This is a genomic window from Halomonas sp. ALS9 (genome assembly GCF_001651035.1).
Taxonomy (GTDB): domain Bacteria; phylum Pseudomonadota; class Gammaproteobacteria; order Pseudomonadales; family Halomonadaceae; genus Vreelandella.
Genome location: NZ_LXRG01000233.1, coordinates 1 through 57,671, shown reverse-complemented (window position 1 = coordinate 57,671; position 57,671 = coordinate 1). Strand labels below are relative to the sequence as shown.

Sequence of the window (57,671 nt, the reverse complement as noted above, 5' to 3'; positions counted from 1 at the left end):
CTGGAGCAGCAAGCCCTCACCGCCTCCCTGTGGCTAGTGACCAACGGTCTTAGCACACTCTGGCAGGCAACGCCTGCCTCCGGCCTTAGCGATGGCGATGCTATAGGCGATACCCCTGGCGATGCTGCCCTATGGGGCTTTGGCCGTTCGCTGGCCAACGAAGCGGTAGGCCATAACGTCTACCTGCTGGATGTACCGGCAGAGATGAGCGAACCCGCGCTTAGCGCCTGGGCGCTGCTGCTTGCCCAACCGGATGGCGAAAACGAAGCGCTGATTGATAACCAGGGCCACCGCTTTGCCACCCGGCTACGCACCCTGCCAGCGCCCCGCCCAACACAGGCGGAAGCCGCTCAAACCAAGCGATCTCATCAAGCGATGACGCTAGGCTTTGCCATGCCCGGCCAGCTGCGCCAGTTAACCTGGCGCCCGCGCCCGCTTCCCGAAGCCGGTGCCGACGAAGTGGCCATTCGCGTGAAAGCCACTGGGCTTAACTTCCGCGATGTGATGTACACCCTCGGCCTGCTCTCCGATGAAGCCATTGAGAACGGTTTTGCCGGCCCAACCCTGGGTCTTGAGTTTTCGGGCGTAGTAGAAAGCGTGGGTAGCAACGTTACTCAGCTAACCCCAGGGCAAGCCGTGGTCGGCTTCGGGCCCGCCAGCTTCAGCGATAAAGTCATCGCCAGCCAGCACGCCGTGGCGCCACTGCCGGAAGGCATTAGCTTTGCCGCCGCGGCGACGATCCCAACCACCTTCTTTACGGTCTACTACGCGCTTAAACACCTGGCGCGGGTAGAGCCCGGTGAGAAAGTACTGATTCACGGCGCCGCAGGCGGCGTAGGCATTGCAGCGCTGCAGATTGCCCAGTGGCTGGGGGCCGACGTTTACGCCACGGTGGGCTCAGAAGAGAAGCGCGACTTCCTGCGTTTGATGGGGATCGAGCGACTCTACGACTCGCGCTCGCTCACCTTCGCCGAAGAGATCCTTGAAGACACTAATGGCGAAGGCGTCGATGTGGTGCTTAATTCCCTAGCAGGAGAGGCAATCAACCAAAATCTGCGCGCGCTGCGCCCGTTTGGCCGCTTCCTGGAGCTGGGTAAACGTGATTTCTACGAAAACACCCATATCGGCCTGCGCCCGTTCCGCAACAACTTAAGCTACTTCGGTATCGACTCCGACCAGCTAATGAAAGTGCAGCCCGCGCTCACCCAGCGCCTGTTTGGGGAAATGATGGCGCTGTTTAACGACGGCACCCTGAGCCCGCTGCCATTTACCTCGTTCAGCCACACCCAGGTGATCGACGCCTTCCGCTATATGCAGCAGGCGCGCCAGATCGGCAAAGTCGTGGTGACTTACGAACAGCCCATCGCGCCGCCCCAAAACGAAGTATTGGGCACGGCAATGATGCAGCTATCCGCGGAGGCCAGCTATCTGGTCACCGGCGGCTTGGGTGGCTTTGGGCTAAGGACCGCCCAGTGGCTGGTAGACAAAGGCGCACGGCAACTGATTCTGCTCAGCCGCAGTGGCCCGGCCAGTGAAGAGGCCCAAGCAGCCATTGCGGCATTTGAACAGCAAGGCGTTACGGTACTCGCCGCCGCCTGCGATATTACCGACCGCGCAGCGCTGGCCGATGTACTGGAGCGCGCCAAGGGTGAACTCGCACCGCTACGTGGCATCGTCCACGCCGCGACGGTGATCGATGACGGCCTTATCCGCAATCTAGATGCCGAGCGCATTCAGAAAGTGCTCGCGCCCAAAATCGACGGTGCCCGCCATCTCGATGCGCTCACCCGCGAAACCGAGCTGGACTTCTTCGTGCTCTATTCGTCGGCGACCACCTTGTTCGGCAACCCCGGTCAGGCTAACTATGTCGCCGCCAACCACTGGCTGGAGGCGTTTGCCGCCAATCGTCGTGCCGCGGGCTTACCCGCCACCTGCGTACGCTGGGGCGCGATTGAAGATGTCGGCTTCCTGGCCCGCAACACCCGCACCCGGGATGCGCTGCAGGAGCGCCTGGGCGGCTCCGCGCTGCGCTCGGAGGATGCGCTGAAAGTACTCGAACAGATGCTGCTGACGCCAGGGCCAAGCCTGGGCGTGCTGGAACTGGAGTGGGGTGCGCTTGCTCGCTTCTTACCAACTGCTGAAGCACCGCGCTTTAACGAAATTGCCCGCGCCAGCGACGACGACGGCAATGCCGATGCCGACGACGATATCAGCGCCCTGCTGGCCGACCTCTCCCCTGAAGAGCTGCACAGCACGGTCACCGACCTGCTGCGCGCTGAGCTGGCCAGCATTCTGCTGGTGGATGAGGAGAAGCTCGATATTCACCGTTCGGTCTACGATATGGGCTTTGACTCCCTGATGGGGGTTGAACTGATGACTGCTATCGAGAACCGCTTAGGCGTTCAGGTGTCAGTGATGGTGCTCAGTGAAGCATCGACCCTCGACAAACTGGCAGGCGTGCTGATTCAGAAAATGCATCAGCATGACGATGCTGAAGACGCTCCGCAGGATGCGATAGCCTCACTGGCCGCACAGCATGGCACTGAAGATTTAGGCACCGAAGGGGTAACCACTGAGCCTACGTCTGCCTCCTCATCACCCGCGACTGAGACACCATGACTGCCAAGCGCTCTGAACTGAAACAGCAACTATTGGAACAAGCACGCAGGCGCACCGCGCCGCGTGCTGCCAGCGCCGCCGTTCCCACCTCCAATGGGCAAGGCAGTGAGCAGCGCACGGTGCCGGAGCGCTTCACGCGTTTTGACGCCCAGCCCGGCTATCAGCAAATTGCCATGATGCGCCAAGCCGCCGAACAGTTAGGCTTGGTCGACCCGTTTTTCAAGGTGCACGAAGGCACCGCCGGGGCAACCAGCGTGATCAATGGGCAGACCTGCATTAACTTTGCCAGCTATAACTATCTTGGCTTCTCGGGCGACCCGCGTATCAATCAGGCCGCCTGCGATGCCGTGGCCCGCTACGGCACCTCGGTCTCCGCCAGTCGCGTGGTCTCCGGCGAACGGCCCATTCATCAGGAGCTTGAACAAGCTCTGGCCAACGCCTACGACGTCGAAGACGCGGTAGTGTTTGTCAGTGGCCATGCCACCAATGTCTCGACACTAGGGCATCTGCTGGGGCCCAAGGACTTAGTGCTCCACGACGAGTATATCCATAACAGTTCGCTGGTCGGCGCGCAGCTTTCCGGCGCCAAGCGTATGTCGTTTAGCCATAACGACCCCGCTGCGCTGGAAGCTCTACTGGCCCGTCATCGGCATCAGTTTGAACGCGTACTGGTAGTGATTGAAGGGCTCTACAGCATGGATGGCGACATCCCTGAGCTGCCGCGTTTTATCGAGCTGAAGCAGCGTTATCAGGCGTGGCTAATGGTCGATGAAGCCCACTCCTTCGGGGTGATGGGTGACACCGGCCTGGGGCTGCGCGAGTATTTCGATATCGACCCCCGCGACGTGGATATCTGGATGGGTACCATGAGCAAAGCCATGGCTGGCTGCGGTGGCTATATCGCAGGCAGCAAACCGCTGGTGGAAACACTACGCTACCTCGCCCCCGGATTTCTCTACAGCGTAGGCATGCCCGCCCAAGTCGCCGCCCCTTCGCTAGCCGCGCTGCAGCTAATGCAGCAAGAGCCCGAAAGGGTGCAGCGCCTGCACGCTATTTCGCGCTACTTTCTTGAACAGGCCACTGCCCGCGGGCTAGACACTGGCAACAGCATCGGCGCCGCGGTGGTGCCGGTGATTATCGGCAGCTCCGCAGCCGCCGCCCGGCTCTCCAACGCCCTGTTAGAACAACAGATTAACGTACAGCCAATCCTGCACCCGGCGGTACCCGAAAAAAGCGCACGGTTACGCTTTTTTCTCTCTTGTGACCATACCCAGGCACAGATTGACCAAACGCTTGATGCGCTCACCGCACTACTGCCATAATTTTATAACGCACTTTTAGACGCAAGGATGATGGCATGGACGGTTACAACGACCAGGAAAGTGCAGCAACGCCCGCCTGGTACGTTATCCAGTGCAAAGGGGGCGAGTCATTTCGCGCCGCTGAACACCTCGCCAACCAAGGTTACGAGGTGTTTCACCCAGTGCTGAATAGCCAACGCAAGCGCCAGGGCAAGCTCACCACGGTGATCGAACCGCTGTTCCCCTACTACCTGTTTATCTATTTGGATCAACTGGTCAGCAACTGGCGACCGATTCGCTCCACCCGCGGCGTCCTGCGCCTGCTTACCTTCGGCGATAGGCCCGTCGCCGTGCCCGCGCAGCTTGTGGAAACCCTGCGCGCCCAGCCGCACCGACAGGAAGGCATTCACAGCTATTTTAGTGCCGGCGAAAAAGTCACCATCACCGACGGCCCCTTCAAAGACCTGGAAGCCATCTTTACCCGTCTTAAAGGCGAAGAACGCGCCATCGTGCTGCTCAATGTACTCAACCGGCCACAGCATCTGGAAATACCGCTAGCCACCTTAAGCAAGTCGTAACGACGCTTTGCCGTCCATAACGATGCGCTACGATAGGTTTTTATAGCCCAATCATTCTGCATGGAGGCAAGGGTGGCAACCTATCGACGCGCGCTTGTACCTGGCGGCTGCTACTTTTTTACCGTCGTCACCTACGCACGACAACCCATGCTGGCGGATCGCCTCAATATTGAAGCCCTCGGGCGTGCGTTTCGCAGAGTTCGAGAAGAGCGTCCCTTCGTAATGGATGCGTTTGTACTCCTCCCCGACCACCTCCACTGCCTATGGACACTGCCCGAAGGCGACGCCGATTACTCCTCGCGCTGGCGGGACATCAAAAAATACGCCTCTCAAGAATTTTTATTTCCGCCCGGCACCCAGAACGCCTGGCAGCGCGGCTTCTGGGAACACGTGATTCGCGACGAAAACGATTGGCAGCGGCATATGGATTACATCCATTACAACCCCGTCAAACACGGCTGGGCTAACGCGCCCCGCGACTGGGAATGGTCAAGCTTTCGGCAATGCGTACAAAAAGGCTGGTACGCCCCCGACTGGGGCACCCAACAAGTACCCGATGTCGCCGACATGAATTGGGACTAAAGGCGGAAACGCATTCAAGTGGGTGCACATTTCGTAGCGCGTGGTAACGAATCTCGCGAGGCACGAGCGAATGAGGCACCCGCGAATGGCGGCGGAACGACGCCCTGGGGCACCCAACTAACGATGCTCAACGAATCAAACCCGGCACCGCTGCGCGCTGCTCCCGCGGGTGCGCTGACGCTTACACCGCGCTACGAAAATCCAAAGGTTCAACTTCGAGCACATACCGTAGCGCGTGGTAACGAATCTCGCGAGGCACGAGCGAATGAGGCACCCGCGAATGGCGGCGGAACGACGCCCTGGGGCACCCAACTAACAATGCCCAACGAATCAACCCCAGCACCGCTTCGCGCTGCTCCCGCGGGTGCGCCTGAGGCTTACCACGCGCTACAAAACCAACAAAATCAATCTCTTGCACGTACCGTAGCGCGTGGTAACGAATCTCGCGAGGCACGAGCGTATGAGGCACCCGCGAATGGCGGCGGAACGACGCCCTGGGGCAACCTACCAACACTGCCCACACAAGCCAACCCCGGCAACGCTCCGCGCTGCTCCCTCGGGTGCGCTGACGCTTACGCCGCGCTACGAAAATCCAAAGGTTCAGCTTCGAGCACGTACCGTAGCGCGTGGTAACGAATCTCGCGAGGCACGAGCGAATGAGGCACCCGCGAATGGCGGCGGAACGACGCCCTGGGGCACCCAACTAACAATGCCCAACGAATCAAACCCGGCACCGCTGCGCGCTGCTCCCGCGGGTGCGCTGACGCTTACGCCGCGCTACGAAAATCCAAGGGTTCAGCTTCGAGCACGTACCGTAGCGCGTGGTAACGAATCTCGCGAGGCACGAGCGTATGAGGCACCCGCGGGAGGCGGCGGAACGACGCCCAAGGGCACGGAACCAACCCCGGCACCGCTGCGCGCTGCTCCCGCGGGTGCGCTGACGCTTACACCGCGCTACGAAAATCCAAAGGTTCAACTTCGAGCACGTACCGTAGCGCGTGGTAACGAATCTCGCGAGGCACGAGCGAATGAGGCACCCGCGAATGGCGGCGGAACGACGCCCTGGGGCACCCAACTAACAATGCCCAACGAATCAAACCCGGCACCGCTGCGCGCTGCTCCCGCGGGTGCGCTGACGCTTACACCGCGCTACGAAAATCCAAAGGTTCAACTTCGAGCACATACCGTAGCTTTGTGCTCGAAAAAAATTAATGGCAATCAAGGAACGGCGGTAACGACCTTAAATTAAAACTAATCCCCAGCCTGGACGTCTCTAAGGATGGGTACTTCTACTCTACTAAGGCCACCCAACCTCCACGCCTCAACAGGATTACTGCCCGCAGGGGCCCCGAATGCACCCCAAACCACTCGAAACGTGGTTGCGTACAATGCCCCGTCTCCCATAAGAATGTTTGCATCAATATGAAAGCGACGCTTTTGCTCTTGCATTAATGCATCATCAAGCTCGGTTATTATTTCAATATCCGTGATGCCGTTCTCTTTACATGCCTCATGGAAGGCAGAAAACTTTTCGTCATAATATGGATCGGGTTCAATTTTCCGTTGATGCATTGCAAGGTGTCTGTCTTTATCACCATCGCAGATCGCTTGAACAGCGGCATTTACCATACCGGTTGCTGTCTCGCTAAACACTTCCTCCGCCAAAGCAGAGGAAGATAACAGCAGAGCAAGAGCCGTAGCGGTCAAAATAGTGGTTAGCTTTATTTTTTGTACCATTATTTTTTGTACCATTCCCATTTTCCCTTTGTTATTAAGCCCCGCCCGACTTCAAACATAGCATCAGTTTAGGTTTTATGATCGATACAAAAGCGATACTAGCGTCCCTTTACTGGCGGCGAACCCGCAATGGCAGCGTCGGCCGCACTGAACCTAGCACCCCCACACCACAAAATAGGGGTTAAGCTTTTCACTGGGGGTGGCGTAGCTAAGCGGGGTGCCTTCCAGGGTTTCTACCCGGCCGCCTGCTTCAAGCACTACCGCGTGGGCGGCACCGGTATCCCACAAGCAGGTGGGGCCTAAACGAGGGTAAGCATCGGCAAAACCTTCGGCAATGATGCAAAGCTTTAACGAACTGCCCATAGGTAGCATGGTGTGCTCACCCAGCTGTTCCAGCCACGCGGCCAAATCAGGGCTCGGGTGCGAACGGCTTCCCACTACTCGCCAAGTGACACCCTCTTTTGGCTTACCTGCCACGGCAATAGCTTTGCGGCTTCCATCGGCTTCCACCTTAAACGCGCCCAGCCCTTGTGCGGCCACGTAGCCAACGTCAAGCGCCGGGGCAGTTACCACGCCAAGCACCGGCTTACCGTTTTCAATCAGAGCAATATTGACAGTGAACTCACCGTTGCGCTTAATGAACTCTTTGGTGCCATCCAACGGGTCGACCAACCAGTAGCGGCCTTCAACATCAGCACCGGCAAAACCTTCAATATCCTCTTCAGAAAGGATGGGGATCTGCACTGGTAGCGCCTGCAGACCGCGCACAATAACGTTGTGTGCCGCTTTATCCGCTTCGGTCAGCGGGCTTTTATCCTCTTTCTCTTCCACGCTGAACTCGCGAGCGTAAACGCTCATAATGGCATCGCCCGCTTCACGAGCGATACCTTCAACGGCATCCAACAGGGCTTGATCAATAACAGTCATTGGGTTAGCAGACATAGCTTTATTCCTTGCATAAAAAAAGCTGCCAAGTAGCGGCCAACTTCGCCACCACCTGACAGCTAGAGCACTCAAATCAGCTAATCATTCCGCGTTCACGTAGTGCTGCGATCACGGCGTCAGCTGCTTCTTCTGCGTCCATTTCGGATGTTTTCAAATGAACATCCGGCGCTTCGGGGGCTTCATAGGTAGAGTCAATGCCAGTAAAGTTTTTCAGCTCCCCACGGCGGGCCTTTTTGTAGAGGCCCTTCGGGTCACGCGCCTCTACGACATCCAGCGGTGCATCGACAAAAATCTCGATGAACTCGCCCGCTTCCAACAGATCCCGCGCCAACTGGCGCTCACTGCGGAAAGGCGAGATAAACGCCGACATCACAATCAGCCCGGCATCCACCATCAGCTTGGCGGTTTCCGCCACCCGGCGAACGTTTTCCACCCGGTCAGCGTCGGTAAAGCCCAAATCACGATTCAAACCGTGGCGCACGTTATCGCCATCCAGCAAATAGGTATGCTGGCCGTGGGCGAAGAGCTTTTTCTCGACCAGGTTAGCGATGGTCGATTTACCCGCCCCGGAAAGTCCGGTAAACCAAAGTACCGCGGGCTTCTGGCTTTTTGCCAATGCACGCGCCTGCTTATCAATATCCACATGCTGCATATGGATATTCTGACTGCGCCGCAAGGCGAAGTGCAGCATGCCTGCACCAACCGTATTGTTGGTCATACGGTCGATGAGGATAAAGCCACCGGTATCGTGGTTGTCTTTATAGGCATCGAAGGCAACGGCACGGTTAAGGCTTAGGGTACAAATACCAATACCGTTCAGATCAAGCTGCTTGCTCGCAGTGTGTTCCAGGGTATTTACATTGACCTGGTATTTGATATCCGTGACGGTCGCCGAAACCGTTTGGGTGCCCAGCTTCATCAAGTAAGGGCGGCCCGGTAACAGCGGCGCTTCGTGCATCCACACCAGGGTGGTTTCGAACTGGTCGGCGGTGTGAGCTGGCTGGTCAACGCCGGAAATCACATCGCCACGGGAGATGTCGATTTCATCGTCTAGCAGCAGCGTAATCGACTGACCGGCAACGGCCTCTTCCAAGTCGCCATCTAGAGTATAAATCCGCGAGACAGTGCTAGTGTTACCGGAAGGCTGAACGCGGATCTGGTCGCCGGGGCGTACCACACCGCTGGACACCATACCGGTAAAACCACGGAAATCCAGGTTGGGGCGATTGACCCACTGCACCGGCATGCGGAAATGCGAGCGCTGAAGGTGTTCCGCATCCAGCTCGACGGTTTCCAGGTAGCCCAGCAGCGTTGTGCCGTGATACCAGGGCATTTTAGCGCTGTGCTCAATGACGTTGTCGCCCTTCAGCGCCGACATGGGAATGAAGGTGATGTTCTCCAGACCCAGCTGTTTGGCGAAAGCGCGGTACTCCTCAACAATCTGGTCAAAACGTGCTTTGGAGTAGTCGACCAAGTCCATCTTGTTAATCGCCACCACTAAGTGGCGCATACCCATCAACGACATCAAAAAGCTATGGCGACGGGTTTGGGTCAAAATACCGTGGCGCGCATCGACCATCAAAATAGCCGCATCAGCGGTGGAAGCCCCAGTCACCATGTTGCGGGTGTACTGCTCGTGCCCTGGGGTATCCGCTACGATAAACTTGCGCTTCTCGGTCGAGAAGAACCGATACGCCACATCAATGGTAATGCCCTGCTCCCGCTCGGCGGCCAAACCATCCACCAGCAGCGCAAAATCCATCTCGCCGCCCTGGGTGCCGTATTTTTTCGAGTCCGCTTCTATCGCGGCCAGTTGGTCTTCAAACAATAACTTGGACTCAAACAACAAGCGGCCAATCAGAGTACTTTTACCGTCGTCGACGCTGCCGCAGGTAATAAAGCGCAGCAAGCCCTTGTGCTCGTGGGCTTTCAGGTAGCCTTCGATATCCTCAGCAATCAGGTCAGATGAGTGAGACATTAAAAATACCCCTCTTGCTTCTTCTTCTCCATGGAGGCCGCGCTATCGCTATCAATCACTCGACCCTGGCGTTCCGATGTTTTGGTCAGCAGCATTTCTTGAATAATGGCAGGCAAGGTGTCCGCTTCTGATTCAACTGCGCCAGTTAGCGGGTAACAGCCGAGGGTACGAAAGCGTACTTTGCGCATCATGGGTACTTCACCCGGCTCTAGCGGCATGCGCTCGTCATCGACCATAATTAGCGCGCCATCGCGCTCAACCACTGGCCGTTCGGCGGCATAGTAAAGCGGAACAATGGGAATATTCTGCAGGTAAATGTACTGCCAGATATCCAACTCGGTCCAGTTGGAGATCGGAAACACACGAATCGACTCTTTGCCATTTTTACGCGTGTTATACAGCTTCCATAGCTCGGGGCGCTGGTTTTTCGGATCCCAGCGGTGCTGTGCGGTGCGGAACGAGAAAATACGCTCTTTAGCGCGTGATTTCTCTTCATCCCGCCGGGCGCCACCGAAAGCTGCATCAAAGCCGTACTTATCCAGCGCCTGCTTCAAGCCTTCGGTTTTCATGATGTCGGTATGGATAGCCGAGCCATGGGTAAACGGATTGATATCTTTCTCAACCCCTTCCGGGTTGATGTGCACCAGCAGATCCATACCAATCTCATCCGCCATATTGTCGCGGAATTCATACATGGCCCGGAACTTCCAGCGGGTATCAACGTGCAACAGCGGGAACGGCGGCGGCGAAGGCGCAAAGGCCTTGCGGGCCAGGTGCAGCATGACCGCGGAGTCTTTACCAACGGAGTAAAGCATTACCGGGTTTTCAGTCTCGGCAACCACTTCGCGCATGATCTGAATGCTTTCCGCTTCCAGTCGCTGTAAATGGGTGAGTGATGTCATCATCTATCCCAACAATTGTGTGAAAAAATATGCTCTCAAGTGCTAGGAAGCCAAGCCCATATCGGCAGGTACCGGCACTAACCAAAACATCGTTTGTTGCGTCAGCCAAGCCGTTACTTCCGGGCTGGCTGACAACCAAGCGCCATGAAATACCAAGGCGATTGGCCCTTTATTTTCTTCACTCTTGCCAATCAGTGTCTGCATAACGGCTAGATAATCATCTGCCAAAGGCGGGCGCTTAAAACAGCGCATCCACAACCGTCCACGCAGGCCATGCAAATAGAGCTGATAAACCGAACCCTGTGGATGCGCCACTCGGCGCACACCACCCTGCCAACGCTGGTCGGCCCCTCCTAACCTATCAAACTGTGGCGCCACCGCCTGCCGATACCACCGGCCCCGCTGGGAGCGCTGCTTAGCCAAGGTGCTTAACGGCCATGGCTCATGTTTCAGACCTTGGTTTTCCCACCAATGTTCAATGCCACGCTGGGTCAACTCGACGCCGTGTTCATCGCGTAAAAAAGCAGCCAAGTCAGCGCTGCTCCAGCCAGGTTTTCCCGCAGGGGGCTGGGTATACAGCGCCTCCCAAAGCCACTGTTGAATAGCGCTATCAAGCACGTTGGCCTGCCCTTTTAAACGGCCACGGGGCCGAACCGGCACTGCCGCCCAGCCCCCTTCACGAAACGCCTTCCAGGCAGCCGAGATGGTAGGGGCAGAAAGCCCGGTTTGCTGGCTGACCAATGGCACCGTCAACCCATCCAAACGAAGCTTCACAGCTTGCATACGGCGCTCATTGAGCCTTTCAGGCGATAAATGTTTAATGCTCAATATTAACGCTAACCACCTGTATTAAATACGCTTTTAAAGAATCAAAGCGTCAAAAATCGTCATTCATTAGACACCATCATAAAAGCCTGCGTAAAATCCAGCAAGTGAACCATGAAGTTAACGCATTTTAAGGACCCACCATGACCCCCTGGGCCGTTCTGTTTTCTATTACGATTTTATTAGCACTGTTAATCAGTGGGCGCGTAAAGCCCGCCATTGCGTTTGTTACGTTAGCCGCCATTTTTTTGCTACTAGGGTTTGTCGACACCGCCACCCTACTCACCCAATACACCAACCCAGCACTCGCCACGCTGCTGCTCTTGCTGCTGGTATCGCTAGCGCTAGAACGCTCGCCTCTGCTGGACTGGCTATCGCGCCACTTATTAAAAGGCCACCCCCGGCTGGCAACGGCACGACTAATGGGCAGCACGGCGGTGCTTTCCGCCTTTTTAAATAACACCGCCGTGGTGGCTGCATTTCTCGGGGCTATTTCGCGCCAGCAGCGTATCGCGCCCTCACGGCTACTAATCCCGCTCTCTTACGCCTCCATCCTGGGTGGCATTACCACCCTGGTGGGTACGTCCACCAACTTGGTGGTGAACTCGTTTAACTTAAGCGCCAGCGGCAGCGAGCTGGGCATGTTCCAGTTCAGCCTAGTGGGCATTCCCGTGGCGCTGGTGACCTTATGCGTTCTAATGTGGCGCGCTAATGCCCTTCCACACCACCAGCTCGAAGACACCAGCGAAAAGCTCTCCTACTTTCTAGCGGCCGACCTGGAACCCGACTCGCCGATGATCGGCAAAACCATCGAAGAGAACGGCCTGCGCAGCCTGGAGGGGCTCTACTTGTTGGAAATAGAGCGCAAAGGTCGACTGATTAGCCCCGTGGCGCCAGACGAACAGCTGCTTGCCAATGACACCCTGGTGTTCACGGGAGAAGTCGGCAAGGTGCAGGCGCTGCAGCGTTTTCCAGGGCTGCAGCTATTCGGCCATCAGGCCGATAATCTGCTGGCGACGAATCTGGTAGAGGTGGTGATTTCCCACGAATCAGAGCTTTCAGGTAAAACCCTGCAGGATGTGGATTTTCGCAGCATGTTCAGTGCGGGGGTGGTGGGTATACGGCGGGGAGAAAAACGTTTGGAGGGGCAACTGGGGAAAATCCCGCTTCGCGTGGGGGACTGTTTGCTGTTAGCAGTAAGCGCTGATTTCCGGCAACACCGCAACCTAGACCGCAACTTCCACTTACTCAGCGGCAGTTTCACCCGGCCTCAATTGAGTTATAAAGAGAGTCTATTCACCGTGGGCGGCTTTGCAGCGGTGATCGCCCTAGCCACCACCAATCTGCTGCCACTGTTCCACGGGCTGCTGATACTGCTGGGCGGGCTACTGCTGATGAAAGTGATCAGCTTGGCGGAGCTGCGCCGCCGTTTCCCGTTCGAGCTATGGCTGATTATTGGATCGGCGTTAGCGATTGCCCAAGCGCTGGAAAACTCAGGCGCGGCGGGCTTGCTAGCAAGCGGTATGCAGGGGCTGTTCAGCGGCTACGGTATCTATGCTGCTTTCATTGGCTGCTACTTACTGACGCTGCTACTCACGGAAACCGTAACCAACAACGCCGCTGCCGCACTCGCCTTTCCAGTCGCCTGGAGCACTGCCAACGCCTTTGGCGCCGACCCGCTGCCGTTTGTCATGGCCGTAGCCTACGGCGCCAGCGCCTGCTTTCTAATCCCGTTTGGCTACCAGACCCACCTGATGGTCTATTCACCAGGGCGCTACCGCATCACCGACTTTTTAAAGATCGGTTTGCCAGTCAGCCTAACCTATTCAGCGGCGGTACTGCTGATTACACCGCTGGTGTTTCCGTTTTAGGTGAGTGGTGAGGTGTGAGTGTTGAGGTGTGAGTGTTGAGGTGTGAGTGTTGAGGTGTGAGGGTTTTCGTAGCGCGGCGTAAGCGTCAGCGCACCCGCGAAAGGCGTCGGAACGACGCCCAAGGGCACAAAACCCAACCCCAGCACCGCTTCCGCGGGTGCGCCGTAGGCTTACCACGCGCTACTAAATCACGCTTGCACATGCAGGAGGGGATGCCAAGGGAGTGTGCACGTTATGCACATGGCCGTGGCACGTAATCACACCACCGAAATCGAGTGAGTGCACGTACCCGCGGTGGCGGCGGGACGATGCCCATCGACTCGTAGCAACGCTTCGCGCTGAAACTGAGCTGCAAAAACACAAACAATAATGCACTCAACGCACCAGAAGCGAGTTTAATTCCTGATACAACTTGAATTTCGAATCCGCTGACAAGATTTTTGCCTGGTGCGCCAAAGCCGTTGCAATAATAATACGGTCTTGAGGATCACTATGATGCTCGGGCAGCTTAGCGGCCCGCTCTGCAATCGCAGGGGTAATCGGTAATAGTGTTATGTTGGAAGCATCCAACGCCTGTTCGAACCACCACTCTAGAGCACACCCCAGATCAATACGCTGGTGCTCTACCAACCAAGCCACTTCAAACAGACTAATTGCGCTTACTCCCACGCAAGCATCATTTTCAATAGCTTCGCGCCATATAGGCTTCAACCGCTTATCGCCTGACATCCACCACAACCAAACATGAGTATCCAGAACCTGCATCAAGAAAAATCCCAACTGGAATCCGGTACGGTATCGAATGGATCATCATTAAAACGGATAGGCGGTACCTTCGCAGGTCGGCGACGGGGCGTGACTACCTGAGCTTCCGACATTGGTATTTCACGGGGAGAATCTTCTGTTAAAACAATCACTTTAACATGGCGATTTTTCAACTTTTCAAACTGAGGGAGACGAATAAACTCATTCTCAATATCTGTTTCGAACTCCACTGCGTACATCTCACACCTCCAACTCATAACAGCTTTTATCAATTCAGAATAGCACGTTTACCAAACACACTGGCACCGCTTCGCGCTGCTTCCGCGGGTGCGCCGTAGGTTTACCACGCGCTACTAAATCACGCTTGCACATGCAGGAGGGGATGCCAAGGGAGTGTGCACGTCATCACGCCACCGAAATCGAGTGAGTGCACGTACCCGTAGCGCGTGGTAACGAATCTCGCGAGGCACGAGCGTATGAGGCACCCGCGGGAGGCGGCGGAACGACGCCCGAGGACAACCAACCAACACTGCCCACACGAACTAAACCCCGGCACCGCTTCGCGATGCTTCCGCGGGTGCGCCGTAGGCTTACCACGCGCTACTCAATCTCGCATACACGGGAAGGTGGGGATTCCATGGCCGAGTGCGCGTTATGCACATGGCCATGGTAAAGAACCCGGACACCACCACCGGCTTCTACTCCTTCAACACACCTGCCAATAATGCTTTAGCGTTCTCAATCAGTTCATCCAGATGCTGTTCGCCTTTGAAACTCTCGGCATACACCTTATAAAGCGATTCAGTGCCGCTTGGCCGGGCAGCAAACCAACCACTATCGGTAGTGACCTTGATGCCTCCGATAGCGGCACCGTTTCCAGGAGCCGCAACCAGCACAGCAGTGATCGCATCACCTGCCAGGGTTTTCTCGATGACGCTCTCAGCACTCAGGTTTTTAAATGCCGCCTTCTCTTCAGGTGAACAGGCGGTATCAACACGCTTATAGAAAGGCTCGCCGAATCGCTCAGTGAGCGTGCGGTAATATTCACTAGGCGTTTTGCCGGTTACCGCCATAATTTCAGCCGCCAGCAAACACAGCACAATGCCATCTTTATCGGTAGACCACGCCTTACCGTCGCGGGTCAACAAACTGGCGCCAGCGCTCTCTTCACCACCAAAGGCCAACCAACCTTCATGTAGGCCATCCACAAACCACTTAAAGCCCACCGGCACTTCGTAGAGCTCACGCTGATGTGAGGCCACGACACGGTCAATCATGGAAGACGACACTAACGTTTTACCCACCTTCAGCTCAGCCGCCCACTCTGGGCGGTGGGTCATCAGGTAGTCGATGCACACCGCTAAAAAATGATTCGGATTCATCAGCCCGCTGGCATCAACAATACCGTGGCGGTCGGCATCCGGATCGTTACCAAAGGCGATATCGAAACGATCTTTAATAGTGAGCAGATTGGCCATCGCCGCAGAGCTTGAGCAATCCATGCGGATTTTGCCGTCGTGATCTGGCGGCATAAACGCAAACTCAGCATCAACAGCAGTATTCACCACATCAAGGTTAAGATGGTAGTGCGATGCAACTGCCTGCCATACCGGCAGCGCAGTGCCACCCATGGGGTCAGCACCTAGCCTCAGGTTCGCCTTCTGAATAGCGGCAATATCAACCACGCTGCCGAGCTGAGACACATAATGCGCCGTGTAATCGTACTCTTGCGCATGTGCGATCGCCTCTTCAACCGAAACAAGGGGCACGTCTTCTAACTGTCGCAGTAGGTAAGCATTGGCGCGCAACTCGATCCAACCGGTAGCATCAGTATCCGCAGGGCCGCCGTGGTAAGGGTTGTACTTAATTCCGCCATCTTCGGGTGGGTTATGCGAAGGGGTAATGATCAACCCATCAGCCAGCGCCGTACCAGGCGCGGCCTGACCTTGAGGAAGATTATGCTGCAAGATCGCGTGGCTGATCAGCGGCGTCGCGGTGAAACCATGATCTTTCTCGACAAAGACCGGCACCTTGTTGGCAGCCAACACCTGCAGTGCACACTCCCAGGCCGGGCGCGAAAGCGCATGGGTATCAAAGCCTAAAAACAGCGGGCCTTTGTAGCCCGCTTCAAGGCGGTAATCGACAACAGCCTGCGTGATAGCGAAGATATGAGATGCATTGAATGTACGCTCAGTCGCCCTGCCGCGATGGCCAGACGTGCCAAACGAAACCCGCTCGCCGACAACAGTGGCATTTGGCTTTTCTTGATAAAAAGCGTTAACAATAGACTCCATGATTCTCTCCCTGCTCATGTTACTGCGACACAGCATTGCTGCGTTGTAGCCAGAACTGCGCGGCGACTTCTACACCACCTAGTCTTTTTGCATCGGCAGCGGCTTGTTTAGCCATCCGCGCAGTGGCTTCGGGGTTTTCTAATAAGTGCTCTAACGCGCTTCGCCATTCAATGGGCGTATCATTGACAAGCAAACCGTTTTCTCCGTGATGTACCACCTCAGTATAAGGGTAGCGATTAGAATAAATGCCCACCCCACCCATGGCGGTAATATCCCAAAACTTTATAAATGATTTGCCACGATTGAATGGGGTATCTAACAGCGGGGCTAAGCCTATATGGCAGTGGTGCTCTCGCTGATAAACCTTAAACGACTCCCAAGGTAAAGGGGAAGGCACGTTTAAGCGTGGAAGTGTAATGAGGCTTTCTGGCGTGTGTGGCCCCAGCATAATCTCCACCTGGGTATCCATACGCTGAGACTGCATTTGCTGGATGGCAGGTGCAATATGCATGAGGTCTGTTAAATGCGCCCGCGTGCCATAAAAGCCGATTTTCCAATTGACGGCGGAAGATGGCGGCAGCGAGAAGTGCTGAAGTGAAGGCAGAGGAACAATAAGGGGCGGCGTGAGCACTTGAACATTAGCATGTTCGCTAAAAAAACAGCGCGCCAGTTGCTCGCTAGAAACCACCACCTCATCAGCCAGTGCCAGCAGCCTAGGCTGGTATTTTGCAATGCGCGCCATTCGTTTACGGTAGGCGGCGGGTAAAACGGGGTCATTGGCTGCCGCCGTAATATCATCATCAATTAAATAAGCGATATAGCCAAAGTCGTTTCGGTGGCGTTCCAACCAGCGCAGCCAACCCAGCGGCAGCGAACGGCAAAGCAACAGGTTGGCGCCTGCATACCGTTTAAGAAGAGCGCGGCCATGTAACCTGCTAGCCCCAAAGGAGCGAGAAACGGCTACCCGTTCAACCGTGATTCCCCGCAGGCGTAACTCGGGCGCCGCAGAGGCCAGGAAATAAATATCCTCGGTAGGCCGCGCGCCATCGCTAAGAACAACCCAACCAACCGAACCACTCACGATAAATCCCTTTTAACGATGACTCTGCTTCTTGCTCAAAAAATTATCAGCAACGCTTCGCGGGTGCGCCGTAGGCTTACCACGCGCTACGAAAACCATCTAAATCAAGTAAATGCACATGCCGTAGCGCGTGGTAACGAATCTCGCGAGGTACGAGCGTATGAGGCACCCGCGGGAGGCGGCGGAACGACGCCCAGTGGCACTGAACCAAACCCGGCACCGCTGCGTGCAGTGGCAGGATTATTGGCTTGTATCAGGGCGCAGTTTGAACTGCTCATATAACGTGTAAATACGGGCGCGCAGCAAGGTTGCTGCTTCCGAACGCATAAAGTGAGCAACGTCCAAACACTGGAACAGATAGGTGAACACCAAGGTACCCAACTGATGGTCAACTCTTTTTTCAGCCAACGTCTCTACTGCAACCCAGGGCAACCCACGCAACAAAAGCGCCGCATCGAATCCTAACGGCAAATACGCCCATCGATCCCAATCAACAAGCGCTACCTGCTCCCGCTGAGTATCAATGAGTACGTTATTACGATGTAGATCCCCATGCGACAGTACCCGTGGCAACCGCGCAGTAACACGCATCAAGAAGATAAAAAACGTTAATTCAAGCTTGCCACCCCCTTCTCGCAAAGCCTGAACGAACACCGATGGGAATAATCGATGCAATAAGCTTCTAAAACGACTTGAACGGCGCCTTAAAGCGCTACGCCTAGCTTCGCCCGCTTGCTGAAGGGTAAGAAGTTGCGCCATTACTAGCGGCACCCACGCCTCCCAACCGTTACCCACTTTATCCAGCGTAATACCTGGCTGAAAAGCAAATATCTGTATCACGTGCCTGTCTTGAGAAATCGCTTCCAATAAAGGCGGGGCAGCTATGCGACTAGGCATTATGACGTTGTCATAAAGTTGCTTTACGTTTTCATGCGCCTTCGGCTCCACATCAAAACGCGCCATGACGGGGGCCTGGTTAGCAACGTTAAGTACAGCGCCAGCCATTTGCCGCTCAGCAGACTGCCCGAATAATGGTTTAAATTTTTCTACTGACAACTGATCAGGGAGCCTAGCTATCGCGTCATACTCAGCATGGTGATGAGAGATGGCAATAGGTAACCAATCGCTTTGCCTAGGATTCCTGTAGAGCCAAGGGCTATTCCGCAATGGCACTCCTTGGGGCGTTACAATCCGGACGATATCTCCATGCTGCAGCGCCAACTGCCCACGAAACCCGACGTTGCCGCTCAAAGAGTGCCCTGCCCTTTTCACATCCGCTCGTTGGCGTTCACAAGACAATTGACAGCGGGCTCGGCCATTAACCAAAACAATCACGTACGGCGCCAGGCTCCAACCACTAATCGTATCCTCACTCACCTGATCTATAAAACCTAATGTAGCCGACCTTTTTTTTACTTTCAGCATAAACGTATTACTTGGATATCCGGTGAAGATTGTTCTTTGGCGTAGCACCGTTTCTGATCAGTACCTGTATCTATCTCTATACCTGCACGTGGGCGCCTGCAGATTTTTTATCAGGATATCAAGCATTTATCGCAATGAGAAATCTTCATGTACAAGGGTAAGGTTGGGATTATAAGCAGGATCGCAATCTAACCGCTTGCCCCACGTAGCACGCATATACGTCACCTCTTTGGAGGCACGTGAACGCTTCTTCGAGTTATCATCTGCACCACGAGAGATAGACTCATGGTGATAAAGCTCAGCATAGGGCGTCCACAGGTTACGGTACCCCGCTTCACGCACTTTCAAACAAAAGTCGACATCGTTAAAGGCAACGGTCAGCTCGTTTTCATTCAGCCCCTTCACCTGCTCAAAGACAGACTTACGCACCAACAAGCAGGCAGCGGTAACCGCCGACATATTCTGAACCAAATGCAAGCGGGTGAAATAGCCACTCGCGTTACGGGTAAAGTATTTGTGCGCATGACCCGCCACCCCGCCGATACCCAGAATAACCCCCGCGTGTTGAATGGTATCGTTAGGGTAATACAACTTAGCCCCCACGCAGCCAATGTCAGGGCGGCAAACTTGGCTAACCATCTCACCCAACCACTCAGAGTTGATCGGCTCAATATCGTTATTCACTAAGCCAATAATGTCGCCTTTAGCATGCTGGGCACCAAAATTGTTAATAGCGGAGTAATTGAACGGCTCTGACCAGGGCAATACACGCACTCTCTCGTCGCGTTTAGCCACGGCCTCCATATACGCCAGGGTTTCAGAGCACGTGCTGCCATTATCCAAAATCAGCAGTTCAAAATTTTGGTAATCCGTACGGTCTAAAATCGCATCGACGCAAGGCTTTAAAATTTCTACCCGATCCCGGGTAGGAATCAATAAGCTAACCAACGGTGCCGTGGCAGGAATGGGCCAGCATACGCGATACGTGTTGGGGTAATGGCCATGCTCAGCTACCGCACCGCGGTGATGCTTATCTACGTGGCTAGCCACTGCCTTAAGTCCCGCCTCAGCGGTATAGTCCTTTTGGGTGCTGTTCATGGCCGTGGAGCCTTCCGTAGCGCGCCAGTGATAAAGCACCTTGGGAATATGAACAATACGGTCGGCGGAGATTTCTGCCGTTACCCGGAGCACCAAGTCGTGATCCTGGCTACCCTCATACCCCTCACGAAAGCCCCCTACCTGGCGCACCAGCTCGGTACGATACACACCCAAGTGGGAAATATAATTTTGCCCCAGCAACAGGTCAGGGTTCCAGGCAGGCTTGAAGTGCGGGTCGAATCGCTCGCCGCGTTCGTTAAGCTTATCTTCATCGCTATATAACAGCGCCGCATTGGGTGTGTCCTGCAACGCGACGATCACTTGATACAAGGCATCTTCATTAAGGGTGTCGTCATGATCGAGCAGCGCGGTAAACTCACCCTCAGCTATTTCCAGCGCACTGTTACTGGCTGCACAAATATGCCCGTTGCGCTCGCGAATCACCACTTCAATGCGAGGGTCTGACGCGGCATAGCTGTTTAAAATTTTATGCACCCGAGGGTCGGTAGAGGCATCATCTGCCAGGCATAGCTGCCAATGGGGGTAGGACTGCGCCAGGACTGAGTCAATACAAGCACTTAATAGCTCGGGCGTTGGGTTATAAACAGGCACAACAACCGAAATAAGCGGTTTGTATTCCGCCTGTGCTAAAAATTGCTGAACCTCTTCCCTACTGGGCAGCACCTGGTTGCTCAACCACTCTGGGTAACTCTTTCCAGTGGTCATGCGTTCAAAGGTCGCGTTATATTCTGCCATGGCAAGGGTACGCCAATGCACACCCTGCTCTTGCGCAAGCTGCTTTAACGAGGGAACCACCTCTTTTTTCTCCCGCCCCCGCCAGCGGTGGTGCATGCGTGCCAAGCGTTGCGCCAAACGGTCATGAGCAAACCAAGGGGTCAACCATACAAACCGCAGGTGACGAATAGTGAAAAGCCCTTCGGACTCAAGTGGGTCAAAGCGTATTGCCTTAACGCCCCAGGGCATCCAAAACAAACGCTTTGTGATACGGCCAAGTTTTAAGGGCAAGTAAACACTCGACTCCTCCTCAAAACCGTTGCCTAAATCAAAGTATAACTTGATCGCTGCGCTGGGTTGGTTGTGGGTAATATCCGCCTCAAGCATTTGCCAGCCCGGCAAGACCCGACCACGGGGAACGACGAATTGCGGGTCCTCATTGAGGGATAACCACTCAAACTGTGCATTCTCGCCTTCCATCCGTTGAAGGCCACTGACCGGCTCATATTTAGGTTTTTGTACAAACAAATTCACAAGAGCCTATGCCTCGTATCTATATTAATAACGTTAAATGTAAAGAAGGAAAACAATTAAACCGTGCGCTGCCCAAGGGATTGGCCTGTTGCGGCCACCACACACTCTACCACGTCGCCAATCGTAAGCTGCTCAGAAAACTTATAATGAAAGCCAACGTAGCCCTTACGCGGTGGCGAAAGCCGCAGCAAACCTGGGCGCAGGTCTTTCGCCAGTACCTGGCCATCCACTTTTCCATTAACCAGTACATTAATATCGACGGGACTTTCATCAGTGGTATACCACGCCCAGCCACGTACAGTATTTTGATTTACACCTTGAATCTCACTATGAACATAAGAAAGCCCTTTTTTAAACAACTCGGTGCGAGCATTTAAGAGATCTTTAGCATTTTCATACAAAAGGAGGTCTGTCTCATTAAGATCTTCAATCTCCTTAACCACTTCATCGCTCAGCTTATAGGCATCCTGCTTTTTCGTTCGGCCCCGATTAAGCTCCACTGGCTGGATATCAACACCGTAGCAACCATTAATTTGCTCCAGGCTATTATGATAATCCTCAGTAAGACCGACAAAACCGAGCGCCTCTAAAGGTGCGCCCTGCAACAAACGCGACTGGCGATTGATATAGCGCGGCTGCGTATAAAAAGATCTCAGATCACCCTCATATTTATTATGACGTACAAAGTGCTGGTATTCTGAAACCGTGCGCTGCACAGGGTCACGCAGAAAAACGATGGTATTGGCCGAACCAAATAGATGCAGATACTTATCTGCATGCACATGACCACTCAAAAACTTCGCATCACGACTTTCGAAATGTTTTAAAAAATCGAGTCGGTCACCGTCACCATACATAATATCCAGGATGAACGGTGATGTTTCATCGGAATCATCCGCATAGTCATACACAACATGCCGTAAACCAAAAAAGGTTTCACAAGCTTTACGAAAGCTGGTGCCAGCCGTTTTGGGAATATGAACAAAATACAGTGGGGACATTCACTCACCTTGAATTATCAAATTGCCAGTCAAGCTTAAGCAGACAAAGGGATAGAAATTACTCTATATTGATACAAAGCAGTTAAATAGACAGCATACTTTTTAAAAAATTCATTCTGAGTCATAAATATTATAAGAACTCGCATCTGATTCTATGTCTTAATAATTATTTTATAAAACTCAGCGGTGAATAAACTCAAAAAAATCAGAAAAAGAAACTTTCAACAACATCTATAACTTTTTTTTGCTCCTTTTCAGTCATACCATAATAAATCGGAAGTCGGACTAAGCGTTCACTCTCAGTAGTCGTATAATTATCTGCTCCATGAAAATAACCATGTTGTTGACCAGCGGGTGAAGTGTGCAAAGGAATATAATGAAACACAGCTGTAATATCCTCTTTCTTCAAATGCTCAATAAATTGCGAGCGCTGGTCTATATCACGAAGTTTCAGATAATACATATGAGCATTATGTGTGCAATCCTCAGGTACAAAAGGAAGCTCAACGTAACTATTTTTTTGTAATTTACTGAAAGATGAGTGATAATTATCCCATAGAGAAATTCTTGCTTTATTAATCACCTCTACTTTTTCAAGCTGAGCATATAAAAAAGCAGCTTGAAGTTCTGAAGGCAAATAACTACTACCTACATCAACCCAACTATACTTATCGACCATTCCGCGGAAAAACAGGCTTCTATTAGTCCCTTTTTCACGTATGATCTCCGCCTTTTCAATGAAACGCTTATCGTTAATTATCAGCAATCCACCCTCACCACCGCTAGTATAATTTTTAGTTTCATGAAAGGAGTATGCTGCTAAATGTCCTAAAGTACCTAAAGGTTTGCCATCATAGGTACTCATCATGCCTTGTGCAGCATCTTCAATAACGAAAAGGCCATATTTCAAAGCAATCGCATTTATCGCAACCATGTTGCAAGCTATACCAGCATAGTGAACGGGAACTATAGCTTTAGTCCGTTCATTTATAGCAGCCTCAACTAGCTTCTCATCCATATTCATAGTATCTGGCCGAACATCTACAAATGCCACCTTCGCACCACGAAGAACAAATGCATTAGCAGTACTAACAAAAGTGTAGCTGGGCATAATTACTTCGTCACCCGGCTGAATGTCAATTAGCATAGCTGCCATCTCTAAAGCAGCAGTACAAGAAGGGGTTAACAGTGCTTTTTTACAAGTAAGGTCATTTTCAAACCACTCCTGACATTTTTTTCCAAAAAAAGCATCTCCAGATAGTTTATTGCCCTGCATAGCTTCAGAAAGATACTTTTGCTCATTACCTACCAATGGTGGTCGATTAAATCCGATATGCATTAGTTAATACTCTTCATAAAATCACGAGCATTTGGACCTTCGTTAAAGATAAGGTCTAATATAGAAACACCATGTTCGAAGGGTGGATATAACTGACTATATTCTGGGTAACCTGAGTAGTCCATCCACTCTATACTTATACCTTTTTCTTGGGCCAATTTTCCATCGAAATAGTTTTTAGCTGCCGGGCCACTTAAATAGGTGTCACATCCTATTTGCTGACATATATTGAGCAGCGTCTCGGTTTGATTCCCTTCAAGATGAAAATCTGAAGACAAGTGAAATTTAGTTTCAATGGAAAGAATACTAGAAACAATATTAATTAGTTCAAAATTAATACAACTTAAATTTGTTTTTTTGTTATTTAAATAAAAATCTTCAAATAAATCCTTGTACTCTTTAAAATAAGGTGCTTTCGAGTAGTTTTGTGAAATAGTTTTCCAGTGCTTTTTTTGCCACATTGAATCAGCCACTAAAGTATCAAAAATACTTTGGTCTAATGTTTTATGTTTAACCGGAACTGTTAACCAAGTAAGACCTCCACTTGTTTTGATTTTATTACGATTTCTCCAATCATTTTTTGTATACTGTACACTGTCGTATATAACAAAATCATCAACCATATTAATTAAATCAAAATACCCTTTCCAAGGTATGTAATTAGACTGCAATATTGCCACTTTTTTATTCAACTCAAAATCTCCTTGTTAATCTGGCCAAAGGATTTGCTCAATCGTTCAATTTCATATTCAACATTGGCCTTAGATGACGAATACATCTTATCAAACTCATCTCTCTTAATATCAAATGAATCAAAATAGTTTCGAACAACTCCCTCTCTATCTTTGCTTTCCAATGTAAATGAATAATCGGCATAATCCATTTCTTGCCAACACACGGCTTCAATATAGCTAATAACATCACTCGGCAATACTAAACTAAAATTACCAATTACTGATTGATCGAATAGCTTTTTATCGCCGAAAGAAGAATTACCTTTCCAAGTTGTATTTTCATTCAAACCTTTATAAAAAATATTAAAAAAACTTTCATCCAGGCCCAAAAAGACAAAGATTTCTTTCAATACTCTTTGAGGATTATAGATTAAATCTTCAAATTTTACTTGCTTAAAATTTACATCACTTAAACACTCATAACCTATATGTACACTTTTTCTCCAGTTCCGCAAATCAAATAGCACAGGTCTCTCACTACCTGTATAAACTTCCCCATTACCGAATGACATAGATGCAATCATATCTCGAGGATCCCTGACAACATTAATACACTTAATGCCATGAGACAATAAAAAAGGAACAAACTCTTCAACTAGAACTTCTTTATCGCCTGAAACATCAGCTGGCAAAAGATCTTCTACTTTTATATTACTATCTAACCATTTTTGCAGCTCAGAAAAAGAGTAACCTATAGGATCTGAGTAGTTATTAAAAACATGATATGCTTGAATGTTTTTTTCAGCATGAAATCTTTTAACCACTTCGACAAAATTATCAGTATACAATTGATAGCTTACCGATAGATCTGGATGGCAATCTAAAACTTTTTGAAGAAGGGTTGTCCCAGAACGCATCATTCCCGTAATAAATAATTTCATATAATCTACCTATAAGTATTTTCTTTTTTTAAAATTAAGGCATGCATCTTCTAAGAAGCGTTCAAAAAAAACTTCGTTTTCATTTGACTTAAGGCTTAGTAGATAATGAGATTGATCTGAAATAACTTTATTAGAATAATTTTTGTCTTCTAACAAAATTTCTAATTTTTCAAAATATTCATCAATACTATCGCAGGCATGCTGATGTGTAGCATATTTTATATAACCACCAGCTTCGTCTTTCATGGCCAAACAAGGAATTTTTTGTTCAACTGCCATCCTAGTACCTGAATCACCTCCGTGAAAACCTGGAAGATATGCATATACATCCGACTGACTGAAGTGCTCAGACAGTTGATTTGTAATAGGTAAAAAAAGCAGCTTTTCTTCTAAGGTTAAAAACCTGCGATCAAGCTCAAAGTAATCTTCTTTTGTTTCATGTCCTATAAAATGCCATTCAACTTCATTTTTTTGTAAAAAATTTATTATCTTATCAATCAGAATTTCATTCTTCTTTAAATTTTTTATTATTCTTTTATTTGTAAAAGCAGTAACAACAATTTTTCGTTTTTTATTTTTAGAAGGAATTATGAAATTAAAATTAAAATCTCTTTTTTCGTCAATTATAACTGGTAAAAACTTTGCATTATTATTCTCATGCGTTCTTGCCTCTTGTCCAACAAATGTTATATCGACCAAATCATTTATCGGCAACTTTGGGCTACAATGTACAGACATTACAGGCCCTTCTTCTCTTACAAACTTTATCACATGGTTATTTTTAACTGTTTCAACTGTTTCAAAAAACAAGCTGAAATACGGCTTTTTATCTATAGCATGAGATACCCAGTAGGAATAATCTATAAGGTCAGTCAAATATCTAGGAAAGGCCTGGATACTAAATTTGTTACGCTCTAATTCAGTTAAGTGTTCATCAAAAAAGTTTTTATTAAATTCTGGGTTAGAATGCCCGCCTTCATGAGTTATAAAAAATCTAATTTTTTTATTCGGAAATATACGATGCAGTCTCTGAACCCATGCTAAGTAAAGAAACTTATGGCTTGATATTTCAGTAGGTAATAAGTGCGGAGCAAATAAAAAAATCTCGTTCCCATCTTCTTTAAAGCTAATTCTATTAGCATTTATTTTTGCAATCAATTCATTTTGTATTTTTTTAAGATTATTTTTGACAGGCCCATCTTTATCATCACTCAAATAAAGTGCCTGTTGCATAATCTTTTTTGCACCGAGCAAATTATTTTTTTTGAAATCTAATGCAAGAAAAAAAAGTTGATCGACATTTAAATTCAAAGAATCACTCATAATTCGCTCTTTTCAAAAATAAGTAACAGCTATCACCTATTCCAACTAGGGTGCCATAAGTCTAATTCTTTCATTTCAACACATAGTGGTTCAATCTTTTCCTTCATATAGCTTTCCCATTCTTCAGGCAATTCAAATGACTTGGTTTTATTGACTTTCTTATTTAAACCGTCCTTTGTTGGCATAAATTTTGAGACTCCCAGATACTCCTGAACTTCTAAGAGCTTTTCTTCAGGTCTCTCTCTGAAATCCTCAAAATACAGAATCATGAGTTGATCATCATCAAGATTTTGTTTTAAAAGTTGAAAATTCTTTGCGTATTCTGCATTGACCCAGAACCAAGATTTATCTAACAGTTCTTTAAAGTTTTCAAATCCTGCCTCCAATGCTTCGTCTTCTCTATCAACCCATAGCATATGGAATTTATAATGAGACCAGAGACGACTCAAAGGATCACGCAATGTATAAATCACCTTAACGTTTTCAGCTACTTTATGAACATTCTCCCATCCATCACTTCCCATTTGGCAGTAGAGATTGGAAAAATCGGCACATATTTTTTTGTATTCATTTTGTGAAAAAAGGCTTTCATACCATTGATTACTAATTTCACTGGGATGTGCATAGTTTGCATACCAAGCAATTTCATCAATATTCTCTGATATAAACTTTGGATTTCCTTTTCCGCACCTTTCCATAATAGCCTTAAGCTTTAATAATCTATTACGATGATTGAGCTGCTTTTCAATACCTACAGCATTAGCAAAATAGTGGATTTCCTTTTCTGGTGTAAAATAAATATCAGGATGATCCTTCAACTGCTCGTAAAGCCACGTTGTACCAGCTTTCATTGCACCAACACTTAAAAAAAGATTCTCAATCATTATATTTACTCATTAATTCATTAGTTTGTTCCAGCGCCATGACACTCACTATCTGATTTACTGGCTCTTTGTATCGTGATTTATTTAAATCAATATTACTCAGCACCGTGAGTATTGCATTAATATCAGGAGTAATAACATAGCCGCTCTCGCCTTCAACCACATCCTCACCTATTCCACCTAAGTTACTTGCCACCACCCAGCAACCACAGGCTGCTGCTTCTCGAGTGACTAGGCCAAAGCTCTCAGGCCATAGGGAGGGTGCGAATAGCACATCCATTTTGCGGTACAGCTCCACTACCTGATCTTGGCTGACTCTGCCAATAAAGGTGATCGGCACCCTGCCCCAGTTCCGCTTTACACAGTAGCCTTCCTCTTTGGAGTGATCAACCACGATGAATTCGAGATTTTCGGGTTGAGCCTCCATAACTGCCTGCTTAAGCAAGTAGTACCCTTTGTGGGTGGCCATTCCGCCCACATGGCCACAAACCACGTTGGGGGTGTAGGAGGTGTCTTTGGGTGACCAGGGCATATCATCCGAAATACCGTTGGGGGTCACTTCTATTTGGGGCACGCCGTTTTTGCGGTAAATTTCGGCAAACGCATTCGAGACGGTTAGCACTTGTTTTGCATGGTGGAGCAAGTCTTTTAGGTCTCTGCGCCGAGCGACTGAATCCGCCAACGATATAGTGGGCGGCAGCGCAATCGGCGCAAAAGGGTCTGGATGCCCTTCGGGGTAAACCCTTTCATTGTGGTCAACCAAGAATTGGAAGTCAGAGATCCACCAAGCATCGTGTGCCGTAACGATATACGGAACACCAGCATCTCTGGCTGCTTCAAGTACAGAAGCCGTTAACCGCTGCACACAGTGAAAGTGGATAATATCAGGCTGTTCCAGCGCTAGAAATTCGCTAAACAGTCGATACATCTCCTCATCTTTCGGGTGCCAATCCATATCAACACGCCACAGCGTAGTCGCTCTGTAAACCCTTACACCCTTGTACTGATAAACGGAAAGCTCATGCGGGGTACGGCAATCAGCATCACCCGTAAATACACACAGCTCAATATCATCGCTGTGATGCGCTTGCAGGGCCGAGAAATTATCTGCCACTACACGAGTCGCTCCACCTACGGCTTGGGGTGGGAAGAATACGTTCACCAACGCGACTTTTTTACGCTTAACGCTGGGTAGTACGTTTTGGGATTCACTTTTCACCAGCGAAGTGCTGGGTAACAAGGCTTCAAGCTGGGTTACCAGCTGAGTGCCCAATGCGCTTAAGCTGTACTCTTTTTCCACGCGCTGCATAGCGGCTTGTCCGATCCGCTGGCGCTGATCGACACTGCCAATCAGCTCATTGAGCGCGGCATACCACTCTTCTTCGGTATCTGCGATATAAGCATCTTCACCATGATTGATCACATCACGATAATTAGCAGTGCCACTGACAATGGAAGGAATGCCAAAACAGGCCGCTTCAAACCATTTAAGCTCGCTTTTACAGCTATTGATTACATCGTTTTGAAGCACCGCAATATTGATATCGGCCTGCTCTAATAGCGACCAATAGCCTTGCACGCTTTTAACGGGGGGCAACTGCGCTAGCTGGTTGGCAAAACGCTTACAAAAAGCTTTGGGTAACCGCAAATACCCTACGATTACGAGCCGAGCCTTGGGTTGCTCTTCGAGTACCCGCTCTAACGCTGGCAGCGCTATCTCCATAAAGTCGCTATTATGAGCCTGGGTGCCACTGCCGTAGAAGATATCAATGGTGGCTTTATCGCGGCTTGTTTGCGGCCGGAACTGATTAAGATGATCCAGCCCATTGCGGTGCAATAAACACTGTTTAGATTGAACCAGCGCCGCTAATTTTTCACGCAGCGGCTCAGAAGAAGCAATACCATAACGACATAAACGGGCAGCGCTATTGAATAGCGCCATACCGTGGGTCAGCCCACGATACGTTTCCAGCGAGACATAGCCCCCATAAGAGTCGATAGCAGGCGGGTAAATAGGCTCAAACAGCAGGTCATCGATTTCGTAAAAACTTTGTTTTCCTGCAGCGTTTACCTGAGCAATAGCTTTAATAACACGGGGTAGCGCTGGCACCCGGTAGAAAATAACGATGTCGTGTAGGGCGATGGTGTTGAACTTTAGCGCTATGTCTTGCCAATCAAGTGTAGTAACGGTTTTGCCCGCTTTTTCCAACTGCTCTACCTTTTGGTCAATTCGGTAGCGCACACATTGGGGTACATTGAAATCGCCTACAATCAATATTTTTTGCTGGTTAATACTGCCCAGCTCGGGCAATGGCGCTAGCGAATTTTCCTCAATATCGTTGATGATATCTGCATCGCTATAGGCGCTATAATAGGCATTATAGAGTTTGTAGGCATATTCATTAGTGAGTTTGATCAGGCGCTCACGTTCTCCTGCATCAATACAGGCCATCAACTTGCCCTGAATACCGTTCCAATAACTCTCAACGATGTCGTCTAACTTATCATGCTGCTGGGTCAGCTTGGGCTCTGCTGTAATCGCTTGGTGTATGAGCGCTAATGCCTCTTCATCCCGTTGCAGTGCGGCTAAACAGGTGGCCATGCTGGCATAGGCCCAGTGGCTGGCGTCGCTGTAGTGCACTGCCTGCTGGTAATAAGCTAACGCTGTACTGTAATGAGCTTCACGTAGGTAGTTGTCTCCCAACAGTTGAAAGGCTTTTCCGCCTTTCTGAAAGGCCAAGGCAGAAAATAAAAGCTGTCTAGCAGCTTCATGTTTGTCACTTGCCACATAGTGTTGAGCTAGCTGGCAGTAGGCTCGATAAGTATCCTCTTCCGTTTCACACAGCATGGCACGGGCTGCTTTTTTGCCTAAGAGCAACTTTAGGATGTCATTATATTCGAGTTCGACCCCCCTTTTTTCGCTGCGCTGTTGAATAGCCTGGAGGGAAAAGTCTTCAGGTATCGCATTCGCGGGAATCTTCTGTTTGGTGGCCCACTGCTGAAGATTAGCAACTCGATCTTCGCGCTTACCATGGTTTTGAAAGTGATCTTCTGCTTGGTCAAGCGTCTCAATCCCGTTACTGGCTAAATCGGGGTAGAGTAACAAATAGAGATCCAGATCTACTTCGTAGACTCTTTCAGGTTCTTCATCTTCAGCCTGATCCTGAATAGAAAGCACACGGTGCGCTTCTGAAACAAAGCGCCCTTCGGCAAAACCTTGGCGGAACCAATGTTGGCGAGCTCCTATGTCGCTTAACGTTGCAACGTCTTCGTAGGTATCACGATAGAAATCGACATCCAGTTCTAACCCGTGCGCTATTAGTTCCGCGTGTGCTGGTGAGGCGCAGCGGCCTTCTATATAGCCGTGGCGATACCAGTGGCGTTGCACTTGGCTTTCTTCTAGTGCAGCCATATCAGAGTAGTTATGGCGGTAATAGTCAATGTCGAGCTCAATTCCTTGGTGGAGTTCGGCATGGTGTGCTTGTGAGGCACTCCGACCCTCTTTATATCCGTGTAGATACCAATGCTTGAGAGCATCTTGATCGGTAAGTTCTGCTACGTCTGGATAAGCCGCACGGTAAAAGGCTGTATCCAGTATAAAGCCTTGTTCACGTTCAGCTTGATGGGCTTTATTCGCGTGGCGTCCTTCCAGGTAGCCCTGGGTATACCAGTGACGGAGAAGGTGTTCATCATCAAGTTCAGCGACATCAGGGTACTGCTGACGGTAAAAGTCGATATCTAGTTTCAAACCATTTACGTGCTCAGCCTTGTGCGCCTCGCTTCCATAGCGGCCTTCGGAATAGCCATGATTTAACCAGTGGTTAAGAAGCGTTTCATCACTTAAAGACGCTAAATCTGGATAGGCGTTGCGATAGTACTCCACGCTTAGCAATATCCCTTTAGGCGCTTTTCCGTTAACAGAGGAAGTATCTTGTGTTTGACCACCCTCTCCAGCACCTGCCTCTTGTTCACTTTGATTAGGAGACAACGAGGTTTTAGTCATACTGAGTATCCTTGTCAGCACAATATTAAGCAGTACTGATAAACGTTACTTAAAGAAAAACATGACAACACTCTGAATTAAGAAAAAGTCGGTGCCTGTTCAAATGCCATTCCGTCGGCGTCTTTCTCTGAAAGCAGCGGTGCTTTTCCATTTACCAAGGGCCACTCTATCGCCAGTGTGGCATCACTCCAGAGGATGGAGACTTCATCGCCTGGCGCATAGTAATCGGTGCATTTGTACTGAAACTCAGCTTCTTCGCTCACCACATAAAATCCATGGGCAAAACCAGGCGGCACCCATAGCATTTGCTTGTTCTCAGCACTCAGCAGAGCACCGACCCATTGGCCATAGGACGGGGAGTTGACGCGCATATCGACAGCAACATCAAATACTTCGCCTTGTGTAACGCGTACTAGCTTGCCCTGGGGCTGCTTATATTGATAATGCAGCCCGCGCAAAATACCGTGGGTTGACTTGCTGTGGTTGTCCTGTACGAATTGGTAGTTACCACATTGCTGCTCAAATTCGCTTTGGCGGAAGGTCTCCATAAAGAAACCACGTTCATCGCCAAATACTTTGGGGGTGAGCAGAACTACATCGGGAATGGCGAGTTTTTCGTAGTGCATAGGTAGCTCTTGAAAGGTGAAGAGTTAGGTGTGAGACATTAAAAGCGAGGATCAAATCCCTTCACGTCTCACGTTTTACTTTTCATTTTTAAAAGGCGTTGGAGGTACTGGCCGTATTGAGTCTTGGCTAGCGGCTTGGCTAGCTCACTTAGGCGCTCATCGCTGATCCAGCCATGCTGCCAGGCAATCTCTTCCAGACAGGCGATCTTCAGGCCTTGCCGATGCTCTATGGTTTGTACGTATTGGCTGGCTTCTAGCAGGCTGTCGTGGGTGCCGGTATCCAGCCAGGCGAAACCACGGCCCAAACGTTCTACGCGCAGGTCTCCGCGCTCTAGGTAGGCGTTATTCACACTGGTAATTTCCAGCTCGCCACGTTCGGATGGCTTAACCTGCTTGGCAATTTCGACAACGTCATTGTCGTAAAAATAGAGTCCTGTTACCGCATAGGCCGATTTAGGCTTCTTCGGTTTCTCTTCGATAGAGATGGCTTTACCGCTCTCATCAAACTCTACAACGCCAAAACGTTCAGGGTCTTTAACAAGGTAGCCAAACACGCTGGCCCCCGTCGCATGCTCACTGGCGCGTTTCAACTGCTCGGAGAAGTGCTGACCATGGTAAATATTGTCGCCCAGCACCAGGCAAACGGGACTGTTGCCAATGAACTCTTCACCGATGATAAAGGCTTGTGCCAGGCCGTCAGGGCTTGGCTGTTCGGCGTATTCGAACTGAACACCAAAGTCGTCACCGTTACCTAGCAAGCTTTTGTACTGCGGCAGGTCTTCAGGCGTTGAGATGATCAATATCTCGCGAATACCGGCCAGCATTAGCACAGAAACCGGGTAATAGATCATCGGCTTGTCATAGACAGGCAGTAACTGCTTGGAGACACCGCGGGTAATGGGGTGTAAGCGGGTGCCTGATCCTCCGGCAAGAATGATACCTTTACGCTGGGTGTTTTGGCTCATGGTTACCTCCTCTGTAGGTTGTTTGCCACGGACACTCACTGAAAACACGGATAAGGGCACAACACACTCTTTGGTTTTTTCCGTGGCGTCCGTGTCTTCCGTGGCTCAAGAATTTTCGAGATATTCTTTAAGGGTTAGACCCAATTGGGATTGCCAGGTTGGTAATGTGACACCAAGGGCGGCTTCAAGTTTACTCAGGTTCATTCGTGAGTTTAGAGGCCGCTGTGCGGGTGTCGGATACTCAGCCGTGGGAATGCCCGCTGCGCTTTGGGGCTTAATCGCCAGTGTTTCACCGGCTTCGCGAGCCTGCTCAAAAATTTCACATGCAAACCCATGCCAGCTTGTCTCACCACGCGGTGCCAAGTGGTAAATGCCTGAGGGGATGTGAATGGCGAGTGGTGAATGGTGATTTGTGAGTGGTGAGTGGTGAGTGGTGAACGCTAGTGCGGTGGTCTGGGCGATTAGGCGTGCGGGTGTGGGGGCGCCTATCTGGTCGTTGACGATGCTGAGGGCTTCACGCTCGCGGCCCAGGCGCAGCATGGTTTTCATAAAGTTGTTGCCACGTGCGGCGTATACCCAACTGGTACGAAAAATCAGGTGCTGGCAACCGCTTTGGGTAACCGCTTGGTCGCCTTCCAGCTTGGTTTGGCCGTATACACTGTGCGGCGACGTGGGGCTGTCTTCCTGCCAGGGCGTTTCACCGTCCCCTGGGTAGACGTAGTCGGTTGAGTAGTGCACCAGCGGTATGGTGTGTTTGGCGGCATACTCGGCCAGCTGTGCTGGCAGCTCGGCATTGAGGCGTTTGGCTTGCTCTGGTTTGCTCTCGGCTTTGTCTACTGCCGTATAGGCGGCAGCGTTTAGGATAAGTGCTGGCTGGTGCTCGGCTAAATAGGCTTCTACTGCGTTGGCATCTGTTAAATCAAGTTCATGCCGTGTAGGTGCTAATACATTGCCGAATAGGGCAAATTGGCGTTGAAGCTCAAAGCCGACTTGGCCGCTTGATCCAGTGATGAAGATATTCATTGGAGGAATCCTTTTCATACATGCAGAAAGCTAATGCATATGGCACCGCTTCGCGCTGCTTCCGCGCCGGGCCGCCGCTGCGGGTGCGCTTCGCTTACCACGCGCTACGGTATGTGCAATTATCTGATTTTGCAGGTTTTCGTAGCGCGTGGTAACGAGAAAGCGAGTTTAGCGAGCATTTTGAGGCACCCGCGGAAGACGGCGGAACGACGCCCAGTGGCACAGAGCCAAAACCTCGGCACCGCTGCGCGATGCTCCCGCGGGTGCGCCTTAGGCTTACCACGCGCTACTAAATCACGCACGCACAGAACACAGTGGAAGCAAACCCGTAGCGCGTGGTAACGAGTCTGCGAGGAACGAGCAAACGAGGCACCCGCGGGTGGCGGCGGAACGACGCCTAATGGCCCCTCAGCCAAACCTCGGCACCGCTGCGCGCTGCTTCCGCGGGTGCGCTTCGCTTACCACGCGCTACGAATTGGTGCCCAGGCGTTGGCCTTGGTAGCTGCCGTCTTGGACGCGTTTCCACCAGGTTTCGTTGGCGAGGTACCACTGCACGGTTTTGCGTAGGCCGGTTTCAAAGGTTTCTTCTGGCACCCAGCCTAGCTCCTGCTCTATTTTGCTGGCGTCAATGGCGTAGCGGACGTCATGGCCGGGGCGGTCTGTAACGAAGGTAATCAAATCACGGTAAGAGGCTTCTTTGGGCACTAGATCTTGAAGAAGGTCACACAGCGTTTCAACGACAGTGAGGTTGGCCTTCTCGTTGTGCCCGCCGATGTTGTAGGTCTCGCCTACCTGCCCTTCTGTGGCGACTTTAATCAATGCGCGGGCGTGGTCTTCTACATACAGCCAGTCACGGATCTGTTGCCCGTCGCCGTATACCGGGAGTGGTTTACCGGCTAACGCGTTGAGAATCATCAACGGGATGAGCTTTTCCGGAAAATGGTACGGGCCATAGTTGTTTGAGCAGTTGGTCACCAGCGTGGGCAGGCCATAAGTACGCTGCCAGGCACGCACTAAGTGATCAGAACTGGCTTTACTCGCCGAATAAGGCGAGCTGGGCGCGTAGGATGTTTCTTCAGTAAACAGATCATCCGTGCCTTCTAAATCACCATACACTTCATCAGTGGAGATATGGTGGAAACGAAACGCCTCAGCTTTGGGGGCATCTTGCTCCTGCAGCTTTTTCCAGTAACTACGGGTGGCTTCTAGCAGTACGGCGGTGCCAACCACATTGGTTTGGATAAACTCTGCTGGGCCATCAATAGAGCGGTCTACGTGGCTCTCCGCCGCTAAGTGCATGACTACATCAGGCTGGTGCTGTTCGAACAGTTGCTGCATGGCGGTTGCATCGCAAATATCGGCCTGAGCAAAGGTGTAGCGCTCACTGGCTTCAACGCTTGCCAGGGATTCTAAATTGCCTGCATAAGTCAGCTTGTCTACGTTTACCACATGGTGAGCTGAGTTTTGAATAAGCTCACGGACTACCGCTGAACCGATAAACCCAGCCCCGCCGGTAATTAAAAATGTTTTTTGCTTCATCACTGTTAAGCCTTTCGTTTCATCGTTTTTTACACTTTCGCATGCGAGGAGGCTTGTTTTAATGCCTCTAAATGCTCAATCGCATGTGCGACTTGGTGTTCTCTTTTAGGTATATCTTTCGCTATCTGATGCTGATAGAGCGGTAGCAGCTTTTCAGCCTTCGCTATATCAAGCGATCGTTTCGCTTCTTTTAATTTAACGCGGCATTGCTGAAGATGCTTTTCAGCACCGGCTGTGTCTTGCGGCAAGTTCGAGTCAATCATCGAGGCGGGTTCTGGTTGCTTAGCTTCCTCCACCGTTGAAACAGTTTTATGCTTCTCTATATCGTCGTGGTAGGCCTTAATTGCATCATTGATATTATCGTACCAATGCGCGGCGCCTTCTTTCAGGTAGAGGCCTGCGGAACATAAATCTTTTAGGATACCTTCCGAGTGGGAAACCATAATCAGTGAGGCTTCACCCACTTTAGACTGGAATAACGCTTTGGCTTTTTCTTTAAAAGCTCTGTCACCCACTGCCGTGGCTTCATCGGATATATAAATATCAAAATCGAAGGCGAGTGATAGTCCAAAAGATATTCGCGAGCGCATACCCGAGGAGTATGTGCGCACCGGTTCATCAAATGCCTCACCAATTTCAGCAAACTCTTCTACGAATTGAATAACACGCTGTACTTCCTGGGGAGAGGAGCCTTGCACCCGGGCGACAAATTTGGCGTTCTGGCGCCCGGTCATATTATTTTGCATGCCCCCCGCTAAACCAACAGGCCAGGAAACGCGGCTGTGACGAATAACTTCACCACGTTCAGGTGAGTCCATACCGGCGATTAAACGCAGCAGTGTGGATTTACCTGCGCCGTTGGCACCAATCAACCCAACGCTCACCCCTTTGGGGATGATGAGGTTGATGTCTTTAAGCACCCAGTCGCTGCCGTGGTGGTTGTGATAGCGTTTGTAGAGGTTTCGTATTTCGATCATTGATATTTAGAGGCCATTGATGTCTTTGCAGTTTCACAGAAGCCACTTTGCAATGCTTGGTGTAGGTGGCAACTTCGGGCGGCTTCGCCGCCTTCGCGGGTGCCTCATTCGCTCGTTCCTCGCGAGATTCGTTACACCGCGCTACGAGGAGCTGAGTACGTTCACTTGTTTGCCCTTAGTAAGGTAGAGGACTTCTAGCTTGCTTTTGAGCGCTGCGCGGGCAGTTTGTTCGCCGTGTACCAGATGGATGGTGTGGGGCCAACGGCGCATGCGTTTTACGAAGTTGAGCAGGTCTTTTTGGTCGGCGTGGGCGGAGTAACCACTGATGGTGGTCACGCCTGCCTTTATATCAAACCGTTCACCGTCGATGGCTACCCAGCCGCCCTGGGGGCCGTATTGCTGAATATCTCGCCCTGGGGTACCAGTGCCTTGGTAACCTACGAACAGTACTTGATGGCGTTCATCGCCGAGCATGGCTTTGAGGTAGTTCATGATCCGCCCGCCTGCGCACATGCCGCTGGCAGCAATAACTATTGCTGGGCGGCCTGTTTTGGCCAGGTACTCAACGGTTTGTTCGTGCTCTGCGTGGCTATCCACGGTATAGAGATTGGCAAAGTTGAGCGGGTGGCGGCCACTGCGCAGGCGTCCTTGGGCTTCTTTATCCCAGTAGGGTTTTAGCTCGCGGTAAACCTTGGTAAAGCGGTCCGCTAGCGGTGAATCGACGATGATTTCCAGTGACTGCCATCGCGATGAGCGCGCTTGATGAATAATGGTTTCAAGTTCGTAGAGTAATTCTTGGGTGCGACCAATACTGAACGCAGGCACCATCACCGTGCCGCCGTTAGCGAGTGCTTGCTCAACGGCGGCTTTTAACGTGGCACGGCGCTGGCGGCGGTCTGGGTGTTGGCGGTTGCCGTAGGTGCTTTCGAGTACCAGTTGGTCGCAGCCGTAGGGCGACTTTGGCGCAGGGAGTAGCGGTGCGTAAGGGGCGCCTAAATCGCCGGAGAAGACGATGCGCTCTTTTTCGCCGGTTTTGGCATCCTGATAGCTTACCTCTACGTAGCTGGAGCCGAGAATGTGCCCTGCCCGTTTTAATTTTACCCGCGTGGTGCCTGCGCTTGCGCCGTTGTGATCGCTTACGTCGCTTATGCTATGCCATTTGCCGTAGGGCACACTGACGATTTGCTTTTCGAGCTGGGCTTGAAAGCGTTCGATCAGTTGGGCGTTGCGGGTGAAGCCGATTTTTAGCGCGTCTTCAATCACCAGGGGCAGCAGCTTGGCCGTGGGAATCGAGCATATGATTGGCCCAGTGAAGCCTGCGGCCAGCAGGTAAGGCAGCCTGCCCACGTGGTCGATATGGACGTGGGTAATGATAAGCGCCTTTACGGTGCTGATATCGAATTCAATTTGTAGCTGTTCGAAGCTGTCTTCTGCGGCATCTTCCCCTTGGAAAAGGCCGCAATCCACCAGTAGGGATTCGTGACGGTTGAGTAGCAGTTGGTGACAGCTGCCAGTTACCCCAGTGGCTCCGCCGTGGTGGATTATTTCGAGCATTGCAAAACCGTTAGTTGTGAATTGTGAGGTATGAGTCGTTTGGCGTCAGCGCGGGTCGGTGCCGGAGTTTGGTTTGGTGCCACTGGGCGTCGTTCCGACGCCTTTCGTGCCGGGCTGCCGCTGCAGGTGCCTACGAACGCTCGCTGAACTCGCGTTCTTCGTTACCGCGCGCTACTGGTTTGCTTCCACTGTGTACTGTGCATGCGTGATGTAGTAGCGCGTGGGTAAGCCCCAGGCGCCCCCGCGGGAGCAGCGCGAAGCGGTGCCGGGGTTTGGCTTTGTACCGTTGGGCGTCGTTCCGACGCCTCTCGCGGGTGCCTCAAAAGCTCGCTGAGCTCGCTTTCTCGTTACCGCGCGCTACGGGTTTGCTTCCACTGTGTTATGTGCGTGCGTGATGTAGTAGCGCGTGGTAAGCCTCAGGCGCACCCGCGGGAGCAGCGCGAAGCGGTGCCGGGGTTTGAGTTACGCGGCTTGGCTCCTTAAGAGTGGCCATGCGCCTTGCTTTGAGGCTTCAAGGATGACGATTTCGTTGATCGTGCCATCCTCTGCGTAGCTGATATGTGTGTTCCAATCTTGAGAAACCTCCTTAACGGTAGGCTTTTCCGATAGATGCAGAACTAGGATGTCATCTGCTTCATCGTAGGTAGTTCGCATTACTTATCCTCCCACTCAAAGTGATGCATGACGGTTTTGACTACCAGTTTGTCTTCTAAGACAGCTGCGACAGACAAAAGGTTATCCTGGCGATTTTCAAAATGTATCGCTACCCAAAACCGCGTAGCATCTTTGTACTTTACTGTTCCCCGCTCTATCAATTCTAGCAGTTCATTTTCTGTGATATTTCGAGCAGCCATCCGCTCATTGGCATGGCGTGTTATGTGAATATCTACCTTGAAGCGATGACTATACATATTCTCAAACTACATACTTCGTTCGGATCACTGTATCGACACCTACTGGATCAGCGCGAAGCGGTGCCGGGGTTTGGCTTTGTACCGTTGGGCGTCGTTCCGACGCCTCCAGCGGGTGTCTACGAACGCTCGCTGAACTCGCGAGATTCGTTACCGCGCGCTACAAAGCGTGAATTGTAAGTGGTAACTGGTGAATCGTTTCGTGCCATTCACCATTCACTATTCACCATTCACCCCAACCTCAATCCCGGTGATCCTTGATGATCATCATCAGCATGCTGAAGATAAAGGCAAGGAAGATGGTGATGATGGCGAAGACGCTGCTGTTGTAGAGCCGGTTAGGTTCTGTGGGATACTCTGGGAACAAGGGGCTTTGCAGTATGCTTACCTGCTTGAGCTGGCGAGCGGCTTCTAAACGCGTGTTTTCTAACGCCGCCAGCGCACTGGAGTAGGTTTCCTGAGCGAACTGTGCTTGCAGCTCTAATGTTTCATATTGCGCTGAAACACTGTTTAGCGAGTCGCCGGATGCTTGGGCTATTCGATCACGCTGTTCAATAATTTGATCACGTAACGCTGAGATATTGCGTTCGACCTGGCGCAACTCTGAAGATTGAGAGCTTTGGAAGCTAGCTAATGCGCTGCGCTGCGCTTGCAGACGGGCTAAGTCAGCCTCAAGCGTTGCTACCACTTGGTTAATATTTTCAACCGTTGCGGTGGGTGAAACCAAGCCGTATTGGTTTTGAAATTCAAGCAGCTTGCCGCGGGTCTCTTCAAAGCGTTCTTCAAGACGTACCATTTGCTGTTCTAAAAATTTCACCTGTTCATCTGCTAGACGGTGCCCCATTTCATTCATGTGGTCTTCACCTGCTTCAAGTAGCAGCGTGGCCACTTCATGGGCAAACTCAGGCGTATACGCTTGCACATGGATATTCAATACACCTGCATACTCATCCAGCTCTATCTCTACACGACGCAGGTAGTATTTGTGCAGATCCTCAATTGGGGCATCGCGGTTATGCAGCTTGGCGAAAATATCTCCATGCTCGGTATAGTGTTCACGAAAATTGAGCTGATCATCCAGTAGGCGGAGCATATCCACTGAGAGTAAGTGCTCGCGCAGCAGTAATAAATCGTGGGTATTTCCGCCGCTACCACCGCCCATAATTGACGACAGGCTAAATTCCGGCGTAGCGACCTGAGGGCTTTCAAGCACTACCGTGGCTCTTGATACATAGCGGTCTTCTGCCCATACAAACCAATAAAACGAGACCAAAGCAATCGCGATTATCGCCACGGCCCAGTGTGGCGATTTTTTAACAAAATGACGAAAAGAACGTTGCATAGTTTATTGTGCCTTCAATCGATCAGCAAAGCGCAGGTGCATTAATAGCCCCAATGCATTTAACGTAAGCGTTACAAGCCACAGGTAAGTCATACTGGTACCATGGATTGTTCTATAATTTTCAAAAAAACCTAACCTAAGCATTTCAAGCCCATGAGGTATCGGATTAATCATTAAGTATTCTAATAACCAATGAGGCAACTGATTAAGTGGAAATATAACTCCGGAAATAATCATCAGTGGCAAAGACAACATACGAATAACTTTTCCAACTTCAGGAACTAAAGTTGCAGTCACAGAAGCCACAAGACCCAATCCCAAACCAAGGCTCCATAAAGAAAACCAAGCAGTCATAGCTCCAACTGGGTTGTCAGGATACATATCGAGCCCAAGCATTAACCCACCTGCAATAAAAATTAGAAAAATAAAACTACGTAACATTCCCTCAAGAAAGTTACGTACTATCACAGGATCCACAGGCTGTACTTGCCGATATGTAAAAAGAGCATTATTAGACTCTACCGCCCCCATGCCACGTAACATTCCTTCTCTAGCAAGTGAAAAACCTAATAAGCCAGCAATTAGCCAAGGTATGAATGAGGCATTTAATACTAGCCTATCACTACTTATAAAACTCCTAATGGCTATCATGATTCCGCCGAAAGCTATCGGCTCAAAAACCATCCAAAACCAGCCCATACGATCCGACATGGTGCGCGAAATGGCTTCGCGCATAAACATGGCATACCACACACTACGCGTGACTTGCCACGGTGTTCGTGTGCTCCGCCGTGGGCCGCCGTTTACATTATCCATAGCGCTACTTCTTCAGAGAAATACAAAGTGTGTTCCTGCGCATTGTGTGACGGCGGAAATAGTGGATACACCACCATTTCCGCCGGGTCGCGGGTGCGCTAACGCTTACGCCGCGCTACAAAAAAGTCGATTTACTCTTCTCTTCACCACTCACCACTCACCACTCACCACTCACCACTCACCACTCACCACTATTACAAATCAACCGCTACTTTGGTGGCTACGGCAATCTGGTAGAGGATTTGCGTGAGCGTTGAGGCTAGCTGCAGGTTATGCGTGGGTGCAGCGGGCATGACGAGGATTTCATCGCCTGGGCGCAGGTTCACGTTACGGGCGTTTTCAACCGCACCGTTCTGGCGTACTACAAGAATGTGATCGTCATCGGCACGCTCAGTGAAGCCGCCGGCGCTTTCAATGTAATCGATCACGTTCATGCCTGGCCGGTAGACAGCCGCTTGGGGCACCAGCACTTCACCACTGATCAGCATGGAGTCACTGACTTCTGGAATAGTGACTACATCGCCGTCCTGCAAGCGTATATCAGAAATACGATCGTTATAGGCGACCACCAAACGGCCACTGGGCTCTAATTCGCTGGCACGTTGAATAAAGTTTTGAATCAGTTCGGCTTCTTGTACTCGAATCTGCGCTTCTTCGTTTGTGCTTGAGGATGCACCTAGGTAGGTGGTTTCTAGGCGACGTAGGCTGTCTTCAAGGGACTGCGCCTGCTGCTCTTTAACACTTTCCCGGCGTAGGGAAATGCTCTCTACGGCCGTCATGTTTTCCGGTACGGCAATGGCGTCCAACAGTTCGCTTAGACGGGCATCACGAGGTAAAGCGTAGCGTGATGGGCCGTAGTAGCTCCCCTCCACTTCAACAACAATGGTTTCGCTTCGCTTATCGGCACTGAAGAGAACCTCATCGCCGCTGCGTATCGTTTGGCCGTAAAACATATCGATGGGGAAGTATTGAGCGATAGGCCCACTTTCACGATCACCACGAAGCAACACGTGCGAAACGCCACTCCTTAGCCGTGCCAAATTCACTAGCTCAGCACCGCTCAAAGTGCTGCCTGTCATCTCATAACGATACTCTCGGTGAACGTCACCACCAACAGCGATCGCCGGCCCGCGCTCTTCTACAACGATGGTATCGCCATCCTTAAATTGTGGGCGAGGAATGTTGCCGTTGATCAAGAAATCATAGAGATCGACAGTTGCCACATCGCGACCGTCTCTGATGACACGGATTTGTCGGTAACTACCCAAGTCCTGATCAATGCCGCCTGACTGATCTAAAAAATAGAGCAGTGAATCGTTTGGCGTTCCTGCGTAGCGCCCTGGGTTTTCGACATACCCGGTTACATACACCGCCACCGGCTGAACACCTTGAAGATTGGTGTATACCTCTACGTTATCAGGGTATACCGAGGTAATGGCTTGGCGAACGCTACCATCCACTTCCTGGCTGTTTTGCCCTTCTACGTTGAGAGGGCCAGAGCCGGGAATAAAAATATTGCCCTGGGCATCAACGGGTAGGACACGGTCAAATTCAAATGCTCCCCAAGCACGAACAGTGACTTGGTCACCAGGCTTAATGCGGTAATCTGGATTAAGGCCATCTCCCATCGCACCACGGAAACCGCCGCTGAACAGATTGGCGCCAAAAGGCGGCAACACATCCGGGTCTTGAGGTGCTGATACAACTGGCCCTACCGTTCCGCTGCGCCAATCTGCTCTTGGCGTATCATTTACTTGTTCCTGCTGGCTCACCTGTTCATTGGGAAGAATGGAGTCCGGCAAGCTTATTGCTTGCGCCCATGTCAGCGTCGTTATGCAGCTCCCAATCAGCGCTGTAGAGATAATGGCCAGTGGGCGGGTAACCTGTAAACGTTTCAGCATGTTGGCAGCTCGCATTAGTAACGCCCTTCTGTGGTTTCGATGACAACCCGTTGGTCTACCCAGCCATCAGGCGTTTTACACACTAACGCGGTACGGGCATTGCTGTTACCTGCAGCAACCACTTTGAGTTTGCGGCACTCACGACCACTGGCAGCTAGATAGGCGGCATCGGCGACGATCTCAACACCATTGCCCCATGGAGTACTGGCAACATTGATAATGCCGCCAGCAGGCGCCTGGGCTAAAAACCCATTGAGACTTTCATTCTGTATCAATGTGGCTGGATCATTATTAAGTACGTATTGCGCTTCTTGCTGCGTGTTGCTTGATGGATAGGAAGCGCAGCCGCTTAAAATGGCAGCACTAAGCACCGCCAACAGCATACGAGCTCGCATCACGGGTAAACGTTGAGGTGTCGACATCATTATTTCCAAATAAAAGGCACGCTACCGCCCAGGGATTATAACGGGCGTATTCCCTTGCCCTACTTTCTCTGGGTGGATGAAAGTGGATGGCACAAGCGCAACGCGTTTTTGCCAGCGCCCCATTGTAGGGGAATACAGCCAGCGGCTCTACATAGACAAAGACTGTACAGCTTATTCATTCTTCGTGTGAACATTGCGGCCGTTGAAAATCCAAAAAAAACGGCCACATTGATGAGACCGTTTCAATATAAACAAATTTTTTTTAATGCTTTAGCGCAATATTAGAAATGATATCGCGCTCCTGTCAGCCAATACGTCCGGTCTGCCGTACTTTCTTTTCGCATGCTAGGCGCATCACCATCCGCTAGCTCCACGAACACATCAAATGCACTGGAAATCTTATAGTAAGCCCCCGCGGCCCAAGCGTTGCTCTCTTCACCGTCGTCGCGGTCTACGTTGTAGTAATCTGCGGTAAATGCCCAGGGCCCAGTGGAGTAAGTACCACCCAGGCCTACCGTCTCGAACCCGCCGCCATAGGTATCGCTGTTGTCTTGAGTTTCGATACCTAAGCGCATTGATAGCTGATCAGATAGTGAGTATGAGCCGATAAGGCCATAAAGCATTTCGCCGTTTGCGCTACCACCGCCACGCACTACGTTTTCAACTGCGCCAAACCCGACCTTTAAAGCCCCCTGCTGGTACTGAACGCCGCCCTGAGCAGCGGTTACATCGCCTTCACTACTCTGTTCCGCAGCCGTTAATCCGCGCTCGCTGTAGTGTTTAACTTGTAGGAAAGAGGTGAAACCGTTTAGCTCAGGCGTGTAATAGGCAAGCGAGTCACCCCAGGACTGCAGACCCGATGATTTAAACAGCAAGCCGCGGTCTTGATAAACATCAAAGGGCATTGAGACAAACTGGGAGTACATGCTATTAAAATTACCTGCCAGCAACGTACCGTACTGTTTGCTCGCCAAGCCGATATAGCTCTGACGAATTTCGTTGAAACCTTGGTTAGTGTTTCGCTCGTCGCCGGTAAAGCGCCACTCCAAATGCCCAAAGGCGTTAAGGTCTGAAGTAACTTTGTGGCTCATTCGAAACCCAAGACGGGAGTAAACATCAACAAATTCAGCGCCGTCATTAACTTTATTTCCTGCGCTATTAAACTCAGGCCCACCGCCTGCAATACCCATGGAAATACGTCCATAAATATCCAGCTTCGTGCCATCCTGATCATAAAGCGTTGTGGCTTGAGCCGAGGAGATACTTAACAGGCTTGCTACCGCCACTGCCAACTGCTTCTTCTGCATTAGAAATAATCCCTTGATACGCTAATTTTATTGGCTGCTTTAGCTACTCAGCTGCGCAGCGGAATAATGTTATACAATATCAAGTTATTATTAAAGGAAAAACGTTCTTATTTGTATTAACTACAGAAAAGGCAATCGATGAGCCAAAAAAAACCGGCCTCTAAGAGGCCGGTTCTATTTGGTTCTGCTAGGCAGTTACCTTTCAAGCATGGTGTTTAAACCAAGCTTAGAAGTGGTAACGAGCGCCTGTCAGCCAGTATACGTCGTCGGTCAGGTCACCAAGGGTAACGTCACGATCAACAGTCGGCGCGTCGCCGTCAGCTAGCTCTAGGAACACATCGAAGCTGCTGGAAACTTTGTAGTAAGAACCAAGCGCCCATGCGTTACTGTCGTCCAGGCCACTGTCACGATCTACGTTGTAGTAGTCAGCAGTGAATGCCCAAGGACCAGTGGTGAAAGTACCACCCAGGCCGACTTTGTCGTAGCCGTTTTCGTCGTTTGCACCACGAAGAGCGTAGCTGTCGTTGTTGTCACGAGCTTCATAGCCCAGACGTGCAGAGAACTGGTCTGTGAAGTCGTAAGAACCGATCAGGCCGTACATCACTTCGCCGTTACCGCCGCCACGCTGAACGTCATCAACAAAGCCTAAACCGATGGTAACAGGACCTTGTGCATAACGAACGCCACCCTGTGCTGCAACAACTTCACCTTCAGAAGATTGCTGAGCTTCAGTTAGACCGCGCTCGCTGTAGTGCTTAGCTTGCAGGTAAGCAGTGAAGCCGCTCAGATCAGGTGTGTAGTAACCGATTGAGTCGCCACGTGACTGCTTCGGGTGACCAGCGAATTCAAAACCACGGTCGATGTAAACATCGAACGGCAGAGAAACGAACTGGTTGTAGAAGCTATCGAAGTTACCCGCTTGGAAAGTACCGAACTGGTCGCTTTGCAGGCCGAGGTAGCTCTGACGAACTTCTTTAAAGCCGGTATTGCCGTTACCGCTAGGGCCAGTACGCTCGTCACCATCGAAACGCCACTCAAGACGACCAAAAGCAGTCAGGTCGCGAGAAACTTCGTGGCTCATGCGCAAGCCAAGACGTGAATAAACGTCTACGAACTCAGCGCCGTCATCAATTTTCTGACCAGCGTTATTGAATTCAGAGCCGCCACCAGCAACACCCATGGCGATACGGCCATAAATGTCCAGCTTGGTACCGTCTTGGTCATAAACAGTTGCAGCTTGTGCTGCAGCTGAGGCACCCAGGGCACCAACGATAGCAGTCGCTAAAAGTGTTTTTTTCATGATGTAAGTTCCTTAACTCGTATACTGTTTCGATCGTTGCTGCTCAGCTCTTAATAAGCTGGCAGTTGGCTTTTGCGGGCCATGCTCTTTTGCCATCCGCCGGTTTTTCCCGGTGGTATGCGGCATGTCCTCAACTAAGCCTTGTTATAGTCCAATGCTCGCAGAACAAACTCTATACCGGGACTCCAGGGAACGCAATAGAAAAAAACAGTGTTTTTTTACTAATTGTGCTTTTTTATGGAACCCCTGCCGCCAGGGTTGGTCTCAGCGGCCTTTAAATTTCTGCTGCAGGTCTAACAATTTGTCTTCCATGCTAAGCGGTTTACGCGGCTCAGCTTTTTTTACTTCATGTTCTACTTCATGCTGCTTAGGAGCCACTATACGGGGCTTTTTAGCAGCAGGCGACGAATTAGATTGCGCTTTTTTGGGCTGCCCAACTACTTTCTGATCACCGCGTTTTTGTGACGCATGAAGTGCTGCTTCTTTATCGACTTTGCCAGCGGACTGGCCATCCAAATCTACCCGTTCTGCACCCTCTCGCACTGCTTTTATATAGCGCGGCAGGTTCACATAGTTGGCCAAGGCGCGACGAATCAGCTTATTGGGCCACTCTTCACGCTCAGCAAGCTCTTGGTGGATACCTATTTTCAGCGGTTTGGTATGCCCCTTAAAGAACGCTTTGGGGTATCGCTCGTACCATTGATTAAGCAGGGCATGCGGTGAAGGTGCTTTGGCCGTTTCAGCAGGAGTAGCTTCAACAGGGTCAGCTTCGACAGAGGCAGCTTCGACAGAGACAGCTTCGAAAGGAACAGTTTCGTCAGATGCACTCTTTTCAGGTACCGGAACGTCAAGTGCTTGTGTGTTGAGGGGCTGTGCTTCCAAGGACGGTGCTTCCAAGGACGGTGCTTCCAAGGACGATGTTTCCAAGGACGATGCTTCCAAGGGCTGTGTGCCAAAAGCCACTTCACTAGATGTGTCAGCTTTTATTGTAGCCGCGGGCTCAGAGCTTGGCACGCTTTGCGCTTGGGCATCTTTCTGCGCCAATTGCTGCTTTAGCCGCTGGTTTTCCTCACGCAGGGCCAGTAGCTCAGCTTGTGTGCGTTCAAGACGCGTTTCTAAGTCATCTAGCATATTCATTAAGCTGGCGGCCATAGCCTTCTCCTTTGCCCTTTTCAGTCGGCGATGCGCTCGTAGACGACAAAATCATAGCTTGGCTGCCCTTCTGCTGGCTGCCCCGCTACGCGCTGTACTTCTCGCCACTCGTTGGGGTCGAAGTCAGGAAACGTTGCGTCGCCCTCTACGTCGATGTCCACTTCCGTTATGTACAGCCGTTGGGCAAAGGGTAACGCCTGGCGGTAAATTTCACCGCCTCCCATTACCATGATCTCTTCTGCCGCCTCAATGGTGGCATGCTGGTCGGCTAGTTCTAGCGCTGCAGGCAGGTCGTGGCACACGCGTATGCCTTCATGAGAAAACTCGGCGTTGCGGGTGACGACGACATTAAGCCGATTGGGCAGTGGCTTGCCAATGGAGGCATAGGTTTTACGCCCCATCACCAGCGGTTTTGCTTGAGTAATGCGTTTGAAGAACTTTAAATCTTCAGGCAGGTACCAGGGTAACTTGCCGTCTACACCGATCACTCGATTTTTAGCCATGGCAACGATCATTGCGACCGGCACTAGGGAGTCGAAAGCGCCGTTTTGGTTACTCATATCGTTTTGCTGGCTCATACCGCCACCTCGGCTTTTATGTGCGGGTGCGCCTCATAAGCGTCAATGTGAATGTCTTCAAAACGGAATGCAAACAGGTCGTCTATTTCGGGGTTAAGCACCAGCTTAGGCGCTTCCTTGGGTGTGCGCGACAACTGCTCTTTGGCCTGATCAAGGTGATTACTGTAAAGATGGGCATCGCCGAGGGTGTGGATAAATTCACCCGGCTGCAGACCGGTCACTTGAGCGACCATGGTTAGCAGCAAGGCGTAGCTGGCGATATTGAACGGCACGCCGAGGAAAATGTCAGCGCTGCGCTGATAAAGCTGGCACGACAGTTTTCCATTGGCAACATAAAACTGAAATAGGCAATGGCAAGGCGGGAGCTGCATTTCATCGACCTGGGCCGGGTTCCAGGCCGAGACAATCAGCCGGCGCGACTGGGGCGAGGTGCGAATTTGGCCAAGCACTTTAGCAATTTGGTCAACGCTGCCGCCTTTGGGGTCGGGCCAACTGCGCCACTGGTAGCCGTAAACGGGGCCTAGGTCACCGTTTTCATCCGCCCACTCGTCCCAGATCCGCACACCGTTCTCTTTTAAGTAGGCGATGTTGGTATCGCCTTTCAGGAACCACAGGAGTTCGTGAATGATTGAGCGCAGGTGGAGTTTTTTGGTGGTCAGTAGCGGAAAGCCTCGCGATAAGTCGAAGCGCATTTGATGGCCAAACACGGAGCGCGTGCCAACACCTGTACGGTCGTGGCGGTCAACGCCATGCTCCAGAACGGTTTGCATCAAGTCTAAATAAGGCTGTTCAAGCGCGGGCGTTGTAGCAGTCACAGAATTTCCAAGTTAACGGGCGGTGTAGCGGTTTATTCTAGGCGCCCATAGCTGCCCGGTCTAGCGGTGCTGGCCTGTTAGCGTTATCCAGTTAAGCCCGGCACCGCTTCGCGCTGCTCCCGCGGGTGCGCCTGAGGCTTACCACGCGCTACTAAATCTCGCATGCACATGAAGCATGGGGGTTCAAAGGGAGTGTGCACATTATGAACGTGGCCGTGGCACGTAATCACACCACCGAAATAGAGTGAGTGCACAAACCGTAGCGCGTGGTAACGAATCTCGCGAGGTACGAGCGAATGAGGCACCCGCGGGTGGCGGCGGAACGACGCCTGGTGGCACCCAACCAACCTTGCCTGCACGAGCCAAACCCGGCACCGCTTCGCGCTGCTCCCGCGGGCGTGAACTTACCCCAAACAGCTTCAGCCTACTAATTAGGCAAATTTAACAGTCCAGGAAGCTCAGTTAACAACATTTTATTTTCTGCATAATGATGAAGCTGATTATAGGTGCTCAAAAGCATCAGACTCGAATCTCGCGCAATATTGATCGCTTCTGCAAACTCGCGAGCATTTTCCATGTACTCATGAACCAACTGGTTACGAAGTTTTCTGGCAATCAACCACCCTTCAACACTGTTTACTACGCCTAAGCGTTCAGCCCGATTAAGTGTTTCAATTTGACTGCCCGGTTTTTCCGCAAGCGCCTGTAACCAGCGAGGTAATAACTTGTCGGCTAGCGTATCTTGCATTCGGCCAAACCTGGAAACGAATGCTTCTAAGAAAACCGCTTCTTGTGGCTGATCATCTAACGTCTCTACCCATGTTTGGGTAATCAGCTTTTCTTCAGCAAATAGCGTAAGCCAACTGTATGTTAAATGATCCCCTTCGCGCTTTACTACGTTAAGCGTAGACACGAAGCGCTCAACCGGAAGAAGACCCTCATATTAGCTCTCCGTTAGTAAGCGCTTCCTCATACACAGGTGACAAGGGTGTTTCTGGATCATAAATCAATATGTCGATTGGCTGGTCACCCAGGCGCATCTGTAACCGAGCCGTCATGGTCAACATCTTGATCATTTTGCCCGTCATTGGCTCATCGCTCTTGACTAAAATGTCAATATCCCCACCCTTGAGATGGTCGTTTAAGCGGGAACCAAAGAGCGCAAGCTGAACATTTTTACCAAAAACTTCGCGACCTACCTGCTTTACAATCGCTTTTTGCTCTTCACTGAGTCTCATACCACACCTCTGTACCAACTCAATTTGGCTTTATCGTGCACAGCTATTACCCAACAGGCTCTAGTGACACACTGGCATTATAACGCTATTTCCAACTGGATCAGGCAAGGCTCTCTGCCCCCATCAAACCTTAACATCCACTGGCTGGGAGCGTGACCAGGCAATAATAATGAAGCCCAGTGCGATCATCGGCAGGGTGAGCAGCATGCCCATGGTGACCCAGCCGAAGGCGATAAAGCCGATGTGGGCGTCGGGCATGCGGACAAACTCGACCATAAAGCGGAATACACCGTAGCCGATTAAGAATAGCCCGGATAAAAAGCCGCGCGCTGTCGGCTTGGCGGAGACCCACCAGAGAATGGCAAACAGCACGACGCCTTCTAATAACGCCTCATAGAGCGCTGATGGGTGGCGCGGTTCAGCGCCCATGCCGGGAAACGGCATCCCCCAGGGCAGCGAGGTTATGCGGCCTGGTAACTCATGATTTATAAAGTTACCGATGCGCCCGGCGCCTAAGCCAATCGGAACCAACGGGGCGATAAAATCGGTGAGCGTTAGGAATGCCAGCTGTTTGCGCCGGGCGAATATCCAGGCGGCGAGCAATACGCCGAGTAGGCCGCCGTGGAAGCTCATGCCGCCATCCCATACGCGGAAAATCCACAGTGGGTCAGACATCCACTGCCCTAGTCCGTAGAACAGCGCGTACCCTAAGCGCCCACCGGCAACGACACCGATTGCACAGTAGAAGAGCAAATCACCGATATCATCATTATTGAGGCCGATACGCGATGCACGCCGACAGCCAAGCCACCAGGCGGCGACAAACCCCACTACATACATCAGACCATACCAATGGACTTGCAGCGGCCCCAAGGAGATAGCCACTGGGTCAATCGTCGGGTAATTAATCATTTACACTCTCTAATCTGACCAAAGGAAATTGTTCATTTACGAAGCGTTGAAAGCGCCCACTCAACAAGCCAAATACTCCCCGGCTAGGAGAGCAGGAAGCGAATCCCTACCACCGCCAACAGTAGCGCGAAGGAGAGCCGTAGCGCATGGGCAGGCAAAACGTGGGCAAGTTTAACGCCTAAGCGGGCAAATGGAACGCTGGTGATAACAATACTGAAGAACGCAGGCCACATAACAAAGCCAGTCGCCCAGGCAGGTAGCAGGGGATTTCCCCACCCCACCACGATAAACGCCAGCGCTCCCACCAGCGCAATAGGCAGCCCTACTGCCGCAGCTGTGCCCACCGCCTGGGTCATGCTGGCACCGCAGCGCGAGAGCAGCGGCACCGTCATGGCACCGCCGCCAATTCCAAACAGCGCTGAAACAGCGCCAATTGCGACACCCGCCAGCGCCATTACCCAGTTGCCTGGCGCGACACTGCCGGGCTTGGGCGTTAAACCAAACACCATTTTGGCGGCAATGAGTAGAACGAAGATGCCAAACATAGTTCCCAGCGACGAGCCGGAGAGATTGTCGGCAACAAACACTCCGGCGACGGCACCTAATACCAACCCTGGCAGCAGTGCTTTAAGCCATGCACGGTGAATGCTGCCTCGACGGAAATGGCCCAGGGTTGAGGATGAACCGGTGACAAGGATGGTGGCGAGGGAGGTGCCAATGGCTAAATGCATGATAATTTCTGAGGCGATGTTTTGCAGCCCAAACGCAAACACCAACACGGGAACAATAATAAGCCCACCGCCCACGCCAAACACACCGGCCATTGTGCCTGCGACGGCCCCTAGAGCTAGGTAAATCAATAACGTCATGACCATGGTCATTCAGGGGGAGTCGATTTAATCGTGCCTGGAAACCAGTGAGTAATCATTTTAAGCAGGGTTTCGGGTTGATACGGTTTGGCAAGTAAGTCATCCATGCCAGCGGCTAGACAGGCATCGCGCCCGGCATTGTCTGCATTGGCCGTTAGTGCAACCAGCACGCTTTGGTTGCCACCACGGTTTCGCTCGAACTCGCGCCAGCGCCGAGAGGTTTCAAGCCCGTCCAGGATGGGCATAAAGATATCCATGAATACCAGGTCAAAGTTAGTGCTTTGTTGGCGCTCCAGCGCCTGCTCGCCGCTGCTAACACCTTCTACCCGCAGGCCTTGAGTCTCCAGCATTTGCCGGGCTAGCATCAAATTCACTGGTCCATCGTCGACAACCAGTACACGCAAATTGCGCTGCAGCGCGGCACGCTCGCCATCACTTCCAGCCTCACCGATCCCATCACCTTGCTGAACGAGATTGGTCAATAGTGCACGGATATCCGACACGTGTTCGTATACTTCCATGACATTTTGCCGACAATTATCGGTAATTTCTTTATCAGCCATGGCGTTTAAGTGGTCTAACAAGTTGTCTGTTTCATGCTGCAGTAGCGTTAGGTAGCCTGATTTCAAACGCGACTCTTCCCGCGCCCTTTCTCGGCCAGCCATCAAGTGTTTGAGCTGGCGTTGCTGGTGCTGAAGATCGTCCAACAGGGATTGTTCATGCTCCTGCCGCGTGTTTTTGGTAGCGGCGCTGGCTACTTGCGAGCAATGCATACAACGCTCAAGACCGGCGAGTACTTCATTAACGCTGGCCAGCCGCTGGAGGGGCAGATGAGATTCGTCGGCGGCATCCGGCGGGGAGCATTTATGCTCGGGGAGTGCACGCGCTGCGGTGGTACACAGAGCCTGACTATGGCGCTCAAGTTCGGTGAGTTCTTGCATAAAACGGGCGTCTTTATGCCGAGCGCGTGTTTTAACCAGCATAAGAAAAGCGCAGACATTCAAGCTACTGCCAATCAGCAGGGCTGCCATTAACCACAGCATGGTGCTCCAGGAGGCGTTACTTGGCGACATCCACCACATCATGGCGCCGACTATCAGGCAAAGCACAACTAAAGCAGCTTGCACTAGCAGCAGTGGCCATAGCAGAGGCCAAACAATGGCGTTCCAAAAGTGCTCCCTTTGATAACGTTGCATGATCTCGCCTTCCTGTTGATCACATGGCCGCTGATAACGTGACCGCTTTAAACTTTGCACGAACTGCCGACACTCACACTTTTCTGTGTGAGGATTTATGCTACAAATATGATACTGATGTAAGTGTACGTCTACATTTCGTTACTGTCATGCAGCGCTTGCGTTGAACGCTTTCCACCCTTTTCTTCTATGAGTTTGTTATGTGTTTAATATCGTTTGCTTGGCAACCCGGCACGCCCACGCCTTTGCGGCTGATGGGTAACCGTGATGAGTTTTATGCTCGCCCCACTGCGCCAATGGATCACTGGCGAGATAGCCCTGACGTTGTCGGTGGGCGCGATTTAGAGGCCGGTGGCTCATGGCTGGCGGCCAAGCGTGGCGGTGTAGTGGCCACATTAACCAATGTGCGTGACGTGCAATTAAGTGTGCCACCCGGCGCTCCGAGCCGCGGCGAATTGGTCGCTAATGCCCTACAGTGTAACGATATTGAAGCATGGTTAAGCGAGCTTAGCCAGGGAGAGGCGTTGCGTTATGCAGGCTTTAACTTATTAGTCGCGACACCAACGCGGCTTTGGCACTTGCACCGGGGCCGAGAACGCTTGGCTCTCAGCGAGGTGCCCCCGGGCGTACATGGATTGTCCAACGCCGACCTCAACTCCCCCTGGCCAAAGCTATTACATGTACGTGGGGCACTTGAGCACGCTATTTTGCAACAGGGTCACTTGCAGGCATGGCCAAACGCGGTTCAGCGCGCAATGCAAAACCCGCAAGAAGCGGCTGTCGAGGCATTACCGAATACCGGCGTTGGCCTTGAATTGGAGCGCCAGCTTTCGGCAGCGTTTATTGTTGGCGAGCGCTATGGCACCCGTGCCACTTCGTGGCTAACCCTAGACAGCCAAGGGCATATCAAGATTACCGAACAACGCTTCGGGCCGCTGGGTCGCTTTGAGGGTGAAACCACCCTTGCGCTGCCCAGCGATTCGCTAGCATCAATGCCTTAGAGTCTGTTGACTGTGCAAGGCCTAGTCACGGGGTGGCATCAAATGCGACAGCTGCCACTCATCCATACGCCCCTCTAAATGGGTGTGCACCTGGGCAGGTGTATCCAGTTCCATCACTTCTTTGAGCAGTTTCTCGGCATCGCCAAACGGTACTCGGCGAATAGCCGCACGCACTTTGGGCAGGCTGGGCGCATTCATGGAGAGACTGGTAAAGCCCATGGCCATGAGCAGCAGCGCCCCGGCCGGGTCGCCGGCCAATTCACCGCACAGTGAAATGGGCTTATTGAGTCGCCTGGCATCCGTGGAAAGCTCTAGTAGAGCACCGAGCAGCGCCGGGTGCAGCGCATCGTAAAGGCTCGATACGCGCGGGTTGTTGCGATCTACCGCTAGTAAGTACTGGGTTAGGTCGTTGCTGCCCACGGAGAAGAAGTCGACTCGTTTTGCTAGCGCGTCCATTTGGTAAATAGTGGCGGGCACTTCGATCATTACGCCCACCTGGGGCCTGATGACAGTAATGCCCTCTTCGCCCAGTTCTAGAATCGCACGATCCAGCAGGCGCAGGGCTTCATCGACCTCTTCGACGTTGGTGATCATCGGGAACAGAACGTAGAGGTTATCCAGGTCGATAGAAGCTTTGAGCATGGCGCGCAGCTGCACCATCAGCACTTCCGGGTGATCCAGGGTGACGCGCATACCGCGCCAGCCTAAAAACGGATTGGCCTCCTCAATCGGGAAATAGGGCAGGTCTTTGTCACCGCCAATATCCAGCGTGCGCATCACCACCGGCAGCGGTGCAAAGCCTTCGAGCTGGTCACGATAGAGCTTGGTTTGCTCTTTTTCGCCGGGGAAACGTTCGGTAATCATAAACGGCACTTCGGTGCGGTAGAGCCCCACTCCACCGATGCGGCTTTTCAACAGCGCGGTGGCATCGACCGCCAGCCCGGTATTGACCATTAGCGGCATGATGTGGCCGTCGGGGGTGGCGCTGGGCAGATCCTGTTCGTGCTCAAGCAGTTCGCTGAGCGCCTCTTCTTCGGCGATCAGACTTTCATAACGCGCCGTAAGTTCAGGTGAGGGGCGTACAAACAGCCGGCCACGGTGGCCGTCCAGAACAACCGGTGCACCGCCTAGCCGCGGCAGTGGCAAATCCACCATGCCCAGCACCGTAGGAATGCCCATGGCGCGGGCCACAATCGCTACGTGGGACGTGCTGGAGCCACGTACCGAGACCAGCCCTTTTAGCTTATCGCGTGGCACTTCACCCAGCATGGCCACGCTGATTTCATCACCGACCAAAATGGCGTTATCGGGATAGGTTTCCGGCGTAGAGGGCGTATCTTCTTGCAGATGGGCAAGCACCCGGCGGCCCAGATCACGAATATCCGCCGCCCGCTCACGCAGGTAGTTATCGTCGACTCGCTCTAAGTACTGCACGTGGCGGCGGACTACGTCGGCCAATGCGCCTGGTGCCCACTGCCCTTCACGAATACGCTTTTCCACTTCATCGGCCAGCGCCGCTTCACCCAACATTTGTTGGTAGACATCGAACAGCGCCAGCTCTTGTGCAGAAATACGACTTGCCAAGCGCTCGGCCGCCGCACGAATTTCGCTACGCGTTTTACCGATGGCCTCCTTTAACCGCGCTACCTCATAGTCCTGATCGCTGGGAATGAGGTCAGGCACGCTATTAAGGTCAGAGGGTGGGGTAATCACCACCGCCTCCCCCATGGCCATGCCTGGCGAGGCTGCAACGCCTTTAAACATTGCTTGCCCACCGGCAAGCGCCGGGCGCAGCAGGTTACCTGTCGCTAATGCGTGGGCTAGAACACCTGCCAACTGCGCCGCCATGGTGACCAGGAAGGCTTCGTCTTCATCATCGTAGCGGCGCTTTTCTGCTTGCTGAACAACCAATACGCCGAGCATGTGGCGCTGGTGAATAATCGGCACGCCCAGAAAGCTGGAGTAGCGCTCTTCGCCAGTGGCTTCAAAATATCGGAACTGGGGGTGCGTCTGGGCATCCTCAAGGTTAAGCGGCTCGCTGCGTTTGGCCACCAATCCCACCAAGCCTTCGCCCAACGGCAGTACGACACGACCTACTGCTTGAGTGCGCAGGCCAATCGTCTCCATCAACACCAGCGACTCAAGCTCCTTGTCGTAAAGATAGAAGGAGCACACGTCGGTCTGCATCGCTTTACGAATTCGGCGAACCATCGTGGACAGCGCAGCCTCAAGGTTGCGCGCGCCATTCACTTCCTGAATAACTCGTCGCAACACCTCAAGCATGGACGTTTTACTTTTCACTATTATTTGCCTCGCTGAGGAATTTCCTGGCAAACTGCCGCCGCTCTAGTTTGGGCAGCGGTTTGTTACCCTATTTCTTCCGCCCTATTCTTCATCCTGTGCCAGGCGCTGAACGCGGGGAGACAACTCTCGTAGCGCGCGCCGATATACCTCTCGCTTAAAAGGCACTACCTGCCCTAGCGGGTACCAGTAGCTCACCCACCGCCACCCATCAAATTCGGGGGTTGGGGTTGCCGTCATACAGATTTGGCTTTCCTGGCAACGGATTTTAAGTAAAAACCACTTCTGCTTCTGGCCTATACAGACCGGACGCGAATGTGTGCGAATCATACGTCGTGGCAGACGGTAGCGTAGCCAGCCCCGGGTGCAGGCAACAATATCAACATCGTCGGCGGTTAGGCCGATCTCTTCGTAAAGCTCACGAAAAAGTGCTTGTTGTGGCGTCTCGCTTGCATTGATGCCCCCCTGGGGAAATTGCCACGCATTTTGTCCTACCCGACGCGCCCAAAGCAGCTGCCCCTGGCTATTGGCAATGATGATGCCAACATTGGGGCGAAAGCCGTCAGCGTCGATCACGGACATCACCTTATAAATTTTCAGTTGTCCCCATTTTTCCACAAGGGTGACAAGCGTATCAATACAATATAACGCTAAGTCATGAATGCTTACTTGGTATTAGCCTGAGTGCTGGTGGGAATGGCCGGGCGACTCTGCGATAATCCGCGTCCGCTATTTGCCTTACTAGCGTTTTTTACACCAATACTAATCGCTTACTACCACTGACTAGAAAAGGGGAGCGCCGTGAGTCTGGCCATTTTCGATTTGGATAATACGCTGCTATCCATCGACAGCGATCATGCCTGGGGCGAGTTTTTACTCGAACAAGGCGCCGTCGACCCAGTCGCTTACCGGGAAGCCAACGATCGCTTCATGGCCGATTACAAAGCAGGCAACTTGGATATGGCGGCCTTTTTAGAAGTGGCGCTTAAGCCATTGGCCGATAACTCTCCTGAACAGCTTTCTGCTTGGCACCAGCAGTTTATGGCCAGCAAAATCGAGCCAAGTATTCTGCCTAAAGCGGAAGAGCTACTGGCGCGCCACCGCACCAAAGGCGACACGTTGCTGATTATCACCGCTACCAACCGCTTTATCACCGCACCTATTGCCGAGCGTTTAGGCGTTGATCACTTAATCGCGGTGAACCCAGAAGTCAAAGAAGGCCGCTATACGGGCCGCGTGTCGGGCGTTCCCAGCTACCGTGAAGGTAAAGTCACCCGTTTGGAAACGTGGCTGGAAGGTCAAGACCTGACTATGGAAGGCGCGTGGTTCTACAGCGACTCGCACAATGATTTGCCACTATTAGAAATAGTCGAGCACCCCGTCGCCGTCGACCCCGACGACACCCTGCGCGAAATCGCCAAAGAGCGCCAATGGCGGATTATGAGCTTGCGGGATTAGTCTGTGGTGAATCGTGAATCGTGAATCGTG

The 57,671-nt window shown here is 51.6% G+C and carries 52 protein-coding genes (1 of these 52 running past the window's edge); 9 read left to right on the top strand and 43 right to left on the bottom strand.

The features are described from left to right. From A6R74_RS20905 to A6R74_RS20890, 4 genes are all read left to right on the top strand, one after another. Positions 1–2,619, top strand: the final stretch of a protein-coding gene (locus A6R74_RS20905) for a type I polyketide synthase (protein WP_064236411.1). The gene continues 4,830 nt to the left of window position 1, outside the view; 2,619 of the gene's 7,449 nt are visible here — the last part of the coding sequence; its start codon lies beyond the left edge, outside the window; its stop codon occupies positions 2,617–2,619. After that, on the top strand, positions 2,616–3,941 hold the full coding sequence (locus A6R74_RS20900; protein ID WP_064236410.1) for an aminotransferase class I/II-fold pyridoxal phosphate-dependent enzyme: 1,326 nt from the start codon (positions 2,616–2,618) through the stop codon (positions 3,939–3,941). Before A6R74_RS20905 ends, A6R74_RS20900 begins: the two co-directional genes overlap by 4 nt. Before the next feature lie 35 nt (positions 3,942–3,976). After that, entirely contained in the window at positions 3,977–4,498 is a 522-nt protein-coding gene (gene rfaH / locus A6R74_RS20895) for a transcription/translation regulatory transformer protein RfaH (RefSeq protein WP_064236409.1), read from the top strand. 72 nt (positions 4,499–4,570) lie between these two features. Next, positions 4,571–5,080: an REP-associated tyrosine transposase gene (locus A6R74_RS20890; protein ID WP_064236408.1), complete on the top strand. Its 510-nt coding sequence runs from the start codon at positions 4,571–4,573 to the stop codon at positions 5,078–5,080. A gap of 181 nt (positions 5,081–5,261) precedes the next feature. Here the strand turns inward: A6R74_RS20890 and A6R74_RS20885 are convergent, their stop codons facing one another. Further along, complete coding sequence (locus A6R74_RS20885; RefSeq protein ID WP_125410308.1) at positions 5,262–5,498, bottom strand: hypothetical protein; 237 nt, start codon at positions 5,496–5,498, stop codon at positions 5,262–5,264. Positions 5,499–5,555: 57 nt separating this feature from the next. Here A6R74_RS20885 and A6R74_RS20880 point away from each other — a divergent pair, with 57 nt between their 5' ends. Then, a complete protein-coding gene (locus A6R74_RS20880; protein WP_064236406.1) occupies positions 5,556–6,329 on the top strand; it encodes a hypothetical protein in 774 nt (257 codons plus the stop codon). Between the two features lie 2 nt (positions 6,330–6,331). On the opposite strand, the gene A6R74_RS20875 is transcribed toward A6R74_RS20880, so the two are convergent. From A6R74_RS20875 to A6R74_RS20855, 5 genes are all read right to left on the bottom strand, one after another. Further along, positions 6,332–6,832 carry a hypothetical protein gene (locus A6R74_RS20875; RefSeq protein WP_064236405.1) on the bottom strand — a complete coding sequence of 167 codons (501 nt, stop codon included), beginning with the start codon at positions 6,830–6,832 and terminating at the stop codon, positions 6,332–6,334. 138 nt (positions 6,833–6,970) lie between these two features. Next, positions 6,971–7,744, bottom strand: a complete 774-nt coding sequence (gene cysQ / locus A6R74_RS20870; protein WP_064236610.1) for a 3'(2'),5'-bisphosphate nucleotidase CysQ — start codon at positions 7,742–7,744, stop codon at positions 6,971–6,973. A gap of 91 nt (positions 7,745–7,835) precedes the next feature. Beyond that, positions 7,836–9,740 (bottom strand): sulfate adenylyltransferase subunit CysN, encoded by a 1,905-nt coding sequence (cysN, locus tag A6R74_RS20865; protein ID WP_064236404.1) that lies wholly within the window; start codon positions 9,738–9,740, stop codon positions 7,836–7,838. Next, a complete protein-coding gene (cysD, locus tag A6R74_RS20860; RefSeq protein WP_064236403.1) occupies positions 9,740–10,642 on the bottom strand; it encodes a sulfate adenylyltransferase subunit CysD in 903 nt (300 codons plus the stop codon). The genes cysN and cysD overlap by 1 nt, the downstream gene beginning before the upstream one ends. 42 nt (positions 10,643–10,684) lie before the next feature. Next, entirely contained in the window at positions 10,685–11,425 is a 741-nt protein-coding gene (locus A6R74_RS20855; protein WP_064236401.1) for a helix-turn-helix domain-containing protein, read from the bottom strand. 185 nt (positions 11,426–11,610) lie between these two features. On the opposite strand from A6R74_RS20855, the gene A6R74_RS20850 reads away from it, so the two are divergent. Continuing rightward, positions 11,611–13,338, top strand: coding sequence for an SLC13 family permease (locus A6R74_RS20850; RefSeq protein WP_064236399.1), 1,728 nt, complete (start codon positions 11,611–11,613; stop codon positions 13,336–13,338). Between the two features lie 375 nt (positions 13,339–13,713). On the opposite strand, the gene A6R74_RS20845 is transcribed toward A6R74_RS20850, so the two are convergent. The 21 genes from A6R74_RS20845 to A6R74_RS20745 form a co-directional block, all read right to left on the bottom strand. Next, the gene (locus A6R74_RS20845; protein WP_064236398.1) at positions 13,714–14,103 is read right to left on the bottom strand and encodes a type II toxin-antitoxin system VapC family toxin; all 390 of its coding nucleotides are present in this window, start codon (positions 14,101–14,103) and stop codon (positions 13,714–13,716) included. Next, a complete protein-coding gene (locus tag A6R74_RS20840) occupies positions 14,103–14,342 on the bottom strand; it encodes a hypothetical protein (RefSeq protein WP_064236396.1) in 240 nt (79 codons plus the stop codon). The genes A6R74_RS20845 and A6R74_RS20840 overlap by 1 nt, the downstream gene beginning before the upstream one ends. A gap of 459 nt (positions 14,343–14,801) precedes the next feature. Then, positions 14,802–16,397, bottom strand: a complete 1,596-nt coding sequence (gene pgm / locus A6R74_RS20835; protein WP_064236394.1) for a phosphoglucomutase (alpha-D-glucose-1,6-bisphosphate-dependent) — start codon at positions 16,395–16,397, stop codon at positions 14,802–14,804. A gap of 19 nt (positions 16,398–16,416) precedes the next feature. Further along, on the bottom strand, positions 16,417–17,478 hold the full coding sequence (locus A6R74_RS20830) for a glycosyltransferase (protein ID WP_064236392.1): 1,062 nt from the start codon (positions 17,476–17,478) through the stop codon (positions 16,417–16,419). A gap of 240 nt (positions 17,479–17,718) precedes the next feature. After that, positions 17,719–18,951, bottom strand: a complete 1,233-nt coding sequence (locus tag A6R74_RS20825; RefSeq protein ID WP_125410307.1) for a phosphotransferase — start codon at positions 18,949–18,951, stop codon at positions 17,719–17,721. Positions 18,952–19,029: 78 nt separating this feature from the next. Next, a complete protein-coding gene (locus tag A6R74_RS20820; protein ID WP_064236388.1) occupies positions 19,030–21,270 on the bottom strand; it encodes a glycosyltransferase family 2 protein in 2,241 nt (746 codons plus the stop codon). 56 nt (positions 21,271–21,326) lie between these two features. After that, positions 21,327–22,271 carry a sulfotransferase family 2 domain-containing protein gene (locus tag A6R74_RS20815; RefSeq protein WP_064236386.1) on the bottom strand — a complete coding sequence of 315 codons (945 nt, stop codon included), beginning with the start codon at positions 22,269–22,271 and terminating at the stop codon, positions 21,327–21,329. Positions 22,272–22,476: 205 nt separating this feature from the next. Next, the gene (gene rffA, locus A6R74_RS20810) at positions 22,477–23,610 is read right to left on the bottom strand and encodes a dTDP-4-amino-4,6-dideoxygalactose transaminase (protein ID WP_064236383.1); all 1,134 of its coding nucleotides are present in this window, start codon (positions 23,608–23,610) and stop codon (positions 22,477–22,479) included. Then, a complete protein-coding gene (locus tag A6R74_RS20805; RefSeq protein ID WP_064236381.1) occupies positions 23,610–24,302 on the bottom strand; it encodes a WbqC family protein in 693 nt (230 codons plus the stop codon). Before A6R74_RS20805 ends, rffA begins: the two co-directional genes overlap by 1 nt. Continuing rightward, positions 24,299–25,225 carry a sulfotransferase family protein gene (locus tag A6R74_RS20800; protein ID WP_064236379.1) on the bottom strand — a complete coding sequence of 309 codons (927 nt, stop codon included), beginning with the start codon at positions 25,223–25,225 and terminating at the stop codon, positions 24,299–24,301. The genes A6R74_RS20805 and A6R74_RS20800 overlap by 4 nt, the downstream gene beginning before the upstream one ends. A 9-nt stretch (positions 25,226–25,234) precedes the next feature. After that, on the bottom strand, positions 25,235–26,548 hold the full coding sequence (locus tag A6R74_RS20795) for a hypothetical protein (protein WP_064236377.1): 1,314 nt from the start codon (positions 26,546–26,548) through the stop codon (positions 25,235–25,237). A gap of 32 nt (positions 26,549–26,580) precedes the next feature. Next, a complete protein-coding gene (locus tag A6R74_RS20790) occupies positions 26,581–27,432 on the bottom strand; it encodes a sulfotransferase (protein ID WP_064236376.1) in 852 nt (283 codons plus the stop codon). Then, positions 27,425–31,435: a glycosyltransferase gene (locus tag A6R74_RS20785; RefSeq protein ID WP_064236374.1), complete on the bottom strand. Its 4,011-nt coding sequence runs from the start codon at positions 31,433–31,435 to the stop codon at positions 27,425–27,427. Before A6R74_RS20785 ends, A6R74_RS20790 begins: the two co-directional genes overlap by 8 nt. A gap of 77 nt (positions 31,436–31,512) precedes the next feature. Next, a complete protein-coding gene (gene rfbC / locus A6R74_RS20780; RefSeq protein ID WP_064236373.1) occupies positions 31,513–32,061 on the bottom strand; it encodes a dTDP-4-dehydrorhamnose 3,5-epimerase in 549 nt (182 codons plus the stop codon). A 68-nt stretch (positions 32,062–32,129) separates the two neighbouring features. Next, positions 32,130–33,026: a glucose-1-phosphate thymidylyltransferase RfbA gene (gene rfbA / locus A6R74_RS20775; RefSeq protein ID WP_064236372.1), complete on the bottom strand. Its 897-nt coding sequence runs from the start codon at positions 33,024–33,026 to the stop codon at positions 32,130–32,132. Between the two features lie 105 nt (positions 33,027–33,131). Continuing rightward, positions 33,132–34,049 (bottom strand): dTDP-4-dehydrorhamnose reductase, encoded by a 918-nt coding sequence (gene rfbD / locus A6R74_RS20770; RefSeq protein WP_064236371.1) that lies wholly within the window; start codon positions 34,047–34,049, stop codon positions 33,132–33,134. Positions 34,050–34,517: 468 nt separating this feature from the next. Continuing rightward, positions 34,518–35,588 carry a dTDP-glucose 4,6-dehydratase gene (gene rfbB / locus A6R74_RS20765; RefSeq protein ID WP_064236370.1) on the bottom strand — a complete coding sequence of 357 codons (1,071 nt, stop codon included), beginning with the start codon at positions 35,586–35,588 and terminating at the stop codon, positions 34,518–34,520. Positions 35,589–35,617: 29 nt separating this feature from the next. Continuing rightward, entirely contained in the window at positions 35,618–36,565 is a 948-nt protein-coding gene (locus A6R74_RS20760; protein WP_064236369.1) for an ABC transporter ATP-binding protein, read from the bottom strand. A 141-nt stretch (positions 36,566–36,706) separates the two neighbouring features. Beyond that, positions 36,707–38,119: an MBL fold metallo-hydrolase RNA specificity domain-containing protein gene (locus A6R74_RS20755; protein ID WP_064236368.1), complete on the bottom strand. Its 1,413-nt coding sequence runs from the start codon at positions 38,117–38,119 to the stop codon at positions 36,707–36,709. Positions 38,120–38,581: 462 nt separating this feature from the next. Continuing rightward, positions 38,582–38,773: a DUF2283 domain-containing protein gene (locus A6R74_RS20750; RefSeq protein WP_064236367.1), complete on the bottom strand. Its 192-nt coding sequence runs from the start codon at positions 38,771–38,773 to the stop codon at positions 38,582–38,584. After that, positions 38,773–39,030: a DUF4258 domain-containing protein gene (locus A6R74_RS20745; RefSeq protein ID WP_082906773.1), complete on the bottom strand. Its 258-nt coding sequence runs from the start codon at positions 39,028–39,030 to the stop codon at positions 38,773–38,775. The genes A6R74_RS20750 and A6R74_RS20745 overlap by 1 nt, the downstream gene beginning before the upstream one ends. Between A6R74_RS20745 and A6R74_RS22855 the strand changes: the two genes are divergently transcribed. Further along, a complete protein-coding gene (locus tag A6R74_RS22855; protein ID WP_165603414.1) occupies positions 38,998–39,210 on the top strand; it encodes a hypothetical protein in 213 nt (70 codons plus the stop codon). The genes A6R74_RS20745 and A6R74_RS22855 overlap by 33 nt on opposite strands. Before the next feature lie 61 nt (positions 39,211–39,271). On the opposite strand, the gene A6R74_RS20740 is transcribed toward A6R74_RS22855, so the two are convergent. The 14 genes from A6R74_RS20740 to A6R74_RS20675 all read right to left on the bottom strand — a co-directional run bounded on the left by A6R74_RS20740 (position 39,272) and on the right by A6R74_RS20675 (position 52,881). Then, positions 39,272–40,372, bottom strand: a complete 1,101-nt coding sequence (locus A6R74_RS20740) for a hypothetical protein (RefSeq protein WP_064236365.1) — start codon at positions 40,370–40,372, stop codon at positions 39,272–39,274. A gap of 3 nt (positions 40,373–40,375) precedes the next feature. Beyond that, positions 40,376–41,188 (bottom strand): ABC transporter permease, encoded by an 813-nt coding sequence (locus A6R74_RS20735; RefSeq protein ID WP_064236364.1) that lies wholly within the window; start codon positions 41,186–41,188, stop codon positions 40,376–40,378. Positions 41,189–41,382: 194 nt separating this feature from the next. Next, positions 41,383–43,089, bottom strand: a complete 1,707-nt coding sequence (locus A6R74_RS20730) for a polysaccharide biosynthesis/export family protein (protein WP_240488288.1) — start codon at positions 43,087–43,089, stop codon at positions 41,383–41,385. A 14-nt stretch (positions 43,090–43,103) separates the two neighbouring features. Then, positions 43,104–43,511, bottom strand: coding sequence for a DVU3141 family protein (locus A6R74_RS20725; RefSeq protein WP_064236362.1), 408 nt, complete (start codon positions 43,509–43,511; stop codon positions 43,104–43,106). Positions 43,512–43,795: 284 nt separating this feature from the next. Next, the gene (locus tag A6R74_RS20720) at positions 43,796–44,821 is read right to left on the bottom strand and encodes a porin (RefSeq protein WP_064236361.1); all 1,026 of its coding nucleotides are present in this window, start codon (positions 44,819–44,821) and stop codon (positions 43,796–43,798) included. A 226-nt stretch (positions 44,822–45,047) separates the two neighbouring features. Further along, a complete protein-coding gene (locus A6R74_RS20715) occupies positions 45,048–46,121 on the bottom strand; it encodes a porin (protein ID WP_064236360.1) in 1,074 nt (357 codons plus the stop codon). A gap of 264 nt (positions 46,122–46,385) precedes the next feature. Then, on the bottom strand, positions 46,386–47,273 hold the full coding sequence (locus tag A6R74_RS20710; RefSeq protein ID WP_064236359.1) for a ProQ/FINO family protein: 888 nt from the start codon (positions 47,271–47,273) through the stop codon (positions 46,386–46,388). A 20-nt stretch (positions 47,274–47,293) separates the two neighbouring features. Continuing rightward, a complete protein-coding gene (locus A6R74_RS20705) occupies positions 47,294–47,851 on the bottom strand; it encodes a dihydrofolate reductase (RefSeq protein WP_064236358.1) in 558 nt (185 codons plus the stop codon). Beyond that, positions 47,848–48,666 (bottom strand): thymidylate synthase, encoded by an 819-nt coding sequence (locus tag A6R74_RS20700; RefSeq protein ID WP_064236357.1) that lies wholly within the window; start codon positions 48,664–48,666, stop codon positions 47,848–47,850. The genes A6R74_RS20705 and A6R74_RS20700 overlap by 4 nt, the downstream gene beginning before the upstream one ends. A 427-nt stretch (positions 48,667–49,093) precedes the next feature. Continuing rightward, complete coding sequence (locus tag A6R74_RS20695) at positions 49,094–49,579, bottom strand: hypothetical protein (RefSeq protein WP_064236356.1); 486 nt, start codon at positions 49,577–49,579, stop codon at positions 49,094–49,096. Positions 49,580–49,604: 25 nt separating this feature from the next. Next, a complete protein-coding gene (locus A6R74_RS20690) occupies positions 49,605–49,904 on the bottom strand; it encodes a nucleotidyltransferase domain-containing protein (RefSeq protein WP_064236355.1) in 300 nt (99 codons plus the stop codon). 123 nt (positions 49,905–50,027) lie between these two features. Beyond that, positions 50,028–50,816: a prolipoprotein diacylglyceryl transferase gene (gene lgt, locus A6R74_RS20685; protein WP_064236354.1), complete on the bottom strand. Its 789-nt coding sequence runs from the start codon at positions 50,814–50,816 to the stop codon at positions 50,028–50,030. 83 nt (positions 50,817–50,899) lie between these two features. Continuing rightward, positions 50,900–51,685 (bottom strand): sulfite exporter TauE/SafE family protein, encoded by a 786-nt coding sequence (locus tag A6R74_RS20680; RefSeq protein WP_373557068.1) that lies wholly within the window; start codon positions 51,683–51,685, stop codon positions 50,900–50,902. Positions 51,686–51,693: 8 nt separating this feature from the next. After that, positions 51,694–52,881, bottom strand: a complete 1,188-nt coding sequence (locus tag A6R74_RS20675) for a response regulator (protein WP_064236352.1) — start codon at positions 52,879–52,881, stop codon at positions 51,694–51,696. A 200-nt stretch (positions 52,882–53,081) separates the two neighbouring features. Here A6R74_RS20675 and A6R74_RS20670 point away from each other — a divergent pair, with 200 nt between their 5' ends. Beyond that, on the top strand, positions 53,082–53,882 hold the full coding sequence (locus A6R74_RS20670; protein ID WP_064236351.1) for an NRDE family protein: 801 nt from the start codon (positions 53,082–53,084) through the stop codon (positions 53,880–53,882). A gap of 21 nt (positions 53,883–53,903) precedes the next feature. Here the strand turns inward: A6R74_RS20670 and ptsP are convergent, their stop codons facing one another. Further along, the gene (gene ptsP, locus A6R74_RS20665; RefSeq protein WP_064236350.1) at positions 53,904–56,165 is read right to left on the bottom strand and encodes a phosphoenolpyruvate--protein phosphotransferase; all 2,262 of its coding nucleotides are present in this window, start codon (positions 56,163–56,165) and stop codon (positions 53,904–53,906) included. 102 nt (positions 56,166–56,267) lie between these two features. Beyond that, positions 56,268–56,759 (bottom strand): RNA pyrophosphohydrolase, encoded by a 492-nt coding sequence (gene rppH / locus A6R74_RS20660; protein WP_064236349.1) that lies wholly within the window; start codon positions 56,757–56,759, stop codon positions 56,268–56,270. 225 nt (positions 56,760–56,984) lie between these two features. Between rppH and A6R74_RS20655 the strand changes: the two genes are divergently transcribed. Further along, positions 56,985–57,641: an HAD family hydrolase gene (locus A6R74_RS20655; RefSeq protein ID WP_064236348.1), complete on the top strand. Its 657-nt coding sequence runs from the start codon at positions 56,985–56,987 to the stop codon at positions 57,639–57,641. The last annotated feature ends 30 nt before the right edge of the window (positions 57,642–57,671 follow it).

Bases quoted from the DNA above. Each gene is read 5' to 3' on its own strand.
- rfbA (WP_064236372.1), bottom strand. From the start codon at position 33,026: ATGAGCCAAAACACCCAGCGTAAAGGTATCATTCTTGCCGGAGGATCA.
- rfbD (WP_064236371.1), bottom strand. From the start codon at position 34,049: ATGAATATCTTCATCACTGGATCAAGCGGCCAAGTCGGCTTTGAGCTT.
- A6R74_RS20785 (WP_064236374.1), bottom strand. From the start codon at position 31,435: ATGACTAAAACCTCGTTGTCTCCTAATCAAAGTGAACAAGAGGCAGGT.
- A6R74_RS20850 (WP_064236399.1), top strand. From the start codon at position 11,611: ATGACCCCCTGGGCCGTTCTGTTTTCTATTACGATTTTATTAGCACTG.
- A6R74_RS20670 (WP_064236351.1), top strand. From the start codon at position 53,082: ATGTGTTTAATATCGTTTGCTTGGCAACCCGGCACGCCCACGCCTTTG.
- A6R74_RS20750 (WP_064236367.1), bottom strand. From the start codon at position 38,773: ATGCGAACTACCTACGATGAAGCAGATGACATCCTAGTTCTGCATCTA.
- A6R74_RS20715 (WP_064236360.1), bottom strand. From the start codon at position 46,121: ATGAAAAAAACACTTTTAGCGACTGCTATCGTTGGTGCCCTGGGTGCC.
- A6R74_RS20730 (WP_240488288.1), bottom strand. From the start codon at position 43,089: ATGCTGAAACGTTTACAGGTTACCCGCCCACTGGCCATTATCTCTACA.
- A6R74_RS20745 (WP_082906773.1), bottom strand. From the start codon at position 39,030: ATGTATAGTCATCGCTTCAAGGTAGATATTCACATAACACGCCATGCC.
- A6R74_RS20800 (WP_064236379.1), bottom strand. From the start codon at position 25,225: ATGAAATTATTTATTACGGGAATGATGCGTTCTGGGACAACCCTTCTT.
- A6R74_RS20705 (WP_064236358.1), bottom strand. From the start codon at position 47,851: ATGAGCCAGCAAAACGATATGAGTAACCAAAACGGCGCTTTCGACTCC.
- A6R74_RS20725 (WP_064236362.1), bottom strand. From the start codon at position 43,511: ATGTCGACACCTCAACGTTTACCCGTGATGCGAGCTCGTATGCTGTTG.
- rfbC (WP_064236373.1), bottom strand. From the start codon at position 32,061: ATGCACTACGAAAAACTCGCCATTCCCGATGTAGTTCTGCTCACCCCC.
- ptsP (WP_064236350.1), bottom strand. From the start codon at position 56,165: ATGCTTGAGGTGTTGCGACGAGTTATTCAGGAAGTGAATGGCGCGCGC.
- cysQ (WP_064236610.1), bottom strand. From the start codon at position 7,744: ATGACTGTTATTGATCAAGCCCTGTTGGATGCCGTTGAAGGTATCGCT.
- A6R74_RS20690 (WP_064236355.1), bottom strand. From the start codon at position 49,904: ATGAGACTCAGTGAAGAGCAAAAAGCGATTGTAAAGCAGGTAGGTCGC.
- A6R74_RS20880 (WP_064236406.1), top strand. From the start codon at position 5,556: ATGGCGGCGGAACGACGCCCTGGGGCAACCTACCAACACTGCCCACAC.
- A6R74_RS20875 (WP_064236405.1), bottom strand. From the start codon at position 6,832: ATGGTACAAAAAATAATGGTACAAAAAATAAAGCTAACCACTATTTTG.
- A6R74_RS20855 (WP_064236401.1), bottom strand. From the start codon at position 11,425: ATGCAAGCTGTGAAGCTTCGTTTGGATGGGTTGACGGTGCCATTGGTC.
- A6R74_RS20720 (WP_064236361.1), bottom strand. From the start codon at position 44,821: ATGCAGAAGAAGCAGTTGGCAGTGGCGGTAGCAAGCCTGTTAAGTATC.
- A6R74_RS20790 (WP_064236376.1), bottom strand. From the start codon at position 27,432: ATGATTGAGAATCTTTTTTTAAGTGTTGGTGCAATGAAAGCTGGTACA.
- rfbB (WP_064236370.1), bottom strand. From the start codon at position 35,588: ATGAAGCAAAAAACATTTTTAATTACCGGCGGGGCTGGGTTTATCGGT.
- A6R74_RS20710 (WP_064236359.1), bottom strand. From the start codon at position 47,273: ATGGCCGCCAGCTTAATGAATATGCTAGATGACTTAGAAACGCGTCTT.
- A6R74_RS20845 (WP_064236398.1), bottom strand. From the start codon at position 14,103: ATGCAGGTTCTGGATACTCATGTTTGGTTGTGGTGGATGTCAGGCGAT.
- A6R74_RS20755 (WP_064236368.1), bottom strand. From the start codon at position 38,119: ATGCTCGAAATAATCCACCACGGCGGAGCCACTGGGGTAACTGGCAGC.
- A6R74_RS20815 (WP_064236386.1), bottom strand. From the start codon at position 22,271: ATGTCCCCACTGTATTTTGTTCATATTCCCAAAACGGCTGGCACCAGC.
- A6R74_RS20735 (WP_064236364.1), bottom strand. From the start codon at position 41,188: ATGGATAATGTAAACGGCGGCCCACGGCGGAGCACACGAACACCGTGG.
- A6R74_RS20795 (WP_064236377.1), bottom strand. From the start codon at position 26,548: ATGAGTGATTCTTTGAATTTAAATGTCGATCAACTTTTTTTTCTTGCA.
- A6R74_RS20900 (WP_064236410.1), top strand. From the start codon at position 2,616: ATGACTGCCAAGCGCTCTGAACTGAAACAGCAACTATTGGAACAAGCA.
- A6R74_RS20675 (WP_064236352.1), bottom strand. From the start codon at position 52,881: ATGCAACGTTATCAAAGGGAGCACTTTTGGAACGCCATTGTTTGGCCT.
- A6R74_RS20740 (WP_064236365.1), bottom strand. From the start codon at position 40,372: ATGCAACGTTCTTTTCGTCATTTTGTTAAAAAATCGCCACACTGGGCC.
- cysD (WP_064236403.1), bottom strand. From the start codon at position 10,642: ATGACATCACTCACCCATTTACAGCGACTGGAAGCGGAAAGCATTCAG.
- A6R74_RS20840 (WP_064236396.1), bottom strand. From the start codon at position 14,342: ATGTACGCAGTGGAGTTCGAAACAGATATTGAGAATGAGTTTATTCGT.
- rfaH (WP_064236409.1), top strand. From the start codon at position 3,977: ATGGACGGTTACAACGACCAGGAAAGTGCAGCAACGCCCGCCTGGTAC.
- cysN (WP_064236404.1), bottom strand. From the start codon at position 9,740: ATGTCTCACTCATCTGACCTGATTGCTGAGGATATCGAAGGCTACCTG.
- A6R74_RS20760 (WP_064236369.1), bottom strand. From the start codon at position 36,565: ATGATCGAAATACGAAACCTCTACAAACGCTATCACAACCACCACGGC.
- A6R74_RS20680 (WP_373557068.1), bottom strand. From the start codon at position 51,685: ATGACGTTATTGATTTACCTAGCTCTAGGGGCCGTCGCAGGCACAATG.
- lgt (WP_064236354.1), bottom strand. From the start codon at position 50,816: ATGATTAATTACCCGACGATTGACCCAGTGGCTATCTCCTTGGGGCCG.
- rffA (WP_064236383.1), bottom strand. From the start codon at position 23,610: ATGCATATCGGATTTAATCGACCACCATTGGTAGGTAATGAGCAAAAG.
- pgm (WP_064236394.1), bottom strand. From the start codon at position 16,397: ATGGAGTCTATTGTTAACGCTTTTTATCAAGAAAAGCCAAATGCCACT.